General features: G+C 63.7%; 56 protein-coding genes (1 of these 56 cut by a window edge). 33 read left to right on the plus strand and 23 right to left on the minus strand.

From position 1 onward, the window contains the following. The 5 genes from G394_RS19765 to G394_RS0116725 all read right to left on the minus strand — a co-directional run. On the minus strand, positions 1-4,670 hold a 4,670-nt coding region (locus G394_RS19765), incomplete at its 3' end, for a cadherin-like domain-containing protein (protein WP_084435785.1). 371 nt (positions 4,671-5,041) lie between these two features. Beyond that, positions 5,042-7,843 carry a hybrid sensor histidine kinase/response regulator gene (locus tag G394_RS20455; protein ID WP_051307284.1) on the minus strand — a complete coding sequence of 934 codons (2,802 nt, stop codon included), beginning with the start codon at positions 7,841-7,843 and terminating at the stop codon, positions 5,042-5,044. Next, entirely contained in the window at positions 7,836-10,634 is a 2,799-nt protein-coding gene (locus G394_RS20460) for a hybrid sensor histidine kinase/response regulator (RefSeq protein ID WP_051307285.1), read from the minus strand. The genes G394_RS20455 and G394_RS20460 overlap by 8 nt, the downstream gene beginning before the upstream one ends. Before the next feature lie 41 nt (positions 10,635-10,675). Next, on the minus strand, positions 10,676-11,026 hold the full coding sequence (locus G394_RS0116720) for an Hpt domain-containing protein (protein ID WP_028578615.1): 351 nt from the start codon (positions 11,024-11,026) through the stop codon (positions 10,676-10,678). Positions 11,027-11,586: 560 nt separating this feature from the next. Further along, positions 11,587-11,946 carry a response regulator gene (locus G394_RS0116725; protein ID WP_051307286.1) on the minus strand — a complete coding sequence of 120 codons (360 nt, stop codon included), beginning with the start codon at positions 11,944-11,946 and terminating at the stop codon, positions 11,587-11,589. A gap of 362 nt (positions 11,947-12,308) precedes the next feature. Here G394_RS0116725 and G394_RS0116730 point away from each other — a divergent pair, with 362 nt between their 5' ends. From G394_RS0116730 to G394_RS0116750, 5 genes are all read left to right on the plus strand, one after another. Then, positions 12,309-14,522: a type I secretion system permease/ATPase gene (locus tag G394_RS0116730; protein ID WP_028578617.1), complete on the plus strand. Its 2,214-nt coding sequence runs from the start codon at positions 12,309-12,311 to the stop codon at positions 14,520-14,522. Next, the gene (locus tag G394_RS0116735) at positions 14,519-15,970 is read left to right on the plus strand and encodes an HlyD family type I secretion periplasmic adaptor subunit (RefSeq protein WP_051307288.1); all 1,452 of its coding nucleotides are present in this window, start codon (positions 14,519-14,521) and stop codon (positions 15,968-15,970) included. Before G394_RS0116730 ends, G394_RS0116735 begins: the two co-directional genes overlap by 4 nt. A 54-nt stretch (positions 15,971-16,024) precedes the next feature. Continuing rightward, positions 16,025-16,681, plus strand: coding sequence for a response regulator (locus G394_RS0116740; protein WP_028578619.1), 657 nt, complete (start codon positions 16,025-16,027; stop codon positions 16,679-16,681). 510 nt (positions 16,682-17,191) lie between these two features. Further along, complete coding sequence (locus G394_RS0116745; protein ID WP_028578620.1) at positions 17,192-17,854, plus strand: response regulator; 663 nt, start codon at positions 17,192-17,194, stop codon at positions 17,852-17,854. Positions 17,855-17,912: 58 nt separating this feature from the next. Beyond that, positions 17,913-18,695 (plus strand): response regulator, encoded by a 783-nt coding sequence (locus G394_RS0116750; RefSeq protein WP_028578621.1) that lies wholly within the window; start codon positions 17,913-17,915, stop codon positions 18,693-18,695. Here G394_RS0116750 and G394_RS21325 read toward each other — a convergent pair. After that, on the minus strand, positions 18,661-19,350 hold the full coding sequence (locus G394_RS21325) for a tetratricopeptide repeat protein (protein ID WP_156902666.1): 690 nt from the start codon (positions 19,348-19,350) through the stop codon (positions 18,661-18,663). The genes G394_RS0116750 and G394_RS21325 overlap by 35 nt on opposite strands. A 1,015-nt stretch (positions 19,351-20,365) precedes the next feature. Between G394_RS21325 and G394_RS0116755 the strand changes: the two genes are divergently transcribed. The 6 genes from G394_RS0116755 (at position 20,366) to G394_RS0116780 (ending at position 27,351) form a co-directional block, all read left to right on the plus strand. Next, a complete protein-coding gene (locus tag G394_RS0116755; protein WP_028578622.1) occupies positions 20,366-21,034 on the plus strand; it encodes a response regulator in 669 nt (222 codons plus the stop codon). 13 nt (positions 21,035-21,047) lie between these two features. Next, positions 21,048-22,202 carry an HD domain-containing phosphohydrolase gene (locus G394_RS0116760; RefSeq protein ID WP_084435791.1) on the plus strand — a complete coding sequence of 385 codons (1,155 nt, stop codon included), beginning with the start codon at positions 21,048-21,050 and terminating at the stop codon, positions 22,200-22,202. Between the two features lie 395 nt (positions 22,203-22,597). Beyond that, the gene (locus G394_RS0116765; RefSeq protein ID WP_028578624.1) at positions 22,598-22,849 is read left to right on the plus strand and encodes a DUF4212 domain-containing protein; all 252 of its coding nucleotides are present in this window, start codon (positions 22,598-22,600) and stop codon (positions 22,847-22,849) included. 24 nt (positions 22,850-22,873) lie between these two features. Continuing rightward, on the plus strand, positions 22,874-24,649 hold the full coding sequence (locus tag G394_RS0116770; protein WP_028578625.1) for a sodium:solute symporter family protein: 1,776 nt from the start codon (positions 22,874-22,876) through the stop codon (positions 24,647-24,649). Between the two features lie 48 nt (positions 24,650-24,697). Next, the gene (locus G394_RS0116775; protein WP_028578626.1) at positions 24,698-26,611 is read left to right on the plus strand and encodes a DUF294 nucleotidyltransferase-like domain-containing protein; all 1,914 of its coding nucleotides are present in this window, start codon (positions 24,698-24,700) and stop codon (positions 26,609-26,611) included. Between the two features lie 5 nt (positions 26,612-26,616). Further along, complete coding sequence (locus G394_RS0116780) at positions 26,617-27,351, plus strand: 3'-5' exonuclease (protein WP_028578627.1); 735 nt, start codon at positions 26,617-26,619, stop codon at positions 27,349-27,351. 106 nt (positions 27,352-27,457) lie between these two features. Here the strand turns inward: G394_RS0116780 and G394_RS0116785 are convergent, their stop codons facing one another. Continuing rightward, entirely contained in the window at positions 27,458-28,255 is a 798-nt protein-coding gene (locus G394_RS0116785; RefSeq protein ID WP_028578628.1) for a sulfite exporter TauE/SafE family protein, read from the minus strand. 182 nt (positions 28,256-28,437) lie between these two features. Between G394_RS0116785 and G394_RS0116790 the strand changes: the two genes are divergently transcribed. From G394_RS0116790 to G394_RS0116800, 3 genes are all read left to right on the plus strand, one after another. Next, positions 28,438-29,718 carry a 4Fe-4S binding protein gene (locus G394_RS0116790; protein WP_028578629.1) on the plus strand — a complete coding sequence of 427 codons (1,281 nt, stop codon included), beginning with the start codon at positions 28,438-28,440 and terminating at the stop codon, positions 29,716-29,718. 96 nt (positions 29,719-29,814) lie between these two features. Next, a complete protein-coding gene (locus tag G394_RS0116795) occupies positions 29,815-30,057 on the plus strand; it encodes a type II toxin-antitoxin system Phd/YefM family antitoxin (RefSeq protein WP_028578630.1) in 243 nt (80 codons plus the stop codon). Beyond that, positions 30,033-30,317 (plus strand): Txe/YoeB family addiction module toxin, encoded by a 285-nt coding sequence (locus tag G394_RS0116800; RefSeq protein ID WP_245578372.1) that lies wholly within the window; start codon positions 30,033-30,035, stop codon positions 30,315-30,317. Before G394_RS0116795 ends, G394_RS0116800 begins: the two co-directional genes overlap by 25 nt. A 227-nt stretch (positions 30,318-30,544) precedes the next feature. Here G394_RS0116800 and G394_RS0116805 read toward each other — a convergent pair whose 3' ends face one another. The 7 genes from G394_RS0116805 to yjjX all read right to left on the minus strand — a co-directional run bounded on the left by G394_RS0116805 (position 30,545) and on the right by yjjX (position 34,813). Beyond that, the gene (locus G394_RS0116805; protein WP_028578632.1) at positions 30,545-30,796 is read right to left on the minus strand and encodes a hypothetical protein; all 252 of its coding nucleotides are present in this window, start codon (positions 30,794-30,796) and stop codon (positions 30,545-30,547) included. A 22-nt stretch (positions 30,797-30,818) separates the two neighbouring features. Then, a complete protein-coding gene (locus G394_RS19780) occupies positions 30,819-31,769 on the minus strand; it encodes a hypothetical protein (RefSeq protein WP_051307290.1) in 951 nt (316 codons plus the stop codon). A 122-nt stretch (positions 31,770-31,891) separates the two neighbouring features. Then, entirely contained in the window at positions 31,892-32,872 is a 981-nt protein-coding gene (locus G394_RS0116815) for a glucokinase (protein ID WP_028578633.1), read from the minus strand. A gap of 57 nt (positions 32,873-32,929) precedes the next feature. Further along, the gene (locus G394_RS0116820) at positions 32,930-33,340 is read right to left on the minus strand and encodes a hypothetical protein (RefSeq protein WP_028578634.1); all 411 of its coding nucleotides are present in this window, start codon (positions 33,338-33,340) and stop codon (positions 32,930-32,932) included. 25 nt (positions 33,341-33,365) lie between these two features. Further along, complete coding sequence (locus G394_RS0116825; protein WP_028578635.1) at positions 33,366-33,812, minus strand: DUF3124 domain-containing protein; 447 nt, start codon at positions 33,810-33,812, stop codon at positions 33,366-33,368. A 36-nt stretch (positions 33,813-33,848) separates the two neighbouring features. Further along, positions 33,849-34,259: a hypothetical protein gene (locus tag G394_RS0116830; protein WP_028578636.1), complete on the minus strand. Its 411-nt coding sequence runs from the start codon at positions 34,257-34,259 to the stop codon at positions 33,849-33,851. Between the two features lie 38 nt (positions 34,260-34,297). Next, entirely contained in the window at positions 34,298-34,813 is a 516-nt protein-coding gene (yjjX, locus tag G394_RS0116835; RefSeq protein ID WP_028578637.1) for an inosine/xanthosine triphosphatase, read from the minus strand. Between the two features lie 66 nt (positions 34,814-34,879). On the opposite strand from yjjX, the gene G394_RS0116840 reads away from it, so the two are divergent. Then, the gene (locus tag G394_RS0116840) at positions 34,880-35,080 is read left to right on the plus strand and encodes a DUF2905 domain-containing protein (RefSeq protein WP_028578638.1); all 201 of its coding nucleotides are present in this window, start codon (positions 34,880-34,882) and stop codon (positions 35,078-35,080) included. Here G394_RS0116840 and G394_RS0116845 read toward each other — a convergent pair. Then, a complete protein-coding gene (locus G394_RS0116845; protein ID WP_028578639.1) occupies positions 35,070-35,414 on the minus strand; it encodes a DsrE family protein in 345 nt (114 codons plus the stop codon). The two genes, G394_RS0116840 and G394_RS0116845, sit on opposite strands and share 11 nt — an antisense overlap. Positions 35,415-35,425: 11 nt before the next feature. Further along, positions 35,426-35,869, minus strand: coding sequence for a DMT family transporter (locus tag G394_RS0116850; protein ID WP_245578374.1), 444 nt, complete (start codon positions 35,867-35,869; stop codon positions 35,426-35,428). Positions 35,870-36,003: 134 nt separating this feature from the next. On the opposite strand from G394_RS0116850, the gene G394_RS0116855 reads away from it, so the two are divergent. The 9 genes from G394_RS0116855 (at position 36,004) to G394_RS0116900 (ending at position 44,909) form a co-directional block, all read left to right on the plus strand. After that, positions 36,004-36,525 (plus strand): nitroreductase family protein, encoded by a 522-nt coding sequence (locus tag G394_RS0116855; protein ID WP_028578641.1) that lies wholly within the window; start codon positions 36,004-36,006, stop codon positions 36,523-36,525. Then, complete coding sequence (locus G394_RS19785; protein ID WP_051307291.1) at positions 36,522-37,124, plus strand: NUDIX hydrolase; 603 nt, start codon at positions 36,522-36,524, stop codon at positions 37,122-37,124. Before G394_RS0116855 ends, G394_RS19785 begins: the two co-directional genes overlap by 4 nt. Positions 37,125-37,133: 9 nt before the next feature. Then, positions 37,134-38,804 carry a glutamine--tRNA ligase/YqeY domain fusion protein gene (locus G394_RS0116865; protein WP_028578642.1) on the plus strand — a complete coding sequence of 557 codons (1,671 nt, stop codon included), beginning with the start codon at positions 37,134-37,136 and terminating at the stop codon, positions 38,802-38,804. Positions 38,805-38,893: 89 nt separating this feature from the next. Continuing rightward, positions 38,894-39,649: an arginyltransferase gene (locus G394_RS19790; RefSeq protein WP_156902668.1), complete on the plus strand. Its 756-nt coding sequence runs from the start codon at positions 38,894-38,896 to the stop codon at positions 39,647-39,649. A 44-nt stretch (positions 39,650-39,693) separates the two neighbouring features. After that, the gene (locus tag G394_RS0116880; RefSeq protein WP_028578643.1) at positions 39,694-40,878 is read left to right on the plus strand and encodes a cysteine desulfurase family protein; all 1,185 of its coding nucleotides are present in this window, start codon (positions 39,694-39,696) and stop codon (positions 40,876-40,878) included. Next, positions 40,879-41,481 (plus strand): iron-sulfur cluster assembly scaffold protein, encoded by a 603-nt coding sequence (locus tag G394_RS0116885; RefSeq protein WP_028578644.1) that lies wholly within the window; start codon positions 40,879-40,881, stop codon positions 41,479-41,481. A 17-nt stretch (positions 41,482-41,498) separates the two neighbouring features. Next, complete coding sequence (locus G394_RS0116890) at positions 41,499-42,404, plus strand: TIGR01777 family oxidoreductase (protein WP_028578645.1); 906 nt, start codon at positions 41,499-41,501, stop codon at positions 42,402-42,404. Positions 42,405-42,510: 106 nt separating this feature from the next. Next, positions 42,511-43,836, plus strand: a complete 1,326-nt coding sequence (locus G394_RS0116895; protein WP_028578646.1) for an ATP-dependent 6-phosphofructokinase — start codon at positions 42,511-42,513, stop codon at positions 43,834-43,836. After that, positions 43,833-44,909 (plus strand): hypothetical protein, encoded by a 1,077-nt coding sequence (locus tag G394_RS0116900; RefSeq protein WP_028578647.1) that lies wholly within the window; start codon positions 43,833-43,835, stop codon positions 44,907-44,909. The genes G394_RS0116895 and G394_RS0116900 overlap by 4 nt, the downstream gene beginning before the upstream one ends. On the opposite strand, the gene G394_RS0116905 is transcribed toward G394_RS0116900, so the two are convergent. From G394_RS0116905 to G394_RS0116915, 3 genes are read right to left on the minus strand one after another with little or no spacing between them, the layout of a single operon-like run. Further along, positions 44,910-45,245, minus strand: coding sequence for a hypothetical protein (locus tag G394_RS0116905; RefSeq protein ID WP_028578648.1), 336 nt, complete (start codon positions 45,243-45,245; stop codon positions 44,910-44,912). It abuts the gene before it with no gap. 17 nt (positions 45,246-45,262) lie between these two features. Beyond that, complete coding sequence (locus G394_RS21475) at positions 45,263-45,691, minus strand: PilZ domain-containing protein (protein ID WP_084435793.1); 429 nt, start codon at positions 45,689-45,691, stop codon at positions 45,263-45,265. Then, positions 45,669-46,130 carry a 2-thiouracil desulfurase family protein gene (locus G394_RS0116915; protein ID WP_051307299.1) on the minus strand — a complete coding sequence of 154 codons (462 nt, stop codon included), beginning with the start codon at positions 46,128-46,130 and terminating at the stop codon, positions 45,669-45,671. Before G394_RS0116915 ends, G394_RS21475 begins: the two co-directional genes overlap by 23 nt. Positions 46,131-46,197: 67 nt before the next feature. Between G394_RS0116915 and cobT the strand changes: the two genes are divergently transcribed. After that, the gene (gene cobT / locus G394_RS0116920; RefSeq protein ID WP_028578651.1) at positions 46,198-47,262 is read left to right on the plus strand and encodes a nicotinate-nucleotide--dimethylbenzimidazole phosphoribosyltransferase; all 1,065 of its coding nucleotides are present in this window, start codon (positions 46,198-46,200) and stop codon (positions 47,260-47,262) included. A gap of 51 nt (positions 47,263-47,313) precedes the next feature. Here the strand turns inward: cobT and hemC are convergent, their stop codons facing one another. From hemC to G394_RS0116935, 3 genes are read right to left on the minus strand one after another with little or no spacing between them, the layout of a single operon-like run. Then, positions 47,314-48,249 carry a hydroxymethylbilane synthase gene (gene hemC, locus G394_RS0116925; RefSeq protein WP_028578652.1) on the minus strand — a complete coding sequence of 312 codons (936 nt, stop codon included), beginning with the start codon at positions 48,247-48,249 and terminating at the stop codon, positions 47,314-47,316. A gap of 16 nt (positions 48,250-48,265) precedes the next feature. Next, the gene (locus tag G394_RS0116930) at positions 48,266-48,508 is read right to left on the minus strand and encodes an FmdB family zinc ribbon protein (protein ID WP_028578653.1); all 243 of its coding nucleotides are present in this window, start codon (positions 48,506-48,508) and stop codon (positions 48,266-48,268) included. 10 nt (positions 48,509-48,518) lie between these two features. After that, positions 48,519-49,142 carry a D-sedoheptulose 7-phosphate isomerase gene (locus G394_RS0116935; protein WP_028578654.1) on the minus strand — a complete coding sequence of 208 codons (624 nt, stop codon included), beginning with the start codon at positions 49,140-49,142 and terminating at the stop codon, positions 48,519-48,521. 439 nt (positions 49,143-49,581) lie between these two features. On the opposite strand from G394_RS0116935, the gene G394_RS0116940 reads away from it, so the two are divergent. From G394_RS0116940 to G394_RS19795, 8 genes are all read left to right on the plus strand, one after another. Next, positions 49,582-50,748, plus strand: a complete 1,167-nt coding sequence (locus G394_RS0116940; RefSeq protein WP_028578655.1) for an ABC transporter substrate-binding protein — start codon at positions 49,582-49,584, stop codon at positions 50,746-50,748. A 73-nt stretch (positions 50,749-50,821) separates the two neighbouring features. Further along, positions 50,822-51,748 carry a branched-chain amino acid ABC transporter permease gene (locus G394_RS0116945; protein WP_028578656.1) on the plus strand — a complete coding sequence of 309 codons (927 nt, stop codon included), beginning with the start codon at positions 50,822-50,824 and terminating at the stop codon, positions 51,746-51,748. A 3-nt stretch (positions 51,749-51,751) separates the two neighbouring features. Next, positions 51,752-52,768: a branched-chain amino acid ABC transporter permease gene (locus G394_RS0116950; protein WP_028578657.1), complete on the plus strand. Its 1,017-nt coding sequence runs from the start codon at positions 51,752-51,754 to the stop codon at positions 52,766-52,768. A 1-nt stretch (position 52,769) separates the two neighbouring features. Beyond that, complete coding sequence (locus G394_RS0116955; protein WP_028578658.1) at positions 52,770-53,537, plus strand: ABC transporter ATP-binding protein; 768 nt, start codon at positions 52,770-52,772, stop codon at positions 53,535-53,537. Then, complete coding sequence (locus tag G394_RS0116960; protein ID WP_028578659.1) at positions 53,534-54,259, plus strand: ABC transporter ATP-binding protein; 726 nt, start codon at positions 53,534-53,536, stop codon at positions 54,257-54,259. Before G394_RS0116955 ends, G394_RS0116960 begins: the two co-directional genes overlap by 4 nt. Positions 54,260-54,331: 72 nt before the next feature. Continuing rightward, on the plus strand, positions 54,332-54,853 hold the full coding sequence (gene thrB, locus G394_RS0116965; RefSeq protein WP_051307293.1) for a homoserine kinase: 522 nt from the start codon (positions 54,332-54,334) through the stop codon (positions 54,851-54,853). Next, positions 54,850-55,446: a hypothetical protein gene (locus tag G394_RS0116970; RefSeq protein WP_028578661.1), complete on the plus strand. Its 597-nt coding sequence runs from the start codon at positions 54,850-54,852 to the stop codon at positions 55,444-55,446. The genes thrB and G394_RS0116970 overlap by 4 nt, the downstream gene beginning before the upstream one ends. Before the next feature lie 16 nt (positions 55,447-55,462). Continuing rightward, a complete protein-coding gene (locus tag G394_RS19795; RefSeq protein ID WP_051307294.1) occupies positions 55,463-55,960 on the plus strand; it encodes a hypothetical protein in 498 nt (165 codons plus the stop codon). An 87-nt stretch (positions 55,961-56,047) separates the two neighbouring features. Here the strand turns inward: G394_RS19795 and G394_RS0116980 are convergent, their stop codons facing one another. Then, positions 56,048-56,388, minus strand: the 3' portion of a protein-coding gene (locus G394_RS0116980) for a hypothetical protein (RefSeq protein WP_028578662.1). It continues 142 nt past the right edge of the window; 341 of the gene's 483 nt are visible here — the last part of the coding sequence; its start codon lies beyond the right edge, outside the window — the gene reads right to left on this strand; it ends in the stop codon at positions 56,048-56,050.

The raw sequence follows: 56,388 nt of genomic DNA on the forward strand, positions 1-56,388 counted from the left end.
ATGCTGTCGCCGCCGTAGATCGTGTCGTTGCCGCTGTCGCCGAACAGTTCGTCCGCGTGGCCGCCTCCGTCGATGAAGTCGTCGCCATCGCCGCCATGGACGGTGTCATTGCCGCTTCCGGCGAATATGGTGTCGTTGCCGCCGTAGCCGTACAGGACGTTGATGGCGGTGTTGCCGAGGATGGAGTCGGCGTACGCCGAACCGTTGACGTCCTCGATGCCCGTCAGGATGTCGCCCTCGGCGTGGTTGCCCGCGCCGCCGCCGATCTGGGCCGCGGTCCCGTCCTGCCTGGTCAGGTCCACGTTGACCCAGGCGGTGCTGGCGCTGTAGTCCGCCAGATCGCGGGTGCCCGTGCCGCCGTTCAGTCTGTCGGCCCCGGCCCCGCCCACCAGGGTGTCGTTGCCCGCACCGCCGACGAGGGTGTCGTCGCCATCCAGGCCGATGAGATGGTTGCCCGCGGCGTTGCCCGTGAGCACGTCGCCGTAGGAAGCGTCGTTGCTGCCGATGAGGTTCTCGATGCCGATCAGCGTATCGCCCAGGGCGTCGTTGTCCGTCCCGCCGCCCGACTGGGCCGTTGTCCCGTCCTGGATGTTCAAGTTCACGGCCACCCAGCTCGCGCTGTCGCGGTAATCGGCGAAATCCAGGCCAAGGCCGCCGTCGATCAGGTCGGCCCCGGCCCCGCCACGCAGGGTGTCGTTGCCGTCCCCGCCGAGCAGCGTGTCGTCACCGGCCAGGCCGGCAAGAAGGTTGGCCGCCGCGTCGCCGGTAATGCTGTCGCCGTAACCCGAGCCGATGACGTTCTCGACGCCGATGAGCACGTCGCCCTCGGCGTGGCCGCCGGACTGGGTGGCGCGGGTGAGGTCGATGTCCACGGCCGCGGTGCTGGCGCCGTAATCCACGGTGTCGCCACCTTCCTGGGTGTACAGCCAGGGCGTGAGCGCTGCGTACGCGTGCCCGCCGCCGTCCAGGGTGTCGGCGTCAGAGCCGCCGCGCATGGTGTCGTTGCCGTCCAGGCCGTAGACTTGAAACGTGTAACGGGGATCGTTGAAATCCCAGGCCGTGGTCAGATCGTCCGCCCCTTCCGTGCCCCAGATCTGGATCGCGCCGCCCGCGACCTCGGCCTCGTTCAGGCCGGTCTGCACGTAAAGCCGCACCGTCTGGCCGTCCTTCGCGGCTTCGTACAGGACATAGGTCTGTCCATCGATGGTCACTTCCGGGGCGGCCTGGGTCCAGGTCCAGCCGTCGTCGGCCAGCCTGGCCACGGAGTCCCCAGCGTCCCCGGTCACCACCAGGGCCATGAGGCCGCTGCCCGCCGGGTCGGCCACGCCGTTCGACAGGATGGCGGCGCCGCTCACGGTCAGCCCCTTGCACGCGCCCGTCAGGTCGATGCGCTCGATGCCGGTGATGGTCGTGGAAGAGCTCACGTCGAGGTACTCGTCTTCCGAAATCAGCACGTCATGCCCCGCGCCGCCGTCCACCACGTCGCCCGCGCCGGCCCGGATCAGGTCGGCGCCGTCGCCGCCCTGGAGCGTGTCATTGCCCGCTCCGCCAATGAGGGTGTCATCCCCCCCGCCGCCGATCAGGCTGTCGTCCCCGGCCAGGCCGGAGAGCACGTTGTCCTCGTTGTTGCCGATGAGCGTGTCACCATAGGCCGAACCCGTGAGATTCTCGATGGAGATGAGCACGTCGCCATAGGCATGGTTGCCGCCGTAGAGGACTCCCGGGTTGGTCCCGTCGTCGATGGTGGACAGCGTGGACGTGACCGTGCCGCCGCCGGTCTGGGCCGTTTGGCTGTCCTGCAGGTTCAGGTCCACATACACCTCGGACTCGCTCAGGCTGTAGTCCGCGGTGTCGATGCCCTCGCCGCCGTCCAGGGTGTCCGCGCCGCCGAGGCCCATGAGCAGGTCGTCGCCCGCACCGCCTTCCAGCCGGTTGGCCGCCGCGCGCCAAGCCCACTTGTCCGGCGGGGCGAGCGCCTCGTCGCCCACGGAACTGCCGATGAGCGTGTCATCGTGGGCCGAGCCGATGACGCCGTCGATGTACCAGAGCTGATCCCCGACCTCCTCGCCGCCGGGAACGCCGGACTGGAAGCCTTTGGACTGGTTGCGCAGGTCGATGCTGACCCCCTGGGACGCGTTCCGGTAGCTGACCATGTCGTAGTGCATGCCGCCCCACAGCACGTCTCCCCCGGCGCCGCCCTCCAGGGTGTCGTTGTGGTCGTTGCCCCACAGGATGTCGTTGCCGCCGCCCCCGATGATCAGGTCATGGCCGTCCAGACCATAGAACTCGTTGGCCTCGTCGTTGCCGATGAGCGTGTCGCCCGTCATGCCGTACGTGCCCCTAATGTGCCGGATGCCCGTCAGGACGTCGCCGATGGCGTCGTTGCCCTCCTCGCCCCCGCTTTGGGCCGTGACACCGTCCTGGATGCGCAGGTCGACGTACACGGACTGGCCGTAGTTGGCCGTGATGTCGTCGCCGGTGATCTCGTAGCTGACATAGTCGATGCCGCTGCCCATGATGCGGTCCGCGCCCTGGCTGCCGACAAGTATGCTGCGGTAGGTGGAGAGGCTGACCAGCGTGTCATTGCCCGTGCCGCCGAGGAGGAGGTCCTGGTTGCCGTCGCTGCCGCCGTCGGACCTGTGGCCGTAGAGCTCGTCGTCGCCCGCGCCGCCAAAGAGCGTGTCGATGCTGTCGCCGCCGTAGATCGTGTCGTTGCCGCTGTCGCCGTACAGTAGGTCCCTGTGGCCGCCTCCGTCGATGAAGTCGTCGCCATCGCCGCCATGAACGGTGTCGTTGCTGTTTCCGGCTACTATGGTGTCGTTGCCGCCGTAGCCGTTCAGGACGTTGGTGGCGGCGTCGCCGAGGATGGAATCAGCGTACGCCGAGCCGTTGACGTCCTCGGTGCCGGTCAGGATGTCGCCCTCGGCGTGGTTGCCCGCGCCGCCGCCGGACTGGGCAGTGGTCCCGTCCTGAAGGTTCAGGTCCACGTTGACCCAGGCGGTGCTGGCGCTGTAGTCCGCCAGGTCGCGGAAGCCCGCGCCGCCGGAAAGCACATCGGCCCCGGCCCCGCCCACCAGGGTGTCGTTGCCCGCGCCGCCGATGAGCGTGTCGTCGCCGTCCAGGCCGATGAGATGGTTGCCCGCGGAGTTGCCCGTGAGCACGTCGCCGTGGGAAGCGTCGTTGCTGCCGATGAGGTTCTCGATGCCGATCAGCGTATCGCCCAGGGCGTCGTTGTCCGCCCCGCCGTCCGACTGGGCAGTTGTCCCATCCTGCTTTGTCAGATCCACGGCCACCCAGCTCGCGCTGTCGCGGTAATCGGCGAAATCCTGGCCAAAGCTGCCGTCGATCAGGTCGGCCCCGGCCCCGCCGCGCAGGGTGTCGTAGCCATCCCCGCCGAGCAGCGTGTCGTCGCCGCCAAGGCCGACAAGAAGGTTGGCCGCCGCGTCGCCTGTGATGCTGTCAGCGTGGGCCGAACCGATGACGTTCTCAACGCCGATGAGCACGTCGCCCTCGGCGTGGCCGCCGGACTGGGTGGCGCGGGTCAGGTCGATGTTCACGGCCGCGGTGCTCGCGCCGTAATCCACGGTGTCGCCGCCTTCCTGGGTGTACATCCAGGGAGTGTGCGCTGCGTACGCATGCCCGCCCCCGTCCAGGGTGTCGGCGCCAGAGCCGCCGCGCAGGATGTCGTTGCCGTCGAAGCCGTAAACGTGGAACTTCACGCCGTCGCGGTCGAAATGGGCCGCGCCGGTCAGGTCGTCGGACTCGTCCGTGCCCCAGACCTGGACCGTGGAATTGTGGATGTGGAAGGTGGCCGGACCGGTGGTATCCGTGCCGTCCGTGACCGTGAAGACGAAGGTGTCGGCCTCCAGCACCAGAACCCCGTCCTGGGCGTGGGGGTCGAAGCTGAAGGTGACCCGGCCGGAGTCGATGTCGGCCTGGGTGAAGGTGACCTTGGTCGCATCCACTTCCTTGCCGTCGATGTACAGCGTGCCGTAGGCCGGACCCTGGCTGATCCTGAACAGCAGGTCCCCGGGGCCGCTCTCGCGGTCCGTGGCCCGCAGGTGGCCCGTCAGGGGCTCCATTGCGTCGTCATCAACCAGGAGAATATTGTTGATGTCGATGACCGGGGGGAGGTTCAGGTTGCCAGGAGCGGAATCCCCGGACAGTGCGTCGGCCAGCAGGCCGTCCTCGTCCTTCCCAGCTAAGACCTTGCCCTTCGCCAACCCGCCTCCGGCCTCGGCACTGAAGGCGGCCATACCGAGCAGTCGGCCCATGCCGAAGTCATCGCCCGTCTGCTGGTCCAGAAACGACGTGTCGGCCACGCTCGCCTCGTGGACCCCCAGGGGCTCATGCGTCACGGCCCCTTCCTCGCCGCCCGTTCCGGCCCGCTCGAACACGATGACGGGCCGCGCCCTGAAGACCGGGGACTCGTCCGGCCCCATGGCCAGGGCTTCGGGCGGCAATCCCTGGGATTCAACCGTGAACTCGCCGATCCCTTCCAGCCGGATCGCGACCTTCCCCTCTCCGCCGGACCGTACTTCGGCCTGCTCCGGCGCAGCCGCGATGAGCAGCTGTTCGTTGCCGCGCAACGACACCGTGCCGCCATCGGAAATCTGCACTTCACGAATCGAACCATCCGCCTGACGAACGAGCACCTTATTTTTCAACATGGCCTGCCCCCATATTCGAGTTGTACCAATTTAAACATTCCGAAACAGATAGATGCTTTCGAAGTAGAGTATAATGCGAATGCTCACCTAATTTTCAATGCAGTTTCTACAGTAACAATCTCATACAAAACAAAAAATCATACGGTTTTACACTAATAAACGACCCCCGTGAGCCATGACGGGCACGTATTCGAAAGGCAGCGCCGGGGATCAAAAAAGGGAGAGAAGAAAACGGCAGAGGGAAAGGGACGACGTCACGGGCGCCGACGGCGGATGGCGAGCCGTAAGGGAGACCGGCAATCAATCACATTTCGAACACGACATGCGAGGAATATATGGATGAGGCAGCGGAAGGCGTGGCGACGTATGCGTCAGGAGGGTCGAACCGCGAGGGCGGCCAGTGTTCTGAAAAGCTCGGCGGCGTCCACGGGCTTGGCCAGGTGCGCGTTCATGCCCGCATCAAGGCAGCGCTCCCTGTCGCCAGGCAGGACGTTGGTGGTCAGGGCGATGACGGGCAGTCGGGCGAACCGCTGGCGGGTCCTGATGGCCCGCGTGGCTTCGTACCCGTCCATCTCGGGCATGTGGATGTCCATGAGCACTGCGTCCAGGGGGGGAAGCGAAACGTCGAGAACGCGGTCCACGGCCTGGGCGCCGTTGCCCGCGACTTCCACCAGCACTCCGGCCTGGGACAGAATCAGGCCGATGAGTTCCTGGTTGGCCGGATTGTCCTCGGCCAGGAGGACGCGCAGACCGCGCGACAGCTCGCGGTTTCGCAGTTCCTCGGCGGACATGCCGTTCATGCCCGGTTCGACAGGTCCGCCAAGACCCCTGGCCCGCCGCAGCATGTCGCCCAGGGACGCCGCGGTGAATGGCTTGGCCAGCACGCCCCGGACACCGTGCTCCTCGGGCCGGAACCGTTCGACCTCGGGCCGGGCCAGGCTGGTCATGAGCACCACCGGCGCCTGGGGCACGGGTTTCGACGCGCGCAGGAGGTCCGCGCCTTCGGGTCCGCTCATGTCCGGAAGGTCCCAGTCCAGAAGGATCAGGCTGAAATCTTCTGCAGACGCCATGCGGGCGGCTTCCTCCGCCGAACCGACGCACACGCTCGAAAGGCCCAGGCGCGCCGCCGCATGTTCCGCGGCCTCCCGGCTTGCGGGCCTGCTCTCCGCCACCAGCACGGGGCCGGTGCTCGGGGCCATGGCGCGCCCCGCGGCCGGGCCTTCCGGGTCAGGGTCGAACACCGCCGTGAACTCGAAGGTCGAGCCCTCGCCCAGCCGGCTGCGCACCGCGATGTCCCCGCCCATGAGGTGCACCAGCCTGCGGCTGATGTTCAGTCCCAGGCCCGTGCCGCCGAAGTTGCGGGCGGTGGACGCGTCGGCCTGCTCGAAGGACCCGAACAGGCGCGGCAGCACGGCCTCGTCGATGCCGATGCCCGTGTCCACGACCTGGAAGCGCAGGGCGATCTTCCCCGCGGACGTCGTCGGGTCTTCGGCGCCCGTGACGGCCAGGCGGACCGTGCCGTCATGGGTGAACTTGATGGCGTTGCCGCCCAAATTGACCAGAATCTGCTTGAGCCGCAACGGGTCGCCGACCAGGCGGGACGGGAGGCCGGGCAGCACGGAGATCGCCAGTTCGTTGCCGTTCGCGAAGGCCTTGGGCGCCAGGATGTCCCCCACCTCGTCCAGCATCGCGTCCAGATCGAAGGGCCTGAGGTCCAGCGCCACCTTGTCGGCCTCGATCTTGGACAGGTCCAGAATGTCGTTGATGATGCCCATGAGATGATCGGCCGAAGCGCGAATCTTGAGCAGATATTGACGCAGCCTCCCTTCGGCCTCCAGTTGGAGGGAAAGGTTCAGAAATCCGAGGATGGCGGTCATGGGCGTGCGGATCTCGTGGCTCATGCTGGCCAGAAACGTGCTCTTGGCCCGGGCCATGGCCTCGGCCGCCTGGCGCTGCACGGCCATGGCCTTGACCGTGTAGGCCAGCAGAAGGGACATGGCGACGCCCTCGCATACGAAGCCGACCCAGGTGATCGACGGGTGCGCGAAGGAAAAGGCCCCGTGGGCGGCCCGATTGTAGTAGGAAATGGTGGTGGCCGCTGCGCCCCATGCGATCAGGAAGATGCTTGGAACCACCCGGTCGCGCTTCAGGCTGATGATGCAGGCCCATGCCCCCATCAGCACCACGGGCACGGCCATGTTCATGGAGAATTTCCCCTGCATTGCCGGTGGCAGGAAAAAGGCGCAGGCGGCCACCGCGAAAACCAACCAGATAAAGAAAAGCATGACCGCATCGGTCCTCCTGTTGTACTTCCGGAGCTCCAAAAACTCCCTGACCACACAGGGCAGAAAAACCTGAGCCGCCAGGCCGACCGTCATGATGGCCGCCGGCATGTCCCTGAAGGTGAGGAGATGCTGATAACTGGTCAGGGCCACGAAACCGACAAGGGACAGGTTGCTCAGGACCAGCCATTTGAACTTGCCGATTCCGGTGTACAGATAGATGGCCAGATGGACGATCGTCATCGTGCAGAATAAGCCCAGCACCAGGCCCGTGCCCGCTACCTTGACGCCGTTGATCCATATGGCCCGGTCGACGGTGGTGATGTGCGGGCTCAGGACCAGCGGCCGGACGCCCGTGACCCGGATGTAGCAGGTGGTCGGGGCCGTCAGCCCCGTGGGCAGGCGGAACTGTCGACGTTCCTGATCGCCGGAGGACGAGAGCAGATAGCCGGAGCCATATGTTCTCCATCCGCCGGGAGCGCTCGCGTCAGGCACGAACAGTTCGAAGGTGCCGTACAGGTTCCAGCCCGGGTCGAAAATCCAGTAGCGGGGCAGCCCGCCCCCGTCCGAAGGCAGTTCCCTGACGGTGAACCGGAACCACAGGGCCGAGTTCCTGAACCCGAAATTGAAGCGCCCATTCGGCGGCGGGCCGAACCGCGAATCGGTCTCGGGCGCGGCCGCCTGATCCACGGTCAACTGCCTGTCCGCATCCTCCAGATATTCCATGTAGGGCCGCAGGTCGTACTCGTCGCTCTCCCCGCCCAGCACGCACACGCCGACGGCAAAAGCCCGGGAACTCCACACGTGCACGAGCAGCAGGGTCGCAAGCAGGACAAAAAGCGCCCGGCGCGGTGCACGGGCCGCGTGCGCAGGGGTCGGACCGCTACGCATGACGCGCCTCCTGCGGGGCCTGGCGCCCCCACTTGACCAGGACGCTGAAAAGCTCCCCGGTGTCCACCGGCTTGGTCAGATGGTCGTTCATGCCAGCCTCCAGGCACCGCGCCCTGTCCTCGGGAGTGATGTCGGCTGTCATGGCGACGACCGGCAGGCCGCCGAAACGCCCGTCGCCCCGAAGGGCCCGCGTGGCCGCGAAACCGTCCATGACCGGCATGTGCACGTCCATGAGCACCACGTCCGGGGCCTCCCCTTCCGTCACCCGGCGCACGGCTTCGGCGCCGTTGTCCGCGACCTCCAGTTCCACCCCGGCCTCTGTGAGGATCACGCCCAAAAGCTCCTGATTGAACAGGTTGTCCTCCACCAGCAGGACACGCAGGCCGTGGGCGCGCTCCATATCGCACGGCGCATCGGCCGGCGCGCATGCATCAAGCGCTGCGGCCGCCCCGTCATCCAGGACCTGCCTGAAGAGCCCCTCCACCGACGAGGACGTAAACGGCTTGGCCAGGATGCCCTGGACACCCAGCTGGCCCAGGCGAAGTTGCTCGACCTCGGGCCGGGCCGGGCTGGTCATGAGCGCCACCGGCGTTCCCTGCGCACCCTCCGAAGAGCGCAACAGGCGCACGGACTCAGGCGCGGCCATGCCCGGCAGATCCCAATCCAGCAGGATCAGGTCGAAACGCTCCGACGCGGCCTGACGAGACGCCTCGGCCGCCGAGCCTGCCGCTGCGTGGGCGTGGCCCATGGCGGACAGGATCGCCTCCATGGACGCCAGGCTTTCCGGGTTGTCCTCGACGACCAGCACTTTCAGCGCCCCGTGCTCCGCGGCCGGAGGACCTTCCGGGAAAACGGCGTCGGGATCGAGACCGAGGGGCACCGTGAACCCGAAGGTCGAGCCCTTCCCGGGCCGGCTTCGCACCGAGATGTCCCCGCCCATGAGCCGCACGAGCCGCCGGCTGATGCTCAGGCCCAGGCCCGTGCCCCCGTAGACCCGGGCCGTGGACGAGTCGGCCTGCTCGAAGGACTGGAACAGGCGCGGCAGGACGTCCGGGTCGATGCCGATGCCGGTGTCGCTGATCTCGAAACGAAGCCGCACAAGGTCCTGCCGCGGCATGGCGTCCCCGGCCCTGGACACCGCCAGCCGGACGGTACCGCCCCGGGTGAACTTGACCGCGTTGCCGCCCAGGTTGATCAGGACCTGCCGCAGGTGCAGGACGTCCCCGGTCACGCGGCGGGGCAGCCCGGGTTCGAGCGAGAGCACCAGTTCGTTGCCGTTCTCGAAGGCGCGGGCGACGAGGATGTCCGCGGCGTCATGCAGCAGGTCCTCCGGGTCCAGGGGCCCGGTCTCCAGTTCCACCTTGCCGGCCTCGATCTTGGCCAGGTCCAGGATGTCGTTGATGATGTCCATCAGATGCTTCGCCGCGGCCTCGATCCGCAGCAGGTACTGCCGCAGTTGCCCGCCGGCCCCCAGCTGCAGGGACAGGGTCAGGAACCCCAGGATGGCGGTCATGGGCGTGCGGATCTCGTGGCTCATGCCGGCCAGGAAGGATGACCGGGCCTTGGCCATGGCCTCGGCGGCCTGGCGCTGCGCCGAGATGGTCTCGATGTTGTAGGCCAGCAGGATGGACATGCAGATTGCCTCTCCCAGGAAGGCGACCCACATGTAGCTGGGATGGAAGAAGGGAAGGCCGCCCTTCAGAGCCCAGTTGAAGGAGAAGGCCAGCAGCGTCGTCAGGCCCCACGCGCACAAAAAAAGAAACGCTGGGACACGGCTGCGTTTCAGACTGTCGAAACAGGCCCAGAAGACAACCAGGGTCAAGGGCATGACCGCGTAGATGGACAGCTTTGGGTGGAGTTCCTCGGGCAGCATGGGCGCGAAGGCGGCAGCCCCCAGGACAGCCCAGACAGCGGCCAGGAGGATCATGTTGAGTCTTCTGTTGTACCGACGAAACTCGAAAAACGTCCTGACCGTCGTGGCGACGATGGACTGGCCCACCAGACCGATCGTCATGATGACGGTCGGAAGGTTTGTGACAGTGACGAGATGCTGATAGCTGCTGGTGGCGACGAAACTGGCGAAGGTCAGGTTGCTGAGCACGAACCACTTGTACTTGCCGTTGCCGGTATAGAGGTAGATGGCCAGGTTGCCGATCACCAGGGTGGCGAAGAAGCCCAGCAGGAGGGATGTCCCCAGGGTCTTGAAGCCGTTGACGCGCAGGGTGCGGTCGAGGGTGGCGACGGTCGGGGCGACCATGAGCGGCCGAATGCCGGCCACGCGGAGGTAGCACGTGACGGGGTCGCTCAAGCCGGGGGGAAGCTGGAAATGCCGTTTCTCCCCTTCGCCCGGGACGGACAGCAGCCGCCCCGCGGCATAGACCTGCCATCCGCCCTCGGCCTCGGGGCGCGGCACGTAGAGGTGGATGGTGTCGTACAGTTGCCAGCCCGGGTCCAGAATCCAGAGCGGCGACTGATTGCCGCCTGCGGGACCCGGTTCCCCGTCGACGATGGTGAAACGGAACCACAGGGCCGAGGAGGTGAAGCCGAAATTGAAGTGGCCCTTGGGAGGCGGCCCGAAACGGCCGGCCAGGTCCGGAGACGCGACGTCGTTGATGGTCAGGTCCCCGCCGGGGTCCTCCAGGAAGAGCATGTACGGCCGCAGGTCGTATTCCTCCACGGCCCCTTCGAGGACGCACATTCCCACGCCCGTGGCCGCGGACGGAAGCGCCCAGCACACCATGAGGGCGACCAGCGCCAGGATGCGAATGGACAGGAATCCGTGCGCTGTCATGCCTTCCCCCGCCCCTTCACGTTTCGGGTCAGCAAGGCCGCTCAAGACTTGCCGATATCGGCGGCCGCGGCTCTCAACTGCGCGAAGAGATCGGTGAATCCCGGCAATTCCGCCCTCACGGCGTCTATGTCGCCCTTGTTGGCGAGATTCTCGAGGACCCCCGACTTGGCGGCGAGCCTCTTAGCGGAGAGGTTGGCCGCGCCGCCCTTGATGGAATGAAAGAAAATCGCGATTTCGTCGCTCTTGCCGCGCCCGACGACATCCTCTGCCCTGCCCGCGACATCGGCGTTGAGTTCGAGAAAACGCAGCAGCAACCGGCTGAAAACCTGCCTGTTTCCGCTGAACCTCTGCAAAGCCTCGTCGACATCAAGGGTCACGAACTGTTCGGCCATGGCATCCTCCAGGAATCTTTCGAAGGGCTGCACGGTTTCGGAAAGGAAGGCTGCAATCGGTCCGCTCCCACTGCAGCCCGAGGAGCGCACGGTCAATGCGCATGAGCATTCACCGCGACCGGCGATAACATACGAGGAAATCCGTATATAGGCCGACAGCCTCAGGAAGAATGCCACCGGTCAGTCTGGAGAAGCACCGCTGACGCCCCGCGGAACAGGAAGCCGTCCCTGCCAGGCTCACAAACGCCATTCGCAAGCGCCCTTTGGGCCTGGCATCCGGGATGAAAGCGTAAGACGTCAAACGGCCACAAAACTGATTGATATCAAGGATCGGACGAAGCGCGAGCAGGATCGCCCGGCAAAAATGTAAGGCGCGAAATACCCCTACACTACCTTGGACCTCTTTTGCAATACATCGGTCCAGACAGAGCAGCGGCAACAGAGAAAATATACAGGGAAATTAGATTCTTCACCGAATGCGGGCAAAGCCGTCGTCCATCTGATAAAACACATCCGTGGACCCGGCGCCCCTCCCGATGGCAGCCTGCGGCCATGTCGGGCTATCTTCGAGTCCAGCGGGCCAGCGACTCGAGCAATGCCTCGAAATCCACGGGCTTTGTCAGAAAGTCGTTCATTCCAGCCTCAAGGCATTTCTCCCGCTCGCCCTCAACGGTGGAGGCCGTCACCGCCAGGACCGGAAGATCGGGCCAGCGACCGTCACTGCGAATTCTTCTGACCGTTTCCCGGCCGTCCATTCGGGGCATCTGCACGTCCAGAAGGACGGCATCGAAGGTCTGGGCGGAGGCCAGGAGATCCAGAGCCTCGAACCCGCTTCCCGCCGTCACCACCTCCACTCCGACTGCGGACAAAACACTTCCTATGACATCGAGATTGAACTCGGAGTCATCGACCAGCAGCACGCGCGATTTTCTTCGCTCTATCACTTCAGCTTTCTCCCGAAACGCCCGTCACACGGCAGAAAACGGAGGCCGACAATCCGGCCCGGTTCCGTGCATTGAACATCCATGCCCATGTTCAGGGCAAGAACTTCGTACGATTATGCCTCACTATATATACAATATTCGGTCGATGTCGAAAAATATTATGTACATAATTAAGTATAATTACCCTGCCAAAATACGTTCCACTATGAATTATTCTCATACCCTCTCTCCGGTAGCAGGTAGCCATGCGCGGAAAACGGCTACCGAGCCCCAAGGCTTTTCGACCGAGCGGGCGCCAAGGCCACGGCATCATCACGAACAAACACAGGGGGGAACTCATGTTTAACTTGACGGAAACAGCCTTGGGTGACGGCACCCACTTCCAGGACGGCGGGAATGACCCGGTTGGGCCGGCCGCCGACGCACTCACGCAGGGCATTCTCTTCGTCGCCCGCCACCACGGACGCAATCTCTCGCCGGCGTCGCTCCTCGCCGGCCTGCCACTCGACGAACAGGGGAGGCTGACCCCGCGTATGACGCAGGCCGCGGCGCGAAACGCCGGCCTCTCGGCCCGGATCGTGAGCAGTCCGCTCAAACAGATCGCGCGCTTCGCCCTGCCGGCGGTGCTCTTCCTCAAGGATGGCCAGACCTGCGTGCTCATCAACATGCATGTGGAGACGGCGACGATCACCCACCCGGCTCTCGACGGAGGGGAGAAGGCCGTACCATGGCATGAGTTGGAAGAGCTCTATGAGGGGCACGTACTGTATCTCATGCCGGCCAGGACCGGAACGGCGCGCGAGGACGCCCCTCTCAGGGAAAAGGGACACTGGCTCCGCGACGCGCTGCTGCGAAACTGGAAGGCGTACGCCCAGGTCGCCGTGGCCGCGACCATACTGAATCTGATCGCCCTGGCCTCGCCGCTCTTCGTCATGAACGTCTACGACCGGGTCGTGCCCAACAGCGCCCTGGAGACCCTCTGGGTGCTCGCCATCGGGGTGGCCATCGTCTTCACCTTCGATTTCGTCATCAAGACCTTGCGCGCACATTTCATCGATAACACCGGGAAGAAGATCGACGTCGAACTGGAAGGCAGGCTCTTCGACCAACTGCTGAACATGCACCTCAAGGACAGGCCGGCATCGGTGGGCTCCTTCGCCAACCTGCTGCGCGAGCTGGAGGTGCTGCGCGACTTCTTCACCTCCGCGACCCTGGTCAGCTTCGTGGACCTGCCCTTCATCGTCATCTTCATCGCCATGTTCTGGTACATCGGGGGACCCATCGCCTTCGTCTTCATGGCCGTGCTGCCCATCACAATCCTCATCGGCCTGGCCATTCACGTACCCATCAGAAACTCCGTCGAAACGGCCATGGCCATGGGCAGCGGAAAACACGCGGTGCTGGTGGAGACCCTCGGCAACATCGAAACCGTCAAGGGGCTGGGCTGCGAGGCGGCCATGCGCAAGCGCTGGATGCGCGACACCGCGGACAGCGCCAAGCACGCCGTACGCTCCCGCTCCCTGTCCCACCTGGCCATGAACCTGACGGGCTTCGTGCAGCAGTCGGCCTACGTAATCATCATCATCGTCGGCGTCCATCTCATCAAGGAAGGCCACCTGACCACCGGCGGACTGGTAGCCTGCTCCATCCTGAGCGGCAGGGTCATGGGCCCCTTCGCCCAGATCGCCCAGCTCATCACGCGCCTGCACCACACCATGAGCGCCTACAAGGAACTGGACCGCGTCATGGCCCTGCCCGTGGAACGCGAGAACACGGGCGCCTTCCTGCACAGGCCGAGACTCGAAGGCAGCCTGGAATTCAGGAACGTGACCTTTTCCTATCCCGGGTCGAAACTGCCCGCCCTCAAGGACGTGAGCATTCGCATCAAGGCGGGGGAACGCATCGGCGTGGTGGGCAGGACCGGGTCCGGCAAGTCCACCCTGGGCAAGCTCGCCCTGAGCCTCTATGCGCCGGACCAGGGCTCCGTGCTCGTGGACGGCGCGGACCTGCGCCAGATCGACCCTGCGGACCTGCGGCGCTGGACGGGCTACATGCCCCAGGACGTGTCCCTCTTCCAGGGCACGGTACGGCAGAACATCGGCATGGCCCACCCCCAGGCCTCGGACCAGGACATCCTGCGCGCGGCGCAACTGTCCGGCACCCATGACTTCATGCGCACCCACCCCATGGGCTACGGGCTGCACGTTGGCGAGCGGGGCGCCACTCTGTCCGGCGGGCAGCGCCAGTCCATCTCCATTGCCCGGGCCCTGGTCCGCGACCCGAACATCCTGATCATGGACGAGCCCACAAGTTCCATGGACTCCCAGTCCGAGGCGCTCCTGGTGCAACGGCTCAAGACCTTCCTGAACGGCCGGACCCTTCTGCTCATCACCCACCGCCCGTCGCTGCTCGACCTGGTGGACCGCATCATCGTCATGGACGACGGACAGGTGGTGGCCGACGGGCCCAAGGACGCGATCCTGCGACAACTCCAGACGGGAGGCATCTCCACCAGCCAGACTCCGCGCGAGAACATGGAGGCCAGACAATGAACACCACCTCCGCTGAAACACGGCCGGAAGCGGCCGGCCGGCCCATGCAGCAGGAACAGACTTCCGGCGGCCAGACCTGCGGAAACGCCAATCCCGGGGTCACCTCCTTCGGCACGTCCTGCGCACGTCCCGAGGCCCCGTACGAGAATTTTTCCACGGAGTTGAACGACATCACCAGCAGCAGCCGCATCTCCGCCAACCTCATGCTCATCGCCATCGCCGTCCTTTTCGCCGTCGTCCTGATCTGGGCGGCCAACGCCCCGTTGGACGAGTCCGTCCGGGGCTCGGGAAAGGTCATTCCGTCCACCGAGATCAAGCGGATCCAAAACTTCGAGGGCGGCATCGTCAAGGAAATCCTGGTGCGCGAAGGCCAGAGCGTGACCAAGGGGCAGGTCCTCGTCCTCCTCGATCAGACGCAGATGGCTTCGCGCTTCAGGGAGCAGCAGTCGACCTACCTCGACCAGGTTCTGTCCATCGCCCGGCTGGAAGCGGAACTCGCCGGCAAGAACGACATCGATTTTCCCGCCGAGGTCAAGAACGAGAAGCCCCATGTGCTGGACAGCCAGCGCCAACTCCTTCGTTCGCGCAACGACAACCGCCGCTCGGCCCTGACGGTGCTGGAAACGACAAAAGAGCAGCGGTCCCAGGAGCTCAAGGAACTCCGCAACAAGCTCGATTTCCAACAACGTCAGTACACGCTGCTGACCAAAGAGGTAGACATGATCCAGACCATGGTCGCCAAGGGGGCAGCCTCGGACATGGAACTGCTGCGCGCCCGCCGGCAACTGACGGAACTTACGGGACAGATTGCCGACTCACGCATCGCCATCCCCAAGGTGGCCGCGGCCCTGGACGGTGCGGCGCACCGCATCGAGGAGGAAAAAAGCAAGCATCGCTCGGAAATCCTCAAGGAAATGAACGTTGTACGCGCCGAAATGGAAGGCCGGAAGGAAAAGCTCCCCGCCCTGGAAGACCAGATGGACCGCACCAGCGTCCGCTCGCCCGTGGACGGGACCGTGAAGCGGGTCTTCGTCACGACCATCGGCGAGGCCGTGGGCGCGGGCAAGGAGATGCTCGAAATCGTACCCCGGGAGGACACCCTGCTGGTCGAGGCCAAGGTTCTGCCCCAGGACATCGCCTTCCTGCACCCTGGGCAGGACGCGCAGGTCAAGATCACGGCCTACGACTTCTCGATCTACGGCAGCATGCCCGGCACGGTCGAGCACATCAGCGCCGACGCCATCACGGAAGAGCAGCAGAAGCTCAGCTACTACCTCATCAAGGTACGCACGAAAACGGCCTCGCTGACGGACAGGAACGGCAAGGAACTACCCATCATTCCGGGCATGGTGGCCGAGGTGGACGTGCTGACGGGCAAGAAGACGGTGCTTGAGTACATCTTGAAACCCATCATCAAAACGACGAGGGGAGCTTTGCACGAAAGATAGGGGCTTGAATTTCCACGCTCTACATGGCAGACGTCCCAAGGGGGGAAGTCTGCCATGAAAAAACGCATCCTTCTGATAGAAGACGACGATCTGCTGCGCCTGGGGCTCAAAGCCATGGTGCAAGCCCGCAAGGAATACGCCATCGAGGCCGACACGGGGAGCGGCAAGGAAGCCGTCCGACTCTTCAAGACCACCAGCCCCGACATCGTCCTTCTGGACCTCATGCTGCCGGACATCTCCGGGATCGACGTCCTGCGCACCATGAAACAGACCGCGCCAAACGTCCCCGTCATCGTGCTCACGGCCCACGAAGAGGACGACCTGCTCTTCGATGCGCTGGAACTGGGGGCCAACTGCTACGTACTCAAAGGCGCCGGGCCCGAAGAGCTCTTTCTGGGCATGCACTACGCACTTCAGAATGAAATGTTCATCAGCCCGAAACTGGCCAAGGTCATCGTGGACGCCTATCTCTTCGTCAACCGCCAGCGCAAGACCCTGCCGCCTCTGAACGATCTGACATCGCGAGAGAAGGAAATCGTCAGGCTCATCATCGATGGCAAAAAAAGCCAGGAAATCGCCGACGTGCTGTTCATCAGCGTCAAGACGGTTCACAAGCATCGCTCGAACATCCTCGAAAAACTCGGACTAAGCAGCTTGGCTGACCTGCGCCATCGAAAAATGTACATTCTGGACAACATGTTGACAGACTAACTCCAACAAACGCACCAACAAGCGCAAACAGGAACATTTCGGCAATCCACACCAACAAACACGAGCCGCATACGCATCTTCCATTATAAGATCCCACCAAAATACATAATCACACCAGTTGCTGAGCGCTCATCCCTCCGCTACTTCCTCAAGAAATACCATCAGTCTGAGGCCCGCATCTTCGAAGCCGGCCTCAGACTGATGGTTGGTTCACCCAGGTTGCCGAACATCCGTAAAACGGCCCGCTCAGTCCGCCTCCACAGGGCAGACCGCGTACACATCATGAACATGGCGTTGCCTCTCGCTCCACATTCCCCATCGCGCGACACCGAAACCTCTGCGGCGGGACGACAGGGGGCCACACGTCGGGCACCGGCCGCTACCCCGGCCAGACGCGCCAGACATGATTGACGCCGAGCGGACGCGGATCTCGGCCACGCCGACTCGCAACGGCCCCGTAGATCTGGGATTGCGGCAACCTCAACACACTCCATCCAGGGGCGAACTATCATGCCGAAAAGCACGGTTCTCTTGATCGAAGACGACAATCTGCTGCGCATGGGACTGAAATCCATGATCGGCATGAAAGAGGATTACGTCGTCGACGCGGACGTGGCCACGGGCAGGGAAGGCATCCAGGCCTTCAGCCAGCAGCATGCGGACATTGTCCTGCTCGACCTGCGCCTGCCGGACATGCCCGGCACCGAAGTGCTCAAAAGGCTGCGGGAAAAGGACAAGACTGTGAAGATCATCGTGCTCACGGCCTGCGACAGCGACGAAATGCTCTTTGAGACGCTCGAGTACGGCACTAACGCTTACGTTCTCAAGGGAGAAAATCCCGACGAGCTTTTTCTCGCCATCAAATACGCCCTGAACGACGATCTTTTCATCAGCCCGAGGCTGGCGAAAACAATCGTCAAAGACTACCTTTTCGCCACACGCCAGCGCAAGGGCTTCCCGACTTTGCAGTGCCTGACCCCGAGAGAGCTGGAAGTGGTCAGGTACATTTTCGACGGCAGAAAAAGCAGAGAAATAGCCGACATGCTCTCCATCAGCATCAAGACTGTCGACAAGCACCGCTCGAACATTCTGCAGAAGATCGGCATTCACAATTTCAATGAATTGCGACAGGGCGGGTTGTATTTGCTTGATTTCATGAAGCAGGCTGAATAGCCGGCAGCCATGACGGCCGGTTCCCGATCAACCCGTTGGACACATGGGGTTAGCAGGCATGACGCTAAGCAGCAGACGCATCCTTCTCGTTGACGACGACGAAATAAGCCGTCTTGTGGCCGCCGAAATCCTGACGCACCTTGGAGCAACCGTCGATCTTGCGGCGGTGCCGGATGATGCCATGCGCTTGGTCGGCGAAAACCGCTACGACCTGATCATGCTCGACCTGTTCATGCCTAACGTGAACGGAATTGACTTGGCAGGCATCATGATTGCCCTCGACGGATCCCTGACGGAGAAAATCACCCTCCTTACCGCCGGCGGTCCCGATGGTTCGAGTCCGGTCCCGGCGACTCGGCTGCACGTTTTCAGCAAACCGCTCCAAGCGGACGAGGTGCTCGATTTTCTGGCCGCCACCGCATCCGGAGAACGATATGACGTCGAAGTCCCGGCCGAAAACCCGGAATATCCGAAAATCGACGGCATCGACATACCGATCGGAATTCGAAACTTCATGGGACTGGAACAGTCGTACTTTGCGACACTGAGCGCATTTCCGGAGTACAGCCGCAAACTTCTTGACGACCTCACCCTGAACGCGGCCAAGTCGAACACGAGGGAATGCCGCAGGCTCGCCCACAGTCTGAAAGGATCTTCCGCCATGATCGGGGCGCTGGATATCCATGCCCTGGCCAAACAGATCGAATCTTCGTGCACCCAATCTCCCGCCCCGGGACAAAACACAGACCTCTTTCAACGCCTCGAAGCGCTCATCCACAGAACAAACCACAGCATTGAAGCCTGCATCACGCGTCAGCACAGGCTCTTCCGGGAATTCTGAATCGAGTTCTCCCTTTAGAGGCTTCCGGAACAGGCCCCAGTGCATCCCCGGTCCAACGGGGTCGTTTCGCAACCAGAACCTTGCCTGTCGGTACCTCGTCCTCAAGCAACGTCGGGCGCGGATATCTCCGGTCGAGTTCATAGGCCCGCAGGAAGTCCCGGTACGCATCCCTGACGCTGTTCAATTTCAGCAGCATCCGTCCACGTTCGTAATAAAAGTCGGCCCTGCCCGGCATGAGTTCGATCAACCTGCTCAGATCTTTCAAAGCCTGACGATGCAGCGAAAGCCGCGAGCACAGTTTCCACCGGCCCTGCAACGCCCCGGCGTGGTTCGGCTCAAGAGTGATGGCCAGAGTATAGCTCGAAAGGGCCGCATCTAGACGCCCGGCCTGGAACAATTCCTCGGCAAGCCTAAAATGGACGGCCGCGGATCCGGCCTCCATGGCGGCAGCGGTTGAAGAGCCGTCAGCCCCAACCCAACCGCCAGGCTTGCGTCCCTGCCCACCCACGTTGTCAGGACAGTTTCTGGACCGACTCGAAATCAATCCGGCATCCCCGCCCCCCAAGACCGACATATCTCCAGCAGCACCGGCCAACGGCAGGGCAACCACGACAACGCAGCACAAACATGCGCACAGTCTCTCCGACATAGCCATGACGCTTCCTCCATGTACATATTTTCATATATGCCTATGTCAAATTTATAAATACATACTACGTATAAATTTAAATATTTAATACTCATATTCACTAATATAAGAAAACAAGCATATCACGTGCCATCATTATACATGACACATGATCGGTACAACGTCGCTCAGAGGCAGATGCGGAATCACGAGGCTTCGACAGCAAAACGACATCGCCATGGCAAAACCCGCGCGAACGGACCAGGCCATTCCTGCCTCACCGAGAGGACATGCGCGCATGCCTCGCGGCAAAAAAGGCCGGCTCTCGTCAGAGGCGGGCAAGACAGCGGCGTCTGATACGCAGGAAATCCGAAACGGGCAGAGAAAGGGAGCTTGCGGGAATGCGAGGGCGCACATGGAAGCAGCGCCGGCGGCGATGACGCAGGTGGGAGGAGAGAAACCGGAGCGCATCATGACCAGCCAGATGGAACGCCGCTGCAAAAACTCGCAGTCCCCATGAAGACGGGAGTCCATGCCGCGCTGACCATCCAAAACAATGCGGAACTCTGCCTGCGCGGGTACGACGCCCTCGGTCGTCCGCGAATTTTACAGGAAATTCAGGGGACGAGACTCTTATAAAATCCTTAGTCATCAAGGAAATGCAGAAGGAAAAAGAGGGGACGCTTCATGAGTCTGCGGCAAGAGTGGGCAGCAAAACGCCTGCGACACAATATATAACTATATGAATTTATATCAAAAATTAGTTTCAAAGGATGGCAATCAAGCATCGCCAAGGGAAACGTCATTGTTCTCAAAAACAAATACGCATTTATGCGTACTCAATACAACAAAATTTACTCATGCATGAGCATTAAACAAAACAGACAAACAAAGAAATACTTAGTAAATAAAGCAACAAATACTTAATAATTTCAATTAATCGAAAAGCATGAATGGCGTAAAGACCCATTACGGATATGAAGAAACATGGAAAGCATTTCTAATCGCGACAAAATCATTTATACAAAGAGGGGTATGCGTGATGCTTCACAAAATTCTGCTCGTCGAGGACGACAACCTTCTGCGCGTAGGACTCAAATCGATGCTTGAAATGCAGGGAGAGTATGCCGTCGAAAGACATGTCGCAACGGGCACGGAAGCCGTTCAGATTTGCAGGCAGAGCGCTCCGGACGTCGTCATACTCGACTTGCACCTCCCTGACGAGCCAGGAACTGTTGTGATGAAAAAAATTAAGGAAACGATTCCTGATATAAAAATAATCATCCTTTCTTCGTACGACGACAATGAATTGATATATGAAACATTGGAATATGGCGCCAACGCGTACATTTTGAAAGGATCAAACCCTGAAGAACTTTTTCTCGCCATAAAATATGCATTGGCAGATGAACTATTCATTAGCCCAAAACTCGCAAAAATAATTGTAAAAGATTATTTGTTCGTCAACAGACAGAGGAAAACTCTACCAGCACTACATAATCTCACATCCAGAGAGAAAGAAGTCGTTAAATATATAATCGACGGAAAAAGAAGCAAAGATATTGCGGACATACTATACATCAGCATAAAAACTGTAAACAAACACAGATCGAATATCCTTGGAAAATTAGGCATGAATAGCTGCAACGAACTCCGCAGAGGAAGCATCCACTTTTTTGATGAATTAGACAACAGCAAGTCAAAAAAATAGGGAGGGGTGTCTGATGTATTCTACAACAGATAATTCGATAAATTCATACTCAAATTCTAGAATAAGCGACAAGAATGCAAATTCAAACATCGACAAAAGCGGACATGCATTTGATGAAAAAAAGACGATTCTCATTGTCGATGACGTCAGCATAAACATCGACATTCTCGCTTACTGTCTTGGCGATGGCTACAAGATTTCAGCATCACAGGACAGCTCGATCGCGCTCAAAAGCATTGCGTTGGAGAAGCCGAGCATGATCATCCTCGACCTCTTCATGCCGGAGATCGACGGATTCGAATTTTGCCGAGTCATCAAGTCCGACGGTAATTTTTGCGATATTCCCATTGTGTTCATCACGTCGGCATCAGATGCGGCCACCCTCAGCAAAGCTTTCGCCATCGGTGCCGTCGACTACATCACGAAACCGATCTCCTCCCAGGAAGTGAGGGCGCGCATCAAAACGCACCTGCGGCTCAAGGCCGCGGAAGACGCGCTCCGGGAGCAAAACCACCTCCTGGAGATCAAAGTTGCAGAGCGCACCAGAAAAATTCAAGAAAAGCAAAATGAAATCAACGAAGTGCAGCACGAAGCGATCCTCAGACTCTGCCTGGCGGCCGAACTCAGGGACAAGGTAACGGGGATGCACATTCGCCGCATTCAGGAATACTCGGCGCTACTGGGACGCAAATGCGGCCTGCCCGCGGATCACGTCGAGCTGCTCTACCTGGCCAGCGCCATGCACGACCTCGGAAAAATCGGTATCCCCGACAGCATTTTGCTCAAGCCGGGCAAGCTCGACGCCGATGAGTGGGTCATCATGAAAAGCCACACCGTCATCGGTGCCCAGAGCCTTGCCAACAGCCGCTTCAAGCTCATCCAGCTGGCGCAGACCATTGCGCGGTCCCATCACGAAAGATGGGACGGCAAAGGGTATCCAGACCGTCTCAAAGGCCTTGAAATTCCCATGGAGGCCCGGATCGTGAGCATTGTCGACAGCTTTGACGCCATGCTTGCGCAGCGGCCCTACAAAATACCGATGCCCCTCGAAAAGGTTTTGGAGATCATTCGATCCGAAAGGGATCAGGCGTTCGACCCGGCCATCGTGGACATCTTTCTCGCCAACATTACGGAGTTTCAAAACGTCGCAACGGCTTTTTCCGATTGAACGTCCTCCTGCCGCGGTTACGGCAGCCTGACCGCTGCGATATTCTAGCCGAAGGAGGCACGGCGGTGCGCATGACCGCTTACCGCCCATTAAACGTCGCTCATCCGTGATTTCCCACCTCCACGCTCCCTGCAGGTCCGCTCATCCCGGAGCCGATCCGGATCAGCGGGCGCCCCGCCTGCGCCCACGACAGACCATGACCCGACGGATAAGCGGCGCGATTCGGCCGCCAAGCGGCCGATCCCCCATCCCGGTAGCACGCGGCGCCTTCGGACAAACCAATGACCGGAATCCATGTCCATTCACCGGAAATGGGATGCGCGACCATAAAAAGCGTGTCAGAAAGAAGCATCATCAACTTCGAAGCAGCGACGCCGCAAGGCAGGGAGGACGAAATGCAGACATCAATGCAACGGTACTGGAAAGCGAACCTGACCTACATGGTCATCCTGCTGACCATATGGGCACTGGTTTCCTATGTCTTCGGCATCCTTTTCGTGAACGAACTGAACGCATTCCATCTCGGCGGGTTCCCCTTGGGCTTCTGGTTCGCCCAGCAAGGGTCCATCTACGTATTCGTCATCCTCATCCTCGCCTACTTCCTGCTCATGGACCGACTGGACAAGAAATTCGACGTGCACGAATAACCTACGCAATCACGGGGAACGCATATGTCACTGCAAATCTGGACCTATCTCATCGTCGGGGCGACCTTTTCGCTCTACATCGGCATCGCCTGGAGCGCGCGGGTCAAGGACACCAAGGGCTTCTACGTGGCCGGCGGCGGCGTGCCGCCCCTGGCCAACGGCATGGCCACGGCCGCGGACTGGATGAGCGCGGCGTCCTTCATCTCCATGTCCGGCATGATCGCCTTCATGGGCTACGCCGGATGCATGTATCTCATGGGCTGGACCGGCGGCTACGTGCTCCTGGCTCTGCTCCTGGCCCCCTATCTGCGCAAGTTCGGCAAGTTCACGGTGCCTGACTTCGTCGGCGACCGCTATTACTCCTCGGCCGCGCGCGTGGTGGCCCTGATCTGCGCCATCTTCGTCTCCCTGACCTACGTGGCTGGGCAGATGCGCGGCGTAGGCATCGTCTTCAGCCGCTTTCTCGAAGTGGACGTCAACACGGGCGTCATCATCGGCATGGTCCTGGTTTTCTTTTACGCCGGCATCGGCGGCATGAAGGGCATCACCTGGACCCAGGTCGCCCAGTACTGCGTGCTCATCACGGCCTTCCTGGTCCCGGCCGTCGCCATCTCCGCCAAGCTGACCGGACATTTCCTGCCCCAGATCGGCTTCGGCAGCACCCTGGTCGACGGCCCGCATTCAGGCAAATACCTGCTCGACACCCTGAACCAGATCGGAACGGACCTCGGCTTCGCCGAATACACCTCGGCCTTCGGGGCGGGAGCCAAGCCCATGATCGACGTCTTCGCCATCACCATGTGCCTCATGGTCGGCACAGCCGGACTGCCCCACGTCATCATCCGCTTCTACACCGTGCCCACGGTGCGGGCCGCGCGCATCTCGGCCCTCTATGCGCTGTTTTTCATCGCCATCCTGTACACCACGGCACCGGCCCTGGGCGCCTTCGCCCGCTACACCCTGACCAACGTACTGAGCAACACCACCTACGCCACGGCCCCGTCCTGGTTCAAGAACTGGGAAAAAACGGGCCTCCTGGCCTGGCTGGACAAGAACAACGACGGCGTCATCACCTACCGCGCCGGCGCGCCCTTCAAGGGCAAACCGGTCTTCAGCGGCGAAGCCGGCCCCGCCGGCCAGCGCATGCTCAAGAACGAGGCCACGGACAACGACAACGAGCTGTACATCGACAACGACATCATGGTCCTGGCCACCCCCGAGATCTCGCAGCTTCCCAACTGGGTCATCGCCCTGGTGGCGGCCGGCGGGCTGGCCGCGGCCCTGTCCACGGCGGCGGGGCTCCTGCTGGTCATCTCCTCGGCCATCTCCCACGACCTCTACTACCGCATTATCAACCGCGAGGCCTCAGAGCAGAAGCGTCTGGCCATCGGGCGCATCATGATGGGCATCGCCGTGCTCGTGGCCGGCTATTTCGGCATCAACCCGCCCGGCTTCGTGGCCCAGGTGGTGGCCTTCGCCTTCGGCCTGGCCTCGGCGTCCTTCTTCCCCGTCATCGTGCTAGGCATCTTCTGGAAGCGGGCCACCAGGGAAGGGGCCATCAGCGGCATGGTCACGGGCATCGGCTTCACCATGTTCTACATCGTGCAGACCAAGTTCATGGGCGTGGCACCGTGGTTCATGAACATCAGCCCCGAGGGCATCGGCACCGTAGGCATGCTCCTGAACTTCACGGTGACCATCCTGGTGTCCCTGTGCACGGCAGCGCCTCCGGCCGCCGTGCAGGACATGGTCGAAAGCGTGCGCATCCCCCGCGGGGCCGGCGCCGCGGTTGACCACTAACCTTTGACGCGGGGGCCGGGCGACCGGCCCCCGGACAAGGACGGCGCCATGAACGCGGGAATCCAGCCTGCGGGGTACGACAGCATCATCACCTTCCTGGAGGGCACCCTACCCTTCTCGGAACTGGACCGGCCGAGCCTGGTCCGCATCGCCAGGCACTGCCTAGTGGACTTCTTCCCTGCCGGGACCCGGCTCCTGCGCCGGGGGGTGAGCGAGGTGGACGGGCTCTACCTGATCCAGAAGGGGGCCATCCGCCTCTTTCACGAGGACGAGGGCGTCCTGGTGGACATCCGCACCGACGGGGCGTCCCTGGGCGCCCTGTCCCTGTTCAACGGCGAGAAGGCGGCCCTGGACGCCGAGACCGTCGAGGACACATTTCTCATCAAGATCCCGCGCGAAAAGTTCTTCGAGGCCGTGCACCTGAACCCTTCCATCCCGCGCTTCTACCTCAAGTCCTTCGCCGACACCTTCCTGTCCAAGGCCTTCGAGGAGATGCGCTGCAAGCCCGCGGCCCAGCACGAGGACCACAGCCTGCACCTCTTCAGCAACCCCGTGGGCGGTCTTGTCAGCCGCGAGCCCGTCAGCGTCCCCTTTGGCCTCAGCATCCAGGCCGCGGCCAGAGAGATGATCCGCCACAACACCGGCTCCCTCCTCTTCCGGGAGCCCTCGGACGAGATCTGCGGCATCGTCACCGACACGGACCTGCGCAAGGCCATGGCCCTGGGCCTGGACCTGCAGGCCCCGGCCGAAACCATCATGTCCACGCCCGTGGAGAGCATCGACGCATCGGCCGTGTGCTTCGACGCCCTGATGACCATGATGTCCCGCAACATCCACCACCTCGTGGTCAAGAGCCACGACAAGGTGCAGGGCGTGATCAGCTCCCACGACATCATGCTCCTGCAGGGCCGCTCGCCCATGTCCGTGTTCCGGGAGATCGCCTCGCGCACGACCATCGCCGGGCTCTACCCCCTGCACGACAGCATCACCCCGGTCATCCGCACCCTGGTCCAGCAGGGTGCCAAGGCCGGCAACATCACGCGCATGATCGCCATCCTGAACGACCAGATCATCACGCGCCTGATCGAACTCATGCTGCGCGAACTGGGCCCGCCACCGGTCAAGTTCTGCCTGCTGCTTATGGGCAGCGAGGGCCGGCGCGAGCAGACCTTCGCCACGGACCAGGACAACGCCCTGATCATCGAGAACTGCGGGGTGGATTTCCTGGAACGGGCGGCGGAGACATATTTCTCGGCCTTCACGGAGCGCATGGTCGGGCACCTCATCAACTGCGGCTTCCCGCGCTGCCCCGGCGACATGATGGCCTCCAACCCCGTCTGGCGCGGCACCCTCGACGCCTGGAAGGGACGGGTCGACACATGGGTCGCCGCGCCCGAGCCCCAGCGCGTGCTGGCAAGCTCCGTCTTCTTCGACTTCCGCGGCGTCTGCGGCCACAAGGACCTGGCCGAAAACCTGCGCCAGCACGTCACCAGCGCCTGCGCCGGCAAGGACCTCTTCCTGCGCTACCTGGCGGCAGACTGCCTGAACGCCCGCCCGCCCCTGACCTTCTTCAAGAACTTCATGGTCGAGAAGGACGGGGAGCACAGGAACACTCTGGACATCAAGGCCCGGGGGCTTCTGCCCTTCATGGACTTCGCCCGGGTCATGTCCCTGTACCACGGCATCCGCGAGACCGGCACACTGACCAGGCTCGACCTCCTGCACCAGGCCGGCCACCTCTCGCGCGACCTGTACCACGAGGCGCGGGAGGCTTTCGAGTTCCTGCTCCACGCCCGCCTCATGCACCAGCTCGAACAGATGGAGGCCGGGACGAAGCCCGACAATCGCATCGACCCCGGCACCCTCTCGTCCCTCGAAAAGCGCACCCTGCGCGAGGCCTTCGGGGTCATCTCCGCCCTGCACGGCGTGCTGCGCGAAACCTTCCGCCTGAACATGGGGTGACGGACATGGCCCCTTTCGCAATTGGCAGCCTGCGCCGCATGCTGGGCCTGACTCCGCAAGCCTCGAACCTGCCCGCCCTGGACGAGAACAACCGCCTCTGCCGGGAGCTGGACCAGAACCGCCCCCTGACCGACTACGTCTACACCGTCCTGGACACGGAACTGACGGGCCTTTCGGCCCGCAAGGAGGAGATCGTGTCCGTCGGAGCCGTGCGCGTGCGGGGCCTGGCCATCGTGCCGGGCGAGAGCTTCTCCTGCCTGGTGCGGCCGAGCATCCCCCTGCCCAAGGTCAGCACCCTCATCCACCGCATCACGCCCGAGGCCATCGCCGAGGCCCCGCCGCTGGAGGAGGTCCTGCCCGGACTGATCAAGTTCTGCAAAGGCACCCTCATCGTCGGGCACCACATCGGCCTGGACATGTCCTTCCTGAACCGTGCCTGCCGCAGGCGCCACGGCCTGCCCCTGGCCAACCCCTGCCTGGACACCATGCGCATGGCCATGCTCTGGCGCGAGAAGCGCAGCCCCGCCCACTACGAGCGCTTCAGCCTGAACATCTCCTACGTCCTGACGGACCTGGCCGAGGAGTTCGACCTGCCCCGCTTCACGGCCCACGACGCCCTGGGCGACGCCCTGCAGACCGCCTACCTCTTCGTCTACCTAGCCAAAAAAATAGCCCGGAACACCCCCCTCACCCTGCGGGAGCTGTTCCGAGCCGGCCAGAGCTGGCGCTGGTACATGTAGCTTCATCTTTTCTTCGGACGCACAAACGGCCAGGGCCGGCGTCCTCCACATGTCTGGAGCGCGCCGGCCCTGGCCGCATCAGGTGCGCTGCCGCGTGTCCCGAAGATCAGAACAGGGAAAAGAACATCTTGGTGCCTACCAGGAAAAGGATCACGGCGAAGACGCGCTTCAATTTGTCCACGGGTAGGCTGTGGGCCAGACGCACGCCCAGAGGCGCCGTCAGCACGCTCATGACCGCGATGGACACGAGGGCCGTCAGCGACACGTAGCCCAGAGAATAGGGCGGCAGGTTCTCCACGCCCCAACCGTTGGTGATGTACCCGAGGGTTCCGGCCACGGCGATGGGAAAGCCGATGGCGGCCGATGTGCCGATGGCCCTGTGGATGGGGATGTTGTTCCAGACCATGAAGGGAACCGAGAGGGTCCCTCCGCCGATGCCCACCAGGCTCGACACCACGCCGATGACGCCCCCCGCCCCGAACATCCCGAACATGCCAGGCATCTGCCGGGAAGGCTTGGGTTTCCTGCCGGACAGCATCTGGTAGCATACGAAGTAAAGGAAAAAAACGAAGAAGGCCTTGAGCCAGCCCGTACTCAGCCCCGCCGCGATGAAGGTGCCCAGGAACGTGCCGACCAGGATGCCGGCGACGATGCGCCGGACCACGACCCACTCCACCGCGCCGCGCTTATGGTGGGCCATGAAGCTCGACACCGAGGTGAAGACGATGCTGGCCATGGAGGTACCCAGGGCCAGATGCATGATGAGCTCGTTGGGAAGGTTCTGCAGTTCCATGCAGAACACGAGCATGGGCACGATGACGAGGCCGCCGCCGATGCCCAGCAGGCCCGCCAGCACTCCGGCGATGGCGCCCACGACAAGATACAAAGCCAACACTTCCAACATGATTCCTCCCTGGTGACGGCCGCACGGTCATGACCCGGGGCCCGCAAAATTGGTAGGACCAATTTCTGAACCACTCCGGCGCGCTTGTCAATGTCCTGTTCGCAAAACAGTATAAAGAAGCTTGCAATTCTGCGCCGGGCGATGAATGTGCAGAGCCAGGAAAATCTCGACGCGAGGACGGCATGGGACACATCGTCGGCAAGGACATCTACCGAAAACTGGGCCGCCGCCTGGATCAGGCGCCGGTGCGCACGCCGTGGACTCCGGTCTTCCGGGAACTGGTGGAATCTCTCTACTCCAGGCCCGAGGCGGAGCTCGTCTCCAGGCTGCCCTACCGGCCCGCAAGCCTTGCGCGCATCGCCCGCATGCTCGACGAACCCGAGGCCTCACTTCGCCCCATGCTCGAAAGCCTGTGCTCCAAGGGGCTGGTCCTCGACATCTGGGACGGCCGCCGATACCTCTACATGGTCAGCCCTATCGTCATCGGCTTCTTCGAGTTCACCATGATGCGCACGGGGCCGGACCTGCCGCACGTCCGCTGGGCCGAACTCTTCCAGGCATACATGTTCGGGGAGAAGGATTTCCTGCACGCCAATTTCGGAGACGGGCAGCGCACCTCGGTCATGCGCGCCCTGCCCCACGAGGAGGCCCTGGGCGAGCACGTCGAGATCCTGGACTACGAAAAGGCATCCGCCCTGATCGAGGAGCAGACGGAATTTTCCCTGGGCCTGTGTTCCTGTCGCCACGAGAAGCATCATCTGGGGCACGCGCCCTGCCCCACGCCCATGGAAACATGCACCTCCATGGGCACGGGCGCGCGGTTTCTCATCCGCAACGGCTTCGCCAAACCCATCGACAAGGCGCAGATGCGCGACATCCTGGCCCGCTCCCGCGATCAGGGCCTGGTCCTGTCCGCCGACAACGTACGCCGCGACGCCGGGTTCATCTGCCACTGCTGCGACTGCTGCTGCAACCTGCTGCAGGGCGTGCGCGACACGGGCTACACGGGCATCCTCGTCACATCGAGCTTCGTGGCCGTGGTGGACGAGAGCCTGTGCATCGGCTGCGGCCTGTGCGCCAAGGCCTGCCCCGTGTCCTTCGCGACCATGCGCGCCAAGGCGCCCGGGACAGAACCCCGGACACCCGCAAAGGTCGCGCAGATCGACCCGGCCTGCCTCGGCTGCGGCGTCTGCGCCCTGAAATGCCCCACCGGGGCCCTCAGACTCCAGCCCCGCCCCCAAAAGGTGCTCCATCCCGAAGACAGCTTCGAGCGCGTCATGCTCCAGGCCCTGGAGCGCGACACTTTCCAGACCTTCATCTTCGACAACCCGGCAAGCCGCACCCAGGAGTTCATGCGTGCCCTGGTGGGCGGCTTCCTGAAACTCCCGCCGGTCAAACGCGCCCTGCTGGGCGAGAGGCTGCGCTCACGCTTCCTCTCGGCCCTGCGCAGGCTGGCGGGCTAGATGAACCCATCTGAACCGGGCAGAGACCGTGAGAATATCATTGCCATGTTGACTAACGTACGCAAAAGCGTACGTTAGTCAACAAAGGGAGGGATTATGGCGACGATTAACGCTACCGAAGCCAGAGCCAATTTGTACTCGCTGATCGATGAAGCCGCCTCGACGCACAGACCCATCATCATCAAGGGAAAAAGATCCAACGCCGTGCTGCTGTCCGAAGGCGATTGGAACGCGATCAATGAAACGCTCTATCTCATGTCCATCCCCGGCATGCGCGAGTCCATCATGGAAGGCATGGCCACCGACGCGAGCCAATGCGGCACGGAACCGGATTGGTGATGTGGGGATTGCGCTTCACGCATCAGGCCCAAAAGGACGCAAAAAAACTGGCGCCTTCCGGACTTAAAAACAAGGCCCAGGAACTTCTAGACATCATCCGAACCAATCCGTTCCAAACCCCGCCGCCCTATGAAAAACTGGTGGGGGATCTCACGGGAGCGTATTCACGCCGCATCAACATCCAGCACAGACTGGTGTATCAGGTCCTGGAAACCGAACATATCGTCAAAATTCTGCGCATGTGGACGCATTACGAATGAGCCTCGCCGACAGCTCGTATCGCATGTTGTTGGTCACAAGGACGCAATCGGGGGCCAGGGCGTGGGCGGAGATGGACAATGCGGGACAGGAAGGCGGACATCCCTGTTCGTGGCGCATGCGTAAACTCAACTTTTGGAGGTAGAAGCATCGCCGGACAGGCGGTGGAGACACCCAGTCCGATAAAGGGTGAGCAGCCGCGATCCGGGGACAGCAAGCCCCCGGCGGCTCATTCCTCCGGTTCGGAACTGAAGGTACGGATGGAGGCGATCTCCTCCCAGCCGTAATAGGTGTTGACAGTCTGACCGTCCTCCTTTTCCGTGACGCGCAGGAAGTCGGACCCCAGAAACAGCGCGGCCTTCTCGTAAATCCTCCCTTCGTTGATCTGGATCTTCAGGCCCTTGCGCAGCTTGCGCGAAAGGGTGCCGTGCAGGGGCATGGATGCGTATTCGACGACTTTTTCCAGGCAATTGACGTTCATGAGTTCTCCGTTGCTGCCGGCCCTACCATGCGCCCGCACCCATGGTGCAGAGGCGTTGCATGGAGGGCAGCGGTTGGTGAAAGGGGACCGCGGTCACGTCGGTAACCGCGGCGGAAATTTTGGGCTGCCCCGGCCTGCCGATGGAAACTCGTCCGGAGGCGAATTCCAGAGCCAGAGGTCCGACCTCCAGAGACTGCCCGTCACACGGGTTGCGCCGCAGAGGAGGCTCGATCCGCCGAACCCTGCCGTTCTCCTGCACGACGTCGAAGGCGTGGGCCGCGGTGACGAGGCCCAGCAGGGACCCGTTCTCGCGGAAACGCAGGGAGTTGGAGTCGCCGCTGATGCCCACGGCGTCGGCGTCGAACGCCATGAGCGGCCCCAGGGCCGTGGTTACGGCCGTGGGCGCGGCGGGCTCCAGCGAACGGATGGCCCCGCTGTCGTAAAAGGACACGCCGATGCGGGCCGTCACGGCGCCCAGGGGGCACGGCACCTCCAGGGTCCGGCTTGGCCACAGGGTCAGGCTGCGCAGCCCGCCCTGCCCGGAGAAGTTCAGGCTGATGACCGCCGTCTCCACGGGGCCAAGGGGTGTGTCCAGCGCCAGGGGCGCGGCCAGGGCGGCCTCGTCCTCCTGGGTCCAGAAACCGCTCAAGGTGCCGTTGAGGGGGAAGAGACGCTTCAGGGCGCCGCTTTCGAAAAACGTGACCTGCTCGGCGGGCAACAGTCCCAGAGGCGTCGGCACGACGGTCTGCTCTTCAAGCGGCAGGTTGCGAAGCCTCCCTCCGGGATAAAAGAGCATGGCCGGCAAGTGCCGTTTGCGCTGGGTGTTGGCCGTGAACTGCGGAACGAGGACACCAAGGGGCGTGATCAGGGGGCAGGCGATGGCGGGGATGCAGGAACGCACGGAGCCGTCCGGGTGGAACTCGGCTCCGGGCAGGGCCTCGACGGGCCCGTAAGGCGTGGTGATGGTTGGCATGGCGGCCTCCTCGTTTCGAGGGGCGAAGCAGACCTCATGCCATATGCATCCTGCCGGAATACTGGGGATTCAAGAAAGGTTGCCCGACATTTTCGTCACAGGCTACGCGACAAAAACGTGGGTTATGTCGGCTGGTCTGCGCGAAGCATCCCGCCGTAGCGGGCCGCGCCGTGCAGGCCGGTGTCCGGCGCAGTGACGAGGCGCACGGGGATTCCGGCGAGGTGTGCGCCGTAGGCCGGGCAATCCCGAAATTCCCTCAGGAATTCGTCGTTGTCGACCAGAAAGGGGTTCTTGGCCGCCAGGCCGCCGCACAGGAAGAGCCCGCCCCAGGCCAGGACGTGCAGCGCATAGGCCCTGCAGGCCCGTGCGAAGAACCGGGCGAACCAGCGCGTCGTCTCGCTGTCCGGGCCGATCTCGGCGGCGACCTCGGCTGGCGTCAGGCGCCTGCCGGTCAGGAATTCGTGCAGGCTGGAGAGGCCGGACCCCGAAACCACGACATCCCCGAAGGCGTGGGAGTGTCCGGTGCGGTGCTTCAGAAAGGCGAGAAAGGCGAATTCCTCCTCGTCCACGAAGGCCAGGGGGGCATGTCCGCCCTCGGAGGGGACGGGCAGAACCCCGCCGCCGGGCAGAGGAACGAGGGCGCAGAGCCCGAGGCCCGTCCCTGCGCCGAGGGCGGCAGTGACACCCAGGCGCGCCTCCACGAGGCGCGCATCCCCGGACTGCACGTCCCGCGCGGTCCGCGCCGCGTGGGCCGTCCCGCAGCCCAGGGCCTGGGCCACGAAATCGTTGATTAGCACAGTTCGGGCGCGAGGCAGTCCGGTAGACGGGTCGTCCAGGTCGATGCCCCATGCGGCGTTGGTCAGCCGGCAGCGGGTTCCGTCCAGCACGGGACCGGCCACGGCCAGGACGATTCGGTCCGCGGCCGCGGGTGTCAGGCCGAAACCCGATTCCGCCAGCATCCGCAGCAGTTCCGGCTGGGAACCGGCCGAAGCCGTCGGAAAGCTCTGCGACTCGACGAGTTCCGCCTCGCTTCCCCGGACCGCCTCGAAGTGCCCGAAGCGGCTGTTCGTGCCGCCGATGTCCGCCGCCAGGATCGTCGCCATGACCGTCTCCCCCCCTCTGCCCGTCAAAACGAGAAGCCGGGTCAAACCCGGCTTCTCCTACTTCGTCGCGCTGGCCCCCGCCTCGCGGATGCGCTCGGCCACGTAGGCCACCAGATCCTCGTCGAGTTCGTCGACATTGAAGCACCGCGCGTCCTCGCCCATGAGGCCTCCGGGCACCCAGTCGCCCTGCTCGTCGGGATCGGTGATCATGTCATCGTAGAAACAGACCGACAGCCAGCGCTGCTCGGGGTCGTCGTCGATGACGTCGATGAGCGCGAAAAGGTCACGCCCCTGCTGGGCAGGGTGGGTGCCGCGCAGGGAATAGGTGATGCCTGGCCGGGCCTTGAAGCCCAGAGCCACGCCCTCGACGGATTCGAGAGCCTGTCTGCAGGCGAGAAAGGCCTGCCTGGAGTCGCAGGACTCCCAGTCCGCAAGAAACGCTTCCAGTTCCGCCACCGAATTTTCCATAAGATCGCTCCTTAGCTTGGAAGAATTAACGAATTTCCCTGGCCTGCGAGGTGAAGGAAATGCCCTGCCCGGACTGCGCCCCGATCATGACCGACTCGACCACCGGGGCGTTGATGGGCTGCGCCGCTTCCCAGCGCACCAGAAAGTTGGCCCCGGACCCGCCTTCGACGTCCCGCTCCGCCACGACGTAGCGGATGGAGGCCAGCGGGCCCAGCTCCCGCGGCGCGTCGAGATAGCTCCGCACCATACGCCCCTCGGTGTCGTAGTAGTCCACGGCCGTCAGCCGCAAGCCGGACCTCGGGTCGGTGTTGCGGATGGACAGGGTCACCGCCAGGTTGAAGGGACGCTCCTTGTCGCCGGTGTAGATGTGCGAATAGACCGGCACGTAGAGGGCTTGCCCGGAGGACAGCTCCGGCCCGCCGCACAGTCCCGCGGCGGGAATGAGGGACAGGAGAAGAAACAGCCAGCGCATGAGGTCCTCCGTGGCGGAGCCGTGGCCCCGCCCAGGCTAGGAATTGACGTCGTCAATGCTGGGGATGAGATTCTTGGGGCCCTCGGACTCGTAGCGGAAGGTGTGGCTGAAGGGCGTCATGACCTCCAGGGCCTGCTCCAGGGTCGCGCCTTCTGCCATGAGTTTCTCGATCTTGGCCTTTTCCCGCCACATGTCGCCCAGAGGGTCGTGCTCCTTGTTCTTGATGGGGCCCACGACCTTCTCCCAGTCATAGGGGTCGGCCTGCTCCTTGGTCACGATCTCCCAATACTCGCCGGGCCTGCGCGCCTTGTCCGCCCTGGAGGCCGTGGCTTCGTCCAGGATCTCGGAGAACCTGGGCACGTCCTCGGCCCACAGGTTGATGACGGCTTCGGGCTTCTTCAGCACCTCTCCTTCCTTGCAGCGATAGACCAGATATGCTCGGGACATGCTTTCCTCGTTGTCGTAAGTGTTGCGAAATGAAAATTCTAAAGGCCCATGCGCACCAGGGCCATGGACACGGCCGGGCGGCTGTAGTCCATGCGCGTCACGCGCCCCCTGCTCAGGATGCCGATGATGCCCTGGGCGTAGCCGATGCGGTCGTTGTCCGTCAGTCCGGCGCGGCGCACGGCGGGGTCCAGTTCGAGGCCATCCTCCACCACCAGACGCGTGACCTCGGCCGGCAGCTCGAAGGCCGGGCCCAGGCCCAGATGCATCTCCTCGCCGTCGAAAATGGCGCAGGCCGTAAGGTTCATGTAGCCCGTGGCCGTTTCCGGCACCGGCACCAGACCCGATTCCAGGGCCACGGACAACTCGCACCCGGCAAAGGCCGCCCGGGCCCTGTTCTTGGCCCCGCGCAGGGTCTCCTCCAATCCGATGGGCTGGACGGACACGCCTGAATCCACGCTCACGGGCACGAAGTCGGCCCCGGGGAAGCGCGTCTCCATGACGGCGCGGATGGCCCCGAGCTTGACCGGGTTCATGGACCCGACGTTGATGATCACGAAAACCTCCCGCGGCCCCTTGCCAGAGCCTCGCCCCCTCTGCCACAGACCGGGCAGGAGGAACCCATGCAGCGCGCCCTCATCCTCATCGGACTCGTCATCCTCGCCGTGGGGCTGGCCTGGCCGTTCATCGGCAAGCTGCCCCTGGGGCGGCTGCCCGGCGACATCGTCATCGACCGGCCGGGCTTCAAATTCTTCTTCCCGCTGACCACGGGGATACTCATCAGCATCGTGCTGAGCTTCATCGCCTGGCTCTTCAGAAAGTGACAACCTGCCAGCCGGCTTCCATGTAGGAGCCCATGGACGGGTGCCCGCTCATGTCGCCGATGAGGGGCACGCCGGCGGCCTCGACCTCGGCGGCCACGCCCAGCTTGACAGAACAGGCCTTGCAAGCGCCCACCAAGAGTCCCTTCTCCCTGACCTGGGCGAAAAGCCTGGCCAGGGGATGGTCGGGCTTGACCAGAGCCGGCGGCAGGGCCACGGAAGCCCCCTCCATGACGATGATCGCTTCGTGGCCCCTGGCCTGCAGGTCCAGGGCGTTCAGCAGCACGTGGATGAAGCACATGGGGTCGCCGTTGAAGACGAAAAGGGCTGTTTTCACGGACCGCCTCCTTAGAATTTGCGGATGAGGATCACCCCGGCGAAAAGCAGCACCGCGCCCGCGATCCTGCCCAGGGAGATGGGCTGTGACGCCACGCCCAGCCAGCCGTAGTGGTCCATGACCAGGGACGCGGCCATCTGGCCGGCGATGAGCAGGGCCATGACGCTCATGGTCCCCAGGCGGGGCACGGCGACGATGGTCATGGTCACGAAAAACGCGCCCATGGCGCCGGCCGTCCAGGCCCACCACGGCAACTCGGCCACGACCCTGCCGCCGGGCCAGGGCAGGCGCAAGGCCAGGCAAAGCAGCCCCAGGGCCACGGTGCCCGTCAGGAACGAAAAGAACGAGGCCAGGTACGGACTGTTCATGTACACGGCGGTAACCGCGTTCACGGCCGGTTGGACCGGCATGAGACACCCGGCCAGTGCTGTCAAGGCGAGAATCAGTCCATCCATCATTCCTCCGGGGCGGTCCGGGAATAGACAATTGCCGCCCACTGACGGCTTTGATACGGTATGCATCCGCGCTGATCAAGAAGCGCGGGAAACTCTGCCGACCCGCCTCCACAGCGGGCGACGAAGGGGGAAACATGCTCGAAATCCTGCGCAGAAGACGCAGCGTCCGCCACTACACGCCGCAGCCCATTCCGGCCGATGTCATGGACCAGCTGAAGGAGGCCGTGCTGCGCTCGCCGTCGTCCCGCGGCCTCGACCCTTGGGAATTCATTTTCGTCACGGACAAGGACCTGCTGGCCAGGCTCGCCACGGCCAAGCCCCACGGCGCCCACTTTCTGCGCGACGCGGCCCTGGGCGTTGTCGTCCTCGGCGACGAGGGCAAAGCCGACACCTGGGTCGAGGACTGCTCCATCGCCTCCATCATCCTGCAGCTGACCTGCGAGAGCCTGGGCCTCGGGAGCTGCTGGGTGCAGATACGCATGCGCGCCTGCGACGAATCCGCCTCGGCCGAGGCCCGAGTGCGGGAGATCCTGAACATCCCTGCCCACCTGCGGGTCGAATCGATCATCAGCATCGGATACCCGGCCAAGGCCCCCAAAGGGCATCCCCGCGAAAACCTCAAGGATCACACGATCAAAACCGACACCTACGCATGACCCCCACCACCGGCCCCATCCGCCATGACCGCTACCGCTTCTGCCCGGCCTGCGGCGCCCCCCTCGCACCAGGGCGCGTCCACGCCGACGGGCCGGACCGCCTGATCTGCACCGCCTGCTCCGGCGTAGTCTATTTCGACCCCAAGGTCGTGGCCTGCGTCGTCCTCGAAATCGGGGGCAAGATCCTGCTCATACGCCGCAAGCGCCCCGACGACACGGAAAAATGGCTCCTGCCCGGCGGCTACGTGGACGAGGGCGAGCCCGTCGAGCTGGCCGCCGTTCGCGAGATCCGGGAGGAAGTGAACCTCGACGTCCGGCTTGAAGGGCTGGTGGGCGTCTTTTCCTACGCCGGGTGGCCGCCGGTCATCGTCGTCTACAGCGCCCGCCTGGACGAGGCTGCGCCCAGCCCCGGCGAGGAGACCGAGGACCTGGCCCTCTTCGCCCCCGAGGAAATCCCCTGGTCGAAACTGGCCTTTCCCAGCACCCGCGACGCGCTTTTGGCGCACCTGCAGGGCAGGCCTTGCCAACCCATGCCCCTGACCGTATTCACAGCGGCTGCACTCGAACCCGGGACATCCCGCACCACCACGACAGACTGAAGGACCACCATGGACACGCCATCCACCCCATCCAATTTTCTGCGCGCCATCATCGAAGAGGACCTGAAAAACGGCAAGAACGAGGGCCGGGTCTTCACCCGCTTCCCCCCGGAGCCCAACGGCTTCCTGCACATCGGCCACGCCAAGTCCATCTGCCTGAACTTCGGCCTGGCTCGTGACTACGGCGGGCGCTGCCACCTGCGCTTCGACGACACCAACCCCGGCAAGGAGGACCCGGTCTACGTGGCCTCCATCAAGGAGGACGTGCGCTGGCTCGGCTTCGACTGGGGCGAACATCTCTATCACGCCTCGGACTATTTCGAGCGGCTCTACGCGTTCGCCGTGGAACTCATCGAGAAGGGCAAGGCCTACGTCTGCTCCCTGTCGGCCGAAGAGGTCCGCGAGTACCGCGGCACCCTGACGGAGCCCGGCAAGAACAGCCCCTACCGCGACCGCTCCGTGGAGGAGAACCTCGACCTCTTCGCCCGCATGCGGGCCGGCGAGTTCCCCGAGGGGGCGCACATCCTGCGCGCCAAGATCGACATGGCCTCGCCGAACATGAACATGCGCGACCCGGCCCTGTACCGCATCCTGCACCAGGAGCACCAGAACACGGGCAACACATGGTGCATCTACCCCATGTACGACTTCGCCCACGGCCTGTCGGACTCCCTGGAGCGCATCACCCACTCCATCTGCACCCTGGAGTTCGCCGACCACAAGCCCCTCTACGACTGGCTCCTCGACCAGCTCGACGTGCCCAGCCGGCCCGTGCAGTACGAGTTCAACCGTCTGAACATCAACTTCACCGTGACCAGCAAGCGCAAGCTCAAGACTCTGGTCGAAAACGGCGTGGTGGCCGGGTGGAACGACCCGCGCATGCCCACCATCTCGGGCCTGCGCCGCCGGGGCTTCCCACCCGCGGCCATGCGGGACTTCTGCGAGCGCATCGGGGTGAGCCGCTCGGACAGCTGCGTGGACATGGGCGTGCTCGAGAACTGCGTGCGCGAGAACCTCGACGCCAAGGCGCCCAGGGCCATGGCCGTGCTGCGGCCCGTGAAACTCGTCATCGAGAACTACCCCGAAGGCCAGGAGGAATTCTTCGAACTGGCCAACCACCCCAAGAACCCGGACATGGGCAGCCGCAAGGTCGGCTTCTCCCGCGAGGTCTTCATCGAGGACAGCGACTTCATGGAGAACCCCTGCGCCAAGTTCTTCCGCCTGGCACCAGGCAAGGAGGTGCGCCTGCGCGGGGCCTACCTCGTGACCTGCACGGACGTGGTCAAGAACGACGACGGCACGGTCAGGGAAGTACTCTGTACCTACGACCCCGCCAGCCGCGGCGGCGACGCCCCCGACGGCCGCAAGGTCAAGGGCACCCTGCACTGGGTCAGCGCCCGACACTGCGCCGAGGCCGAGGTGCGCCTCTACGACCGCCTCTTCACCGCGGAGTTCCCCGGCAAGGACGCGGACTTCCTGGACCAGATCAACCCGTCCTCCCTGGAGACCCTGACGGGCTGCAAGGTCGAACGGTCCCTGACCGAGGCCGCCCCCGAGGACCGCTTCCAGTTCGAGCGCCAGGGCTTCTTCTGCGCCGACCGCTTCGACCACGCGCCGGACAGGGCGGTCTTCAACCGCACGGTGACCCTACGCGACTCCTGGGCCAAGGTGGCGGGCTAGCACCTACAGGCGATGGACGAAATGTGCGATCTGGACGGCATGGACGGCATGGACCGGACGTGCCGTTCTTTTTTTTGGCGGGGGCTGGCGTGATCCTGTACACGCGGCCCGAGCTCACGCCGCCCATGCCGTGCCCCTACCTGCCGGGGAAGGTGCTGGTCTACGCCTCGTTCTACGCAGACAGCCTGGATTGCCGCGAACTGACCTGGCTGCTGTCCAGGGGGTGGCGCAAATTCGGCCACAACTTCTTCCGGCCGGCCTGTCCGGGCTGCAGGGCCTGCATCCCCCTGCGCGTGCCCGTGGACCGCTTCCGGCCGAGCCGAAGCCAGGAGCGGGTCCTGCGCCGCTGCGCCCATGTCCGCGTGTCGTTTGGCCCCCTGCGCTACGAAAGCCCGCTTTTTGACCTATATCAGAGACATTCGCTGGTCCGTTTCGGACAAGAACACAGTTTCGAGGATTTCGCCGCCAGCCTCCACTCGCCGTCCTGTCCGGCGGTGCTCTCCCGGTACGAGGAGGACGGGCGCCTCGTCGGCGCGGGATACCTCGACCGAAGCAGCGACGGGCTGAGCTCCGTGTACTTCGTCTTCGACCCTGACGTCTCGCGCCTGAGCCTCGGCATCTTCAGCGTGCTGCGCGAAATCCGGGAAACGGCACGGTTGGGGCTGCAGCACTACTATCTAGGGTATCTCGTCCCGGGGTGCGAGCGCATGGCCTACAAGGCCGGGTTCGCCCCCCACCAGCTCTACCATTGGGACGACGAACTCTGGCACGAGGCCGGCAGTATTCCGGAACCGCCGTCACCGGGCATGATTCCGCTCTTTTCGGGGTGGACAGGTCCGGATTAGACATTACAAAGTGTTCGTTCTGATAGAGAACAAAGGAGCTTTTCATGGAACATCGCACAGTTTACTTCGACAACAACGCCACAACGCCCCTGCACCCGGAAGTCAAGAAGGCCCTGGTCGAGGGGCTTGAGATATTCGGCAATCCCTCCAGCATGCACTCCTTCGGCCGCGAGGCCAGAGAAAGGATCGAGGACGCCCGTGAATCGGTCGGCTCCTTCATCGGCGCCAAGCCCGACGAAATCCTCTTCGTCGGCAGCGGCTCCGAAGCCAACAACACCGTCCTGTCCCTGCTGAACTGCGACAGCGGCACCTGCTCCTGCTCCCTGAGCGGGCGTAACGATCTGGTGACCACCGCCATCGAGCACCCCTGCGTGCTCAACACCGCCCGCAGCCTGGGGCGCAGGAAGCATGGCGTGCACTATCTCAACGTGGACAGGCACGGCCGCATCGACCTCGATGACCTGCGACGGGCCGTGACCGACAAGGTCGGCATGGTCTCCATCATGATGGCCAACAACGAGATCGGCACCATCCAGGACATCCGGGAGGCCGCCCGCATCACCCACGAGGCCGGAGCCCTCTTCCACACCGACGCCGTGCAGGCCGTGGGCAAGATCCCCGTCGACGTGCGCGACCTGGACGTGGACTTCCTGACCATGTCCGCACACAAGATTTACGGCCCCAAGGGCATCGGCGCCCTGTACGTCAAGAAGGGCGTGCCCTACTGCCCGCTGATCCTGGGCGGCCATCAGGAAAACGGCCGCCGTGCGGGCACGGAGAATTCCCTGGGCATCATCGGCATGGGCAAGGCCGTCGAGATGCGCGCCATCGAGATGGACGTCGAGGAACGTCGGCTCCTGCACCTGAAGAAAGCCCTGCGTGACGGCATCGAGAAGGCCATCCCCGACGTGCTCTTCATGGGCCACCCCGAGCACTCCCTGCCCGGGACGCTGAGCGCGTCCTTCATCGGCGCCGAGGGCGAGTCCATCCTCCTCTACCTGGACCTGGCCGGCATCGCCGTGTCCACGGGTTCGGCCTGCGCCTCGGGCTCCCTGGACCCATCCCACGTCATCCTGGCCACGGGAGTGCCCGTGGAGAACGCCCACGGTTCGGTGCGCATCAGCCTGGGCCGTGAGAACACCATGGAAGACGTGCAGTACATGCTCTACCACCTCCCACCCATCATCGACCGCATACGGACCATGTCCACTGCGTACAGGAGAAGATAAATGGCCAAATGGACATACTCCGACAAGGTCAAGGACCACTTCATGAACCCGCGCAACATCCTGCGCGAGGAGAACGAGGCCGATTTCCACGGCATCGGGCAGACGGGCAACATCAAGTGCGGCGACGAGATGATGGTCTACATCAAGGTCGACCCCGACAAGCTGACCATCACGGACTGCAAGTGGCGCACGTACGGCTGCGCCAGCGCCATCGCCAGCACCTCCATCCTGTCCGAGATGGTCATCGGCATGACCCTGGACCAGGCCTACGGCATCACGGCCAAGGACATTCTGAAGGAGCTGGATGGCCTCCCCGACAACAAGGTGCACTGCTCGGTGCTCGGCGACAAGGCCCTGCGGGCCGCCATCGACGACTACTATCGCAGAAACGGCATGGAGGACCGCATCAAGACCCAGGGCGCCAAGATCGTCTGCGAATGCATGCAGGTCACGGACGAGGACATCGAGCACGCAGTGCTGGAGGGGGCGCGCAGCTTCCACGAACTGCAGGAGATGACCAAGATCGGCACGGGCTGCGGCGAATGCCAGGAGAACGCACAGGCCGTCATGTCCGGCTACATCCAGAAGCATTTCGGACTGTAACCCCAAGGAGGGCCGCCATGAAGATTCTGGCCTTCGGCGCGACGGGTTTCGTGGGGGCGCACCTCGTGCCCCATCTCGTGGAACGCGGCCATGAGGTGACCGTGGCGGCCCGCTCCGGAAAGGCGCGCTTCGCCCCGCCCGTGGTCGTGCTCAAGGCCGACCCCACCGCGCCGGGCCCGTGGCAAGATCTGGTCGCGGGGTTCGACGCGGTGGTCAACCTGGCCGGCACGCCCGTCACGACCCGCTGGGACGAAGCGGGAAAGAAGAGCATCCTCGAATCGAGGGTGCTCAGCACCCGCAACATCGTGGACGCCCTGTCGCGCACCGCGGGCAAGACCTTCCTCTGTGCCAGCGCCGTAGGCTACTACGGCGACGGCGGGGACAAATTGCTGACCGAAGACGCGCCGCGCGGGACGGGCTTCCTGGCCGACGTGGCCGCGGCCTGGGAGGCCGAGGCCCGGCGCGCCGAAAGTTTCGGGCACCGCGTGGTCATGCCGCGCATCTCCGTTGTCCTCGGCGACGGCGGGGCCCTGGCCAAGATGCACCTGCCCTTTTCCCTGGGCCTGGGCGGCCGCCTCGGCAACGGCAAGCAGTGGTTCCCCTGGATCCACATCCGCGACCTGGTCCGCGCCATGAGTTTCCTGCTGGAAAACCCGGCGGCCCGCGGGGCCTTCAATGCCTGCGCGCCCGAAGTCGTGACCAACGCCGGCTTCACCGCCTCCCTGGCCAGGGTCCTGAAGCGCCCGGCCGTCCTGCCCGTCCCGCCCTTTGCCCTGCGGCTGGTCATGGGGGAGGCAGCGGCCATGCTCCTGTCGGGACAGCGCTGCGTCCCGGCGGCTCTGCAAGCCCTTGGCTTCGCCTTCGAACACCCGAATCTGGACAGGGCTCTGGCCGACATCGTCCCCGCCCTGAAAAAAGGCTGACGCCGCCGATTTGCCCCCGAACCCGTGCGCCTTGTTTTTTGAGGCTCCCTGGCTTACCAGACAGGGAGCTTTTTTCGGCTGTCCGCACTCACCCCAAGGAGACGCCATGGACAACGCGCCCATCTTCGACACCGCCATCCCCAGCCTGGGCCCCTGCAAGGTCGACAACCCGCTGCCCTACTGCCACCATATCGACGACACCGCCAAGATGCGCATGTTCCTGTCAGGAGACGTCATCGAGGACGCATCGGGATCCGACGCGCTGTGCGAGTTCGAGGAGGCAGGCCCCAGGCGGATGATCTATTTCGACCCGCCCAAGACCAAATGCGCCATCGTGACCTGCGGCGGCCTTTGTCCGGGCATCAACGACGTCATCCGGGCCATCGTCATGAGCGCCCACCACAACTACCACGTGTCCGGAACCTTCGGCATCCGCTACGGGCTGCAGGGCTTCATCCCCAAATTCAAGAACGACATCATGGAACTCACGCCCGAGAGCGTGTCCGAGATCCACGAGTTCGGGGGCACGGTCCTGTCCTCGTCGCGCGGACCCCAGCCGCCCGAGGAGATCGTCGACGCCCTGGAGCGCATGAACGTCTCCATCCTGTTCATGATCGGCGGCGACGGGACCATGAAGGCGGCCGACATGGTCACCCGGGAGGTCCTGCGGCGCGGGCTCAAGATCGGCGTGGTCGGCATCCCCAAGACCATCGACAACGACATCAATTTCGTGACCCGCTCCTTCGGTTTCGACACGGCCGTGGAAAAGGCCACCGAGGCCATCCGCTGCGCCCACGTCGAGGCCCTGGGCGCGCCAGGCGGCATCGGCATGGTCAAGCTCATGGGCAGGGAGTCCGGGTTCATCGCGGCCCAGGCCAGCCTGGCCCTGAAGGAGGTCAACTTCGTGCTCGTGCCCGAGGCCCCCTTCGAACTGCACGGACCAGAAGGATTCCTGGCCAAGCTCAAGGAACGCATCGAACAAAGGCAGCACGCCGTCATCGTCGTGGCCGAGGGCGCAGGCCAGGACCTGTGCCGCGCGGACAACGGGCAAGACCTGTCGGGCAACCCCATCCTCGGCGACATCTGCGACGTGCTGCGCAGAGAAATCAAAAAGTATTTTAGTGAGTTGAATGTTCCGTACACGCTCAAGTACATCGACCCGAGCTACATCATCCGGTCCATACCAGCCAACTCCAACGACCGCATCTATTGCGGCTTCCTAGGCCAGCACGCCGTGCACGCCGCCATGGCCGGCAAGACGGGCATGGTCGTGTCCAAGCTCCAGGACCGCTACATCCACCTGCCCCTGCACCTGGTCACGTCCAAGCGCCGCAAACTGAACATTCTCTCCAACTACTGGCGGTCCGTGATGGAATCGACCGGACAGCCCCAATCCATGTTCAACTGCACGAACAAGGCGGATAGGTCATGAAACGCGTTCTCATCGTTCTCGTCATCCTGATTTTGGCCGGGGGAGCCTACTGGTTCCTGCAGAACCGCGAACGGCTCTTTCCCAAGCCCGAGGCCAGGGAAGTGGCGCCCCAGCGGTGGCAGATCGGCACGGGCAAGGCGACGGAGCCGTCCAACGCCACGGCCATGCTGCCCGCCAACGCGACGAACGCCAGCGTCGAGACGAACGCAACGGCCAACGCCACGGCCCCCGAAACGCCCGTGGACGAGATCGTCCGGCACGACTTCGTCAAGGATGTCAGCGCGTACCTCGTTGCCCGCTACCTCCCCGGAGGGACCAAAAAGAACCCGGGTGCGCAGGGCCGCTTCGACCTCAACGTCAAATCCGTGAACATCCGCTACGGCGTGGATTTCCCCGGTCTGAACGTGGACCCGGCCGACACGCTGGGCGCGCGCAAGATCATCTTCGGCCATGTGTTGCAGGGCCCGACCCTTGATTTCCTGCACGCCGCCTACACGCCCCTCTTCCTGGACAGCCTCGACGAGTCGCTGCGCACCGCCACCCACACCCTGGCCTCTGGCCAGAGTGCGCCCGTGACCGAAGCGCAGCGTGCGGAAATGCTGACCCTGCTGGCCTCCCGCCTGCGCACGGTGGGCCAGACCGTAGCCGTCCTGGCCAGGACCGACACCATCAAGCCGCTGGTGGCCAAATACCTTCAGGACATCGACAACGTCGGCCAGGCCCACCTGGCCTTCTGGAACCTGCAGGGCGACAAGGCGTCGCCCGCGGCCCGCGACGAGGCCAGCGCACGCATCAAGACCACGATCCAGACGCGGGAGATCTCGCGCCAACGCCTGTTGCAGGCCATCGTCAGCGCGGCCGCCCCCCAGGGTCTGGACGCTTCGGAGCTCATCTATCTTGCGCAGTGGGTATACCGCCGCGGCGAGGAAAACCGGCAATGGGCCGGAGCCGCGGGCAAGGCGGGTGAATTGCTGACCAAGGTCGCCGAAGCCGTGGAGGAGCGCTCGCGCCAGCCGTGGACGGAAACCGACGGTAACGCCACGTCGGGCGATCCCGCCGAGGCGGGGCAGTAGTCAGGACAGGAAGGACTTTTCGAGCCGGCACGTCTGCACGACGTCTCCCCCGGCTTCATGCAGGACGAACTCTATGGAACCCCGGGCACCCAGCCGGGGTTCGCATTTTTCGTTGTTCCAGAGTGTGAGCCAGCCTGGCCCCCATTCCGAATAGGGAAAGGACAGGGTTCCGACGCGGTATAGTTCGGTCACGCTCCAGCCGGATTCGGCCAATTCTGCGGCGTGCGCCCGGAACCAGACCAGGGAGCGGGCATGGGCCCTCCCCTGCTCCTTGGAAATTTTTCCGCATTTCAGCAGATCGGCGCTGGCCTCGAGTTCCTGTTCGAATGTCGACATGATCCTTCCTGGGTGTGTCATGGGTGCGAGACGGGGCGGGTGTACTGCACGCCGATCCCGTAGCGCGTCCTGTCGGTGCACCCCAGATCCCTGGTCCAGCGCACCCGGCCCTGAAAGCTCCGGTGTGCGGCCAGCCCCGGCTTTTCGGGGTGAAGGTTCAAAAGCTGAAGGTAGATGATCTCGCCTGTGCGCAGCGGGGAGCGGGTTTCCATGCACAGACCGCCCTCGCCCATGTCGACGAGCCTCGCGTCGTAGTACTCATCGCTGTCCAGCCTGCTGTATTTCACGCTGTTTTCCTTGCGCTCACGCTGGAACGCGCGCCTGTTCCGCGAACCGTCTTCCATCGTTGCCTCCCAGTCCCCCATGGCCATGGAGGAATCTCTTCTGATCCTATAGTCCTTTGCGGGGAAATGAAAAGAGGCTTCAGGCCAGGCGGTCGAGCCCATCAGGGGTGCACAGGAAAAAACCCTCTTCCGCCAGCCGCCCGGCCAGCATGCCGTGGCCCTCGATGCGCACCCCGGTGAATGTGCCGTCGTAGATCACGCCGATGCCGCAACTGGGCGAACGCGGCTGCAGCACCGCAGCCCGGGCGCCGGTCAGGGAGGCGATGCGCAGGACCTGCTCCACGCCACGGCAAAAGGCTTCGGTCACGTCCGCGCCGCTGCGGGCCAGAGCTCTGTCCCCGCTCAGTTCCACGGCATCGCGGGGAGTGGGCAGCCCGCCGAGCTGTTCGGGACAGACGGGAATGAGCGTGAAGCGCGAGGCCAGATCCGCGACGCGCCCGTCGGTCTCCATGCGGCCGTCGTAGCGGCAGTACACGCCAAGCAAACAAGCGCTGACCAGCAGCGGTTGCCGCCCCTGTTCCTGGAAATCGTCCCTTGTCATCCAGCCCTCCATCCTGTAGCCGTTGAGCTCGCAATTATCAAAAAAATCGTGACATTCCGGAGGCTTCATGTCCATGCTGCAATCCACCCTCGACCGCATCAGTCCTCTCGACCCGACATATTTCGAACAGGCCCAGACCCATCTCGACTCGCAGACCAAACCCAAGGGCAGCCTCGGCACCCTGGAACGCATCGCCTGCCGCCTGGTGGCCCTGGCCGATGGCGAAGCTCCGCACGTGGACCCCGCCCGCGTCTACACCTGCGCCGGCGACCACGGCGTAGCGGCGCAAGGCGTGAGCCTCTTTCCGCAGGACGTGACACGACAGATGGTCGAAAACTTCGTGCACAATGGCGCGGCCATCAATGTCCTGACCCGAACTGCCGGCGTGGATCTCAAGGTCGTGGACGCCGGTTGCCTGGGCGAGCCCTTCCCCGAGCACCCGGCCCTGGTGCAGTGCAAGGTCGCCCCCGGCACCCGCGACTTCACGACCGGCCCGGCCATGACGCGCCAGGAGTGCCTGACCGCCCTGGAAAACGGGGTGCGCCTGGCCCGCACCGCGCGGGAAGACGGGGTGAAAACCCTGTGCACGGGCGAGATGGGCATCGCCAACACCACGCCGGCCACGGCTCTGTTCTGCGCCTACCTGGGCCTGGAACCCGAAGCCATCACCGGACCGGGAACGGGCCTGAACGCCGAAGGCATCCGCCACAAGATCCGCGTCATCGAGCGAGCCCTGGCCCTGCACGCGCCGGTCGTGGCCACGGGCGACCCCATCGACATCCTGGCCTGCCTGGGCGGCTTCGAGATCGCCACCCTGGCCGGAATGATCCTGGGCGGGGCGAGCCTGGGCATGGCGATCGTCATCGACGGCTTCATCTCCTCCAGCGCCTTCGCCGCTGCCAGGGCCATCCACCCCGCCGTGGCCGAATACGCCTTCTTCGCCCACGCTTCGGCCGAACCGGGCTTCGCCGCGGTCATGGACGGCCTCGGAGCCTCCCCGCTGCTCAACCTGGGCATGCGTCTGGGCGAAGGCACGGGCGCGGCCATGGCCGTCTTCATCCTGCGCTGCGCGGCCAACATCTACAACGAAATGGCCACGTTCTCCTCGGCCGGGGTAGACTCCGGACATTGAAAAAGGGCGGGCGGAAAACCGCCTGCCCTTTCATGTCGCGAGCATCCCGGCTCAGACGGCCGCGCCGCTCCTGTACACCGCGTCCAGAATCTCCTGCCCGCCGCGCTCCAGGACAGCCCGGGCCACTCCGGCGCCCAGGGCCACGGCCTCGGCGGCCGGTCCCGAGGCTTCCTGACGGATGACCCGCTCGCCGCACAGGTCGGCCACCAGGCCCGTCATGGTCAGGGTCGACCCGGACAGGGTGGCGAAGCCGGCGATGGGCACCTGGCAGCCGCCGTCCAGACCGAAAAGGAAGGACCGCTCGGCCTCGACGCAGGCCCTGGTAGACGCGTGGTCGAGGAAGGCCAACAGCTCGTCCAGCTCGGGCCGGTCGGTGCGGAATTCGATGCCGAGCGCCCCCTGGGCCACGGCCGGAAAAAAGGACGGCGGGGCCAGTTCCTGCATGTGCGGCGCGCCAAGGCCCAGTCGGTTGAGTCCAGCCATGGCCACGATGATGGCGTCGAACTCGCCGGCCATGAGCTTGCCCACGCGGGTGTCCAGGTTGCCACGCAGGGAGACGATGCACAGGTCCCGGCGCAGGCCCATGAGCTGGGTCTGGCGGCGCAGGCTGCTGGTCCCGACGCGGGCGCCGGCCGGCAGGGAGGCGACGTCGGGGTAGGTCGCGCTCAGGAAACAGTCCGTGGGCGCCTCGCGCTCGGGGATGATGCCGAGCTTGAGGCCCTCGGGCAGTTCGGCGGGCACGTCCTTCATGGAGTGCACGGCGATGTCGGCCTCACCGGCCAAGAGCGCCTCCTCGATCTCCTTCACGAACAACCCCTTGCCGCCGATCTTGGCCAGGGGGACGTCGAGAATCTTGTCGCCCTTGGTCTTGATGATGTTCAGCTCGACGTCGATGCCGGGGTACTGGGCCTTGAGGAGGCCCGAAATGTGGTGCGCCTGCCACAGGGCGAGCTTGCTCCCGCGGGTGGCGATGCGAATATTCTTCATCAATGATCCTTGAAAGTTAACCGCAACTGGAGCAGTTGCCGCCGCTGCAGGAACCGCAGCCGCTCTTGCCCCTGGTGGTGATGGCGCTCGCGCTGGGCGAGCCGGCGACGATGGGCCCTCCGGTGCGGAAGACGCCCCGGGACATGAGTTTGGCGGTGTCGCCGGAGCCGCACGCCGGGCACACGGGCTGTTCGCCGCCGAGGACGATTTCCTCGAACTCCTTGTGGCAGGTGTTGCAGACGTATTCGAAGATGGGCATATGTCCTCCTTTACGGTTGTTCCGAACCCAGGAACGGTTCGAGTTCGGCAACCGCTTCGAAAAGATAGTAGTCGATCAGGCCGCAGAGCAGATGGCCGATGGCCGCGTGGGTCTCCTGGATGAGGGGCGTCCTGGTGTCCGGGACGATGAGGGCGTGGTGGCAGTGCCGCGCCATGTCCCCGCCGTCTCCCCCGCCCAGCCCCACGGTCACCAGGCCGTTCTCCATGCCCAGCCGCAGCGCCTCGTTGACGTTGGCGCTTCTGCCCGACGTGGAGATGCCGACCAGCACGTCGCCCGGCCTCCCCAGCGCGCGGACCTGCTTGCTGAAGATCTGGTCGAACGAATAGTCGTTGCCGATGGCCGTCAGGGCCGAGGTGTCCGTGGTCAGGGCGATGGCCGGCAGCGGCGGACGCTCCATCATGAAGCGGTTGACCAGCTCGGCCGCGAAATGCTGGGCGTCGGCCGCGCTGCCCCCGTTGCCGCAGAAAAGGATCTTGCCCCCGCCCGTGAGACACAGGGCCATGGCCCGGGCCGCGGCGGCGACCTGGGGGGCGTGGGCGGCGAAATACGCCGTGCGCAGCGCGGCTCCATCCTCCGCGTGGGTCGTGATGATCCGCAGCACCTTGTCGGTCATGGCCTGGCCCTCCCCTCATTGCTTGAACAGGACCATGGTTTGTAAGTTCCCACCTGCCCTTTGGCAAGGGTTTCTTCCCCCACCGCCTTCGGCGCATTATACAAATTTGCAAAATCAGAGCTGCGCGAACCGCGAAGCTTTGACAATTTCGGAATCCGAACCCACGACACAATCAATCGCTCGTAAACTCAGGCTTGGAGCGAATTAACGCAGCGCAACGGATCCGAACTCCGTCGATAATTCTCCGCCTCCGCCTGACCGCAGAAGGCACGATGATTGCACAATCAAACCGCATCTAAGGGGCTTGAATCACGCGCTTCTTTGCGAAGCGCCGCGACTTCTTACAAAACAGGGCGCACTCCCCTCAAATACCTTTCTTTTTTTGGTTTTCTCATTTAGAAAACCGTCACTTTGTAACACTTACTCATGGAGGTTGTTTGTGAAGAAATTTGCTCGTGTTTTCCTGACCCTGGTATGCGTGCTGCTCTTTACTGCGGCCGCGGGGGCCGAGACCATCAAGCTTGGCTTCAACATCCCGATGACCGGCGACATTCCCAAAGTGGGTGAGATGGCAAAGCAGTCCGCCGAAATGCTCAAGGAGCAGGTCAACGCCAAGGGTGGCCTGGACGTCGGCGGCAAGAAGTACCAGCTCGAATTCGTCTACGTGGACAACGAGACCAAGCCCGAGTCCGCCGTCAACGCGGCCCTCAAGCTGATCGAAGGCGAAAAGGTCCTGGCCATGGTCGGCCCCATGGGCTCCGGCCGCGCCGTCCCCGCGGGCGAAGTGGCCAACAACCTCAAGACCGTCATGCTCGCCCCCTGGTCCACCAACCCCAAGACCACCATGGACCGCCCCTACGTCTTCCGCGCCTGCTTCCTGGATGACTTCCAGGGCCCCGTGGCCGCCAAGTTCGCCACCAACCAGCTGAAGGCCAAGACCGCCGCCGTCCTCTTCGACGTGGCCCAGGACTACTCCAAGGGCCTGTCCGAATTCTTCAAGAAGAGCTTCGAGGAACTGCACGGCGCCGGCTCGGTCGTGGCCTACGAAACCTTCACCACCAAGGACGTGGATTTCTCGGCCCAGCTGACCAAGATCATCAAAACCAAGCCCGACGTCCTCTTCACCCCCCAGTACTACAACGAAGTGCCGCTCATCGTGCGCCAGGCCCGTGAACTGGGCTTCAAGGGCCCGATCCTCGGCTCCGACTCCTGGGGCTCCGCCGAGCTCATGGGCCTGTGCGGCGACGACTGCAAGGGCCAGTACTTCGTGACCCACTACGCCGCCGCCGGCGCCAAGGGCGCGACCAAGGAATTCATCGACAACTTCAACGCCAAGTACGGCCAGATCCCGGATGACGTCGGCGCCCTGACCTGGGACGCCACCAACATGGCCCTGGCCGCCATCCAGAAGATGGGCGCCCTGTCTGGCGACCTCGCCAAGGACCGCGACGGCCTGCGCGCCGCCCTGGCCTCCATGACCGGCTTCGAAGGCATCACCGGCACCATGAGCTACGACGGCAAGAGCGGCGATCCCTCCAAGTGCGCCGTCATCGTCAAGATCGACGACGCCGGCGAGTTCACGTTCCACGAGACCGTCTGCCCGTAACCCTGGCTGACTTCCGGAGGGCGGGCACCCGCCCTCCGGCCTTGTGACATTCCAACCGATTCCGGACCAGAACATGCTCGAAACTTTCATCCAACAGGGCATCAACGCCCTGCAGCTGGGCAGCTATTACTCCCTCATCGCCCTGGGGTACTGCCTGGTCTACGGCGTGCTCCTGCTCATCAACTTCGCCCACGGCGACATCTTCATGGTCGGCGCCTACATCGCCTTCTTCTGCGCCACGGCGCTCATGGGCAAGTACGGCGTCCTCGACGCCGGCATGTCCGGCTGGATCGTGCTGGCCCTGACCGTGCCCCTGACCATGCTCCTAACCTCGGGCGTGGGCGTCTTCATCGAGCGCGTGGCCTACCGGCCCCTGCGCCTGAAGGGCGCCAACCGCCTCTACGTGGTCATCACGGCCCTGATGATGGGCATCGTGCTGGAGTACGGCAACCTGGCCATGCTCGGCGCCACCCGCAAGTCCTTCCCGACCCTGGTGCCCCGCGCCATCTTCGAGATCGGCGGAGCCACGGTCACGAGCCTGAAGCTGGCCGCCATCTTCACCAGCTTCGCAGTCTTCGGCCTGCTGCAGTGGATCGTGACGCGGACCAAGATCGGCATGGCCATGCGCGCGGTGTCCTTCGACAAGTTCGCGGTGCCGCTGATGGGCATACCGCTCGATATCGTCATCATCTTCACCTTTTTCCTGGGCTCCTCCATGGCCGGCCTGGCCGGGCTGCTCTACGCCATGAACTTCCCGGTCCTCGACCCGTTCATGGGCGCCCTGGTGGGCTGGAAGGCCTTCATCGCCGCCGTCGTCGGAGGCATCGGCGATATCCGCGGCGCCTTCATCGGCGGGTTCCTGCTGGCCTTCCTGGAGGTGGCCGTGGCCGCGACCTTCAGCTCCGAGCTGCGCGACCTGATCTCCTTCACCATCCTGCTGGGCATTCTCTCCTGGAAACCAACCGGGCTCTTCGGCAAGCCCAGAACCACGAAGATCTGAACCATGAGTCCACGCCTCACCACACCAGCGGCGCTCTGCGCCATGCTCCTGGGCCTCGTCGCCATGACGCAGACCGGCCTCCTCGGCCAGTACGCGCAGACCTTCCTGTGCACCATGGGCATCTACATGATCCTGGCCGCCAGCCTGAACCTGGTCAACGGCTACATGGGCGAATTCAGCTGCGGCCACGCCGGCTTCATGGCCGTTGGGGCCTACACGGCCTCCATCGTCGGCGTCATCCTCTTCGTAGGCGACGAGCACCTTGGCCCGGCGCTGTTGCCCATGAGCCTCGCCCCCCTGGCCTTCCCCCTCATCCTGGCCACGGGTTTCGCGGCCGCGGCCCTGGTGGGCCTGCTGGTCGCCATCCCGTCCTTCAAGACGCGCGGCGACTACCTGGCCGTCATCACCCTGGCCGCGGGCTACATCGTCAAGAGCGCCCTGGAGAACATCGAGATCGTCGGCGGCCCCCGCGGCTTCATGGGCATGAAGAAGGTTGTGCTGTCCATCGAGGAGAGCTTCACCGTGCCCTGGATGCTCGTCTGGATCTTCATCGGCGTGGTGCTGACGATCTGGCTGCTGCGCCGCTTCGTCTACTCGACCTACGGCAAGGGCGTCATGGCCATCCACCAGGACGAGGTCGCGGCCGAGATCATGAGCGTCAACACCAACCACATGAAGCTCGTGGCCTTCATGCTCTCCTCGGGTCTGGCCGGGCTGGCGGGCGGCCTCTACGCCTACCTCATCGGCTTCGTGAACCCGGCCTCCTTCACCATCCTGCGCTCCACCGAGTGTCTGGTCATGGTCTACCTGGGCGGCATGGGCTCCCTGACGGGCTCCATCCTGGCGGCGGGCATCTTCACCATCCTGCTGGAGTTCCTGAAGCCCCTGGAGCAGCTCAAATGGGTGGCCATCCCCATGCTCCTCATCGTCCTCATGCAGTTCCGCCCCGAGGGTCTGATGGGCAACCGCGAACTTTCGGACATCTTCCCCAAACTCAAGCGCTTCTACAGGTTCAAATGACATGGCCCTGCTCGAAATAACCGACCTGACCCAACGCTTCGGCGGCCTGCTGGCCGTGAACGAGTTATCCGTCCGTCTGGAGGGCCGCGAAATGTGCGCCCTCATCGGGCCCAACGGCGCCGGCAAGACGACGGTCTTCAACCTGGTCAGCGGCTTCTACCAGCCCACGTCCGGGTCCATCAAAATCGGCGGCGTCGACACGCGCGGCATGAAGCCGCACCAGGTCACGTCCCTGGGCGTGGCCCGGACCTTCCAGAACATCCGGCTGTGGAACGACATGACCGTGCTGGACAACATCAAGGTCTCCCAGCACTACCGCCTCGGCTACAGCCTCGTGGACTCCCTGCTGCGCACCCGGCGCTACGCCGACCGCGAGAAGGCCATCGACCACGAGGCCATGGAGCTCCTGGAGTTCATGGGCATGCGCGACCTGGCCGACGAGGTGCCGCCCAACCTGCCCTACGGCACCCAGCGCAAGGTCGAGATCGCCCGCGCCCTGTCCATCAAGCCCAAGCTCCTGCTCCTGGACGAACCGGCCGCGGGCCTGCCCTCCACCGACGTGGTGGAGCTGATCAGGCTGGTCGAATGGATCCACAAGGAGTTCGACCTGGCCATCTGGATGATCGAACACCAGATGACAGTGGTCATGAGCCTGTGCCAGTGGATCAAAGTCATCGACTTCGGCGCGACCATCGCCGAGGGCACGCCGGAGGAAATCCGCAACAACCCGGAGGTCATCAAGGCCTACCTGGGAGATGAGAACATCTGATGCTTTCCGTCACCAATCTCAAAGTCAGATACGGCAACACCGAAGCCCTGCACGGCATCTCCTTCACCGTGGACAAGGGCGAGATCGTGACCCTCATCGGCGCCAACGGCGCCGGCAAGACCACCACCCTGCTGTCCATCGCCCGCCTGGGCCCGCCCGAGGGGCCGAAGATCGTCGAGGGCGACATCACCTACAAGGGCCAGAGCCTGCTTCCCGTTCCTCCGCACGAGATCGTCTCCAAGATGAACATGGCGCTCGCGCCCGAAGGCCGGCACATCTTCGGCAACCTGACCGTGGAGGAGAACCTGACCCTGGCCACCTACGCCCGCACGGACATGGGCAACGTGCGCCGCGACTACGAACGCGTCTACGAACTCTTCCCGCGTCTGGTGGAGCGCCGCAAACAGCGCAGCGAGTCCCTGTCCGGAGGCGAGCAGCAGATGCTGGCCGTGGGCCGGGCGCTGATGACCGGGGCCGACTTCATCATGCTCGACGAGCCGTCCATGGGCCTGGCGCCGCTCCTCATGTACGACATGTTCCGGGCCTTGAAGGAACTCAATTCCCAGGGCATGACGCTGCTGCTGATCGAGCAGAACGCGCGCATCGCGCTGCAGTTCGCCCACCGCGGCTACGTGCTCGACACGGGGGCCATCGTGGCCTCGGGCAACGCCCGGGAACTCATGGACAACCCCGACGTGAAGAAGGCATACTTGGGCGGTTGAGCCCGGCACCACCCTGTTTTCGAACGAAGCCCGGGCGCTCCGCTTGGGCTTCGTTTTTTGGCGGACCAGAACATGGATTACGACAACATCATCCTCATCGGCATGGCCGCGGCCGGCAAATCCACCGTCGGCAAGAGGCTGGCCAGGGAACTGGGCTGGGCCTTCGTGGACACGGACCTGCTGCTGGAGGCCTGGTGGGGCGCCCCGCTGCAGGCCATCAGCGACCACCTCGGCCGTGACGCCTTCGTGCGGGCCGAGGCCGAGCAGATCAGGCGCACCTTCCTCAAGAAATGCGTCATCGCCACGGGCGGCAGCGTAGTCTACAGCGACGAGGCCATGCAGCACCTGGAGACCCTCGGGCGCGTCGTGTACCTCGAATCCTCCTTCGAAGACATCGCCGACAGGCTGACCAACCCCTGCACCAGAGGGCTGGCCATCGCTCCCGGACAGACCATCAGGGACCTTTACGACGAGCGCGTCCCCCTGTATGCACGCTACGCCCAGGTGCGGGTGCGCACCGACGGCCAGGACCCCGACCAGACCTGCGCCGCCATCATCCAAGCCCTATCCGGAAACACCGAGAACCCGTCGTGACCAAGAAACTTCTGCCCGCCCAGGCCTTCCGCAAGCTGGCCGCCCTGTATGCCGACATGCAGGACGCCTATGTCCGGCACGCACAGGCCCTGGGCCTGACCTGCGACAACTGCCCGGACAACTGCTGCACGAGCTACTTCCAGCACCACACGCGCATCGAGTGGGCCTTTCTCCTGCAGGGGCTGTCCGAACTGCCGCCCGAGCGCCGGGCCGAATACGAAAAACGGGCCCGCGCGTACGTGCGCGAGGCCGGCGACGCCCTGGCCCGGGGGGAGCGACCGCACATCATGTGCCCCCTGAACGACGACGGCCGCTGCGGCGTGTACATGCACCGCCTGATGATCTGCAGGCTACACGGCGTGCCCAACCGCCTGCGCTACCCCAACGGGCGCAGCGTGGATTTCCCGGGCTGCTTCCGCAGCCAGGAGCTTTGCGCGTCGGCCGATTCCTTTCCCGTCCTGGACCGCACGGCCCTCTACACCCGGCTCATGGAGCTCGAGGTGCAGTTCGTGGGGCCGGCCAGAATCCGTTCCCTGCCGCGGGTTGATCTGACCCTGGCCGAAATGATAGTCCAAGGCACCCCCCAATCGTGAAACCACGGAGACCGGCATGCATCCTCGCCTGAAGACGGCCCTCGTCCTGCTGACCCTGCTGGTGGCGTCCTGCGCGCACCTGAGCGTCGTTCACCTGGACAAGAAGCCCTGGACCCTGGGCCAGCAGGAAACCCTGGCCATGCGCTACTGGGAGTTCACCTACACCAGCCGCCTGGAGGACAACAGGCTGATCGTCACGGGCACCGCCAAACCCGTGGCCGATGCCATCCCGGTGTGGGCCACATGGATCCAGGACCTCTGGATGCAGATCTATCTTTCCGACGACAGCAGCCGGGTTCTGGCCAAGGATCTGCGCCTCTACCTCCCGACCGGCCTGGATCGCGACAAAGGCGTGCCCTTCGAATTCCACCTCACTCCCGAATCCCTCGGTTCATCGGGCCCCCTCTTCATCTCCTTCGGCTACCGCATGGAATTGACTGCCGAAAAAAGCACCCAGGGAACCGCCAACAAGGCCGAGGTGTTCTTCGCCAGCCAGGGCGCCCTGTTCCAGTAGGCGCCCCGAACCAACCCAGACGACAGAACGCCCCCGGGAGCATGCTCCCGGGGGCGTTCTGTCAATCCCGCACCGGAAAACGGTCGGTCAGTTCATGGTGCCGCGCTCGCCCTGCATCTGGACCTGGAGGGACTGCGCCAGTTGTCTGGCCCTGTCGGACTCCTTCCACTCCCCGTAGGCGTGCATCCAATAATCGAAACCGTAGATCTTCTGCATGAGCTGCTCCTCATGCAGGTTGGCCCACGTATCGAAGAGATACATCTCAGTTGAAAACTCCTTGCTGTCCAGCACCCTGATCACGGTGTTGGCAGGGAATTTCTTGCCTTCCAGGTTGAGCTGGAGAAATTCGACCACGGACTGCTGCGACAATTCCGGGGAAAGGGGCCGATCTTTCACCCGCTCCACGAGTTCCCAGTAATCCGCAAACT

Source organism: Desulfomicrobium escambiense DSM 10707, assembly GCF_000428825.1.
Taxonomy (GTDB): Bacteria; Desulfobacterota; Desulfovibrionia; order Desulfovibrionales; family Desulfomicrobiaceae; genus Desulfomicrobium; species Desulfomicrobium escambiense.

What these genes read in the sequence shown, in the direction of transcription:
- G394_RS0116905 (WP_028578648.1), bottom strand. Translation starts at nt 45,245, where the DNA reads ATGTCGACATTCGAACAGGAACTCGAGGCCAGCGCCGATCTGCTGAAA.
- G394_RS20460 (WP_051307285.1), bottom strand. Translation starts at nt 10,634, where the DNA reads ATGACAGCGCACGGATTCCTGTCCATTCGCATCCTGGCGCTGGTCGCC.
- G394_RS0116865 (WP_028578642.1), top strand. Translation starts at nt 37,134, where the DNA reads ATGGACACGCCATCCACCCCATCCAATTTTCTGCGCGCCATCATCGAA.
- G394_RS0116825 (WP_028578635.1), bottom strand. Translation starts at nt 33,812, where the DNA reads ATGCGCTGGCTGTTTCTTCTCCTGTCCCTCATTCCCGCCGCGGGACTG.
- G394_RS21325 (WP_156902666.1), bottom strand. Translation starts at nt 19,350, where the DNA reads ATGGCTATGTCGGAGAGACTGTGCGCATGTTTGTGCTGCGTTGTCGTG.
- G394_RS0116790 (WP_028578629.1), top strand. Translation starts at nt 28,438, where the DNA reads ATGGGACACATCGTCGGCAAGGACATCTACCGAAAACTGGGCCGCCGC.
- G394_RS0116745 (WP_028578620.1), top strand. Translation starts at nt 17,192, where the DNA reads ATGCCGAAAAGCACGGTTCTCTTGATCGAAGACGACAATCTGCTGCGC.
- G394_RS0116815 (WP_028578633.1), bottom strand. Translation starts at nt 32,872, where the DNA reads ATGGCGACGATCCTGGCGGCGGACATCGGCGGCACGAACAGCCGCTTC.
- G394_RS0116720 (WP_028578615.1), bottom strand. Translation starts at nt 11,026, where the DNA reads ATGGCCGAACAGTTCGTGACCCTTGATGTCGACGAGGCTTTGCAGAGG.
- G394_RS0116795 (WP_028578630.1), top strand. Translation starts at nt 29,815, where the DNA reads ATGGCGACGATTAACGCTACCGAAGCCAGAGCCAATTTGTACTCGCTG.
- G394_RS19785 (WP_051307291.1), top strand. Translation starts at nt 36,522, where the DNA reads ATGACCCCCACCACCGGCCCCATCCGCCATGACCGCTACCGCTTCTGC.
- G394_RS0116750 (WP_028578621.1), top strand. Translation starts at nt 17,913, where the DNA reads ATGACGCTAAGCAGCAGACGCATCCTTCTCGTTGACGACGACGAAATA.
- cobT (WP_028578651.1), top strand. Translation starts at nt 46,198, where the DNA reads ATGTCCATGCTGCAATCCACCCTCGACCGCATCAGTCCTCTCGACCCG.
- G394_RS0116775 (WP_028578626.1), top strand. Translation starts at nt 24,698, where the DNA reads ATGAACGCGGGAATCCAGCCTGCGGGGTACGACAGCATCATCACCTTC.
- G394_RS0116890 (WP_028578645.1), top strand. Translation starts at nt 41,499, where the DNA reads ATGAAGATTCTGGCCTTCGGCGCGACGGGTTTCGTGGGGGCGCACCTC.
- G394_RS19780 (WP_051307290.1), bottom strand. Translation starts at nt 31,769, where the DNA reads ATGCCAACCATCACCACGCCTTACGGGCCCGTCGAGGCCCTGCCCGGA.
- G394_RS0116895 (WP_028578646.1), top strand. Translation starts at nt 42,511, where the DNA reads ATGGACAACGCGCCCATCTTCGACACCGCCATCCCCAGCCTGGGCCCC.
- G394_RS0116765 (WP_028578624.1), top strand. Translation starts at nt 22,598, where the DNA reads ATGCAGACATCAATGCAACGGTACTGGAAAGCGAACCTGACCTACATG.
- G394_RS0116755 (WP_028578622.1), top strand. Translation starts at nt 20,366, where the DNA reads ATGCTTCACAAAATTCTGCTCGTCGAGGACGACAACCTTCTGCGCGTA.
- G394_RS0116800 (WP_245578372.1), top strand. Translation starts at nt 30,033, where the DNA reads ATGCGGCACGGAACCGGATTGGTGATGTGGGGATTGCGCTTCACGCAT.
- G394_RS0116840 (WP_028578638.1), top strand. Translation starts at nt 34,880, where the DNA reads ATGCAGCGCGCCCTCATCCTCATCGGACTCGTCATCCTCGCCGTGGGG.
- G394_RS20455 (WP_051307284.1), bottom strand. Translation starts at nt 7,843, where the DNA reads ATGCGTAGCGGTCCGACCCCTGCGCACGCGGCCCGTGCACCGCGCCGG.
- G394_RS0116850 (WP_245578374.1), bottom strand. Translation starts at nt 35,869, where the DNA reads ATGGATGGACTGATTCTCGCCTTGACAGCACTGGCCGGGTGTCTCATG.
- G394_RS0116900 (WP_028578647.1), top strand. Translation starts at nt 43,833, where the DNA reads ATGAAACGCGTTCTCATCGTTCTCGTCATCCTGATTTTGGCCGGGGGA.
- G394_RS0116740 (WP_028578619.1), top strand. Translation starts at nt 16,025, where the DNA reads ATGAAAAAACGCATCCTTCTGATAGAAGACGACGATCTGCTGCGCCTG.
- G394_RS0116820 (WP_028578634.1), bottom strand. Translation starts at nt 33,340, where the DNA reads ATGGAAAATTCGGTGGCGGAACTGGAAGCGTTTCTTGCGGACTGGGAG.
- thrB (WP_051307293.1), top strand. Translation starts at nt 54,332, where the DNA reads ATGGATTACGACAACATCATCCTCATCGGCATGGCCGCGGCCGGCAAA.
- G394_RS21475 (WP_084435793.1), bottom strand. Translation starts at nt 45,691, where the DNA reads ATGGGCTCGACCGCCTGGCCTGAAGCCTCTTTTCATTTCCCCGCAAAG.
- G394_RS0116950 (WP_028578657.1), top strand. Translation starts at nt 51,752, where the DNA reads ATGAGTCCACGCCTCACCACACCAGCGGCGCTCTGCGCCATGCTCCTG.
- G394_RS0116855 (WP_028578641.1), top strand. Translation starts at nt 36,004, where the DNA reads ATGCTCGAAATCCTGCGCAGAAGACGCAGCGTCCGCCACTACACGCCG.
- G394_RS0116930 (WP_028578653.1), bottom strand. Translation starts at nt 48,508, where the DNA reads ATGCCCATCTTCGAATACGTCTGCAACACCTGCCACAAGGAGTTCGAG.
- G394_RS0116915 (WP_051307299.1), bottom strand. Translation starts at nt 46,130, where the DNA reads ATGACAAGGGACGATTTCCAGGAACAGGGGCGGCAACCGCTGCTGGTC.
- G394_RS0116730 (WP_028578617.1), top strand. Translation starts at nt 12,309, where the DNA reads ATGTTTAACTTGACGGAAACAGCCTTGGGTGACGGCACCCACTTCCAG.
- G394_RS0116760 (WP_084435791.1), top strand. Translation starts at nt 21,048, where the DNA reads ATGTATTCTACAACAGATAATTCGATAAATTCATACTCAAATTCTAGA.
- G394_RS0116885 (WP_028578644.1), top strand. Translation starts at nt 40,879, where the DNA reads ATGGCCAAATGGACATACTCCGACAAGGTCAAGGACCACTTCATGAAC.
- G394_RS0116770 (WP_028578625.1), top strand. Translation starts at nt 22,874, where the DNA reads ATGTCACTGCAAATCTGGACCTATCTCATCGTCGGGGCGACCTTTTCG.
- G394_RS0116880 (WP_028578643.1), top strand. Translation starts at nt 39,694, where the DNA reads ATGGAACATCGCACAGTTTACTTCGACAACAACGCCACAACGCCCCTG.
- G394_RS0116935 (WP_028578654.1), bottom strand. Translation starts at nt 49,142, where the DNA reads ATGACCGACAAGGTGCTGCGGATCATCACGACCCACGCGGAGGATGGA.
- G394_RS0116805 (WP_028578632.1), bottom strand. Translation starts at nt 30,796, where the DNA reads ATGAACGTCAATTGCCTGGAAAAAGTCGTCGAATACGCATCCATGCCC.
- G394_RS0116955 (WP_028578658.1), top strand. Translation starts at nt 52,770, where the DNA reads ATGGCCCTGCTCGAAATAACCGACCTGACCCAACGCTTCGGCGGCCTG.
- G394_RS0116830 (WP_028578636.1), bottom strand. Translation starts at nt 34,259, where the DNA reads ATGTCCCGAGCATATCTGGTCTATCGCTGCAAGGAAGGAGAGGTGCTG.
- G394_RS19795 (WP_051307294.1), top strand. Translation starts at nt 55,463, where the DNA reads ATGCATCCTCGCCTGAAGACGGCCCTCGTCCTGCTGACCCTGCTGGTG.
- G394_RS0116785 (WP_028578628.1), bottom strand. Translation starts at nt 28,255, where the DNA reads ATGTTGGAAGTGTTGGCTTTGTATCTTGTCGTGGGCGCCATCGCCGGA.
- hemC (WP_028578652.1), bottom strand. Translation starts at nt 48,249, where the DNA reads ATGAAGAATATTCGCATCGCCACCCGCGGGAGCAAGCTCGCCCTGTGG.
- G394_RS0116780 (WP_028578627.1), top strand. Translation starts at nt 26,617, where the DNA reads ATGGCCCCTTTCGCAATTGGCAGCCTGCGCCGCATGCTGGGCCTGACT.
- G394_RS0116945 (WP_028578656.1), top strand. Translation starts at nt 50,822, where the DNA reads ATGCTCGAAACTTTCATCCAACAGGGCATCAACGCCCTGCAGCTGGGC.
- G394_RS0116735 (WP_051307288.1), top strand. Translation starts at nt 14,519, where the DNA reads ATGAACACCACCTCCGCTGAAACACGGCCGGAAGCGGCCGGCCGGCCC.